At 66.1% G+C, this 57671-nt stretch carries 47 protein-coding genes (1 of these 47 running past the window's edge); 32 read left to right on the forward strand and 15 right to left on the reverse strand.

All coding sequences use genetic code 11. The features are described 5' to 3' along the window. From dnaA to ACSYHF_RS00075, 15 genes are all read left to right on the forward strand, one after another. Positions 1–1332: a chromosomal replication initiator protein DnaA gene (gene dnaA, locus ACSYHF_RS00005; RefSeq protein ID WP_049417185.1), complete on the forward strand. Its 1332-nt coding sequence runs from the start codon at positions 1–3 to the stop codon at positions 1330–1332. A gap of 275 nt (positions 1333–1607) precedes the next feature. Beyond that, the gene (gene dnaN / locus ACSYHF_RS00010) at positions 1608–2708 is read left to right on the forward strand and encodes a DNA polymerase III subunit beta (protein WP_005411731.1); all 1101 of its coding nucleotides are present in this window, start codon (positions 1608–1610) and stop codon (positions 2706–2708) included. A 990-nt stretch (positions 2709–3698) separates the two neighbouring features. Next, positions 3699–4793 carry a DNA replication/repair protein RecF gene (gene recF, locus ACSYHF_RS00015; protein ID WP_005421208.1) on the forward strand — a complete coding sequence of 365 codons (1095 nt, stop codon included), beginning with the start codon at positions 3699–3701 and terminating at the stop codon, positions 4791–4793. A gap of 112 nt (positions 4794–4905) precedes the next feature. Next, positions 4906–7365 carry a DNA topoisomerase (ATP-hydrolyzing) subunit B gene (gene gyrB, locus ACSYHF_RS00020; protein ID WP_005421206.1) on the forward strand — a complete coding sequence of 820 codons (2460 nt, stop codon included), beginning with the start codon at positions 4906–4908 and terminating at the stop codon, positions 7363–7365. Between the two features lie 67 nt (positions 7366–7432). Continuing rightward, the gene (locus tag ACSYHF_RS00025) at positions 7433–8278 is read left to right on the forward strand and encodes a CPBP family intramembrane glutamic endopeptidase (protein ID WP_032954741.1); all 846 of its coding nucleotides are present in this window, start codon (positions 7433–7435) and stop codon (positions 8276–8278) included. A 71-nt stretch (positions 8279–8349) separates the two neighbouring features. Beyond that, entirely contained in the window at positions 8350–9156 is an 807-nt protein-coding gene (locus ACSYHF_RS00030) for a M48 family metallopeptidase (protein ID WP_005421202.1), read from the forward strand. Positions 9157–9288: 132 nt separating this feature from the next. After that, positions 9289–10482, forward strand: a complete 1194-nt coding sequence (locus tag ACSYHF_RS00035; protein ID WP_005421200.1) for a tetratricopeptide repeat protein — start codon at positions 9289–9291, stop codon at positions 10480–10482. 143 nt (positions 10483–10625) lie between these two features. After that, entirely contained in the window at positions 10626–11294 is a 669-nt protein-coding gene (locus tag ACSYHF_RS00040; protein WP_005421199.1) for an energy transducer TonB, read from the forward strand. Between the two features lie 94 nt (positions 11295–11388). Further along, on the forward strand, positions 11389–12150 hold the full coding sequence (gene exbB / locus ACSYHF_RS00045; RefSeq protein ID WP_005411738.1) for a TonB-system energizer ExbB: 762 nt from the start codon (positions 11389–11391) through the stop codon (positions 12148–12150). A gap of 61 nt (positions 12151–12211) precedes the next feature. Continuing rightward, complete coding sequence (locus ACSYHF_RS00050) at positions 12212–12637, forward strand: ExbD/TolR family protein (protein WP_005421196.1); 426 nt, start codon at positions 12212–12214, stop codon at positions 12635–12637. A gap of 3 nt (positions 12638–12640) precedes the next feature. Next, on the forward strand, positions 12641–13054 hold the full coding sequence (locus ACSYHF_RS00055) for an ExbD/TolR family protein (protein ID WP_005411740.1): 414 nt from the start codon (positions 12641–12643) through the stop codon (positions 13052–13054). Between the two features lie 183 nt (positions 13055–13237). Next, positions 13238–14698, forward strand: coding sequence for a cardiolipin synthase (gene cls / locus ACSYHF_RS00060; protein ID WP_447575977.1), 1461 nt, complete (start codon positions 13238–13240; stop codon positions 14696–14698). A gap of 40 nt (positions 14699–14738) precedes the next feature. Next, positions 14739–15008: a hypothetical protein gene (locus ACSYHF_RS00065; protein ID WP_005421192.1), complete on the forward strand. Its 270-nt coding sequence runs from the start codon at positions 14739–14741 to the stop codon at positions 15006–15008. A 9-nt stretch (positions 15009–15017) separates the two neighbouring features. Beyond that, positions 15018–15761: a pyridoxine 5'-phosphate synthase gene (locus ACSYHF_RS00070; protein WP_005421190.1), complete on the forward strand. Its 744-nt coding sequence runs from the start codon at positions 15018–15020 to the stop codon at positions 15759–15761. A 142-nt stretch (positions 15762–15903) separates the two neighbouring features. Continuing rightward, on the forward strand, positions 15904–16995 hold the full coding sequence (locus ACSYHF_RS00075; protein WP_005421187.1) for a PA0069 family radical SAM protein: 1092 nt from the start codon (positions 15904–15906) through the stop codon (positions 16993–16995). A 55-nt stretch (positions 16996–17050) separates the two neighbouring features. On the opposite strand, the gene ACSYHF_RS00080 is transcribed toward ACSYHF_RS00075, so the two are convergent. The 3 genes from ACSYHF_RS00080 to ACSYHF_RS00090 form a co-directional block, all read right to left on the reverse strand. Next, positions 17051–17758: a 2OG-Fe(II) oxygenase gene (locus tag ACSYHF_RS00080; RefSeq protein ID WP_447575978.1), complete on the reverse strand. Its 708-nt coding sequence runs from the start codon at positions 17756–17758 to the stop codon at positions 17051–17053. Positions 17759–17866: 108 nt separating this feature from the next. Beyond that, entirely contained in the window at positions 17867–18883 is a 1017-nt protein-coding gene (locus ACSYHF_RS00085; protein ID WP_005421178.1) for a class 1 fructose-bisphosphatase, read from the reverse strand. A gap of 345 nt (positions 18884–19228) precedes the next feature. Next, entirely contained in the window at positions 19229–20431 is a 1203-nt protein-coding gene (locus tag ACSYHF_RS00090) for an amino acid aminotransferase (RefSeq protein ID WP_061480467.1), read from the reverse strand. A 171-nt stretch (positions 20432–20602) separates the two neighbouring features. Between ACSYHF_RS00090 and ACSYHF_RS00095 the strand changes: the two genes are divergently transcribed. Next, a complete protein-coding gene (locus tag ACSYHF_RS00095) occupies positions 20603–22696 on the forward strand; it encodes a TonB-dependent receptor family protein (protein ID WP_338167648.1) in 2094 nt (697 codons plus the stop codon). Positions 22697–22776: 80 nt separating this feature from the next. Here the strand turns inward: ACSYHF_RS00095 and ACSYHF_RS00100 are convergent, their stop codons facing one another. Continuing rightward, the gene (locus ACSYHF_RS00100) at positions 22777–23121 is read right to left on the reverse strand and encodes a hypothetical protein (RefSeq protein ID WP_053496719.1); all 345 of its coding nucleotides are present in this window, start codon (positions 23119–23121) and stop codon (positions 22777–22779) included. A 146-nt stretch (positions 23122–23267) separates the two neighbouring features. Between ACSYHF_RS00100 and ACSYHF_RS00105 the strand changes: the two genes are divergently transcribed. The 3 genes from ACSYHF_RS00105 (at position 23268) to ligD (ending at position 27240) form a co-directional block, all read left to right on the forward strand. Beyond that, positions 23268–23666: a hypothetical protein gene (locus ACSYHF_RS00105; RefSeq protein ID WP_032954739.1), complete on the forward strand. Its 399-nt coding sequence runs from the start codon at positions 23268–23270 to the stop codon at positions 23664–23666. Positions 23667–23829: 163 nt separating this feature from the next. Further along, positions 23830–24750, forward strand: coding sequence for a non-homologous end joining protein Ku (gene ku / locus ACSYHF_RS00110; protein ID WP_069138180.1), 921 nt, complete (start codon positions 23830–23832; stop codon positions 24748–24750). Between the two features lie 3 nt (positions 24751–24753). Then, positions 24754–27240, forward strand: coding sequence for a DNA ligase D (gene ligD, locus ACSYHF_RS00115; protein ID WP_262221922.1), 2487 nt, complete (start codon positions 24754–24756; stop codon positions 27238–27240). Positions 27241–27311: 71 nt separating this feature from the next. Here the strand turns inward: ligD and ACSYHF_RS00120 are convergent, their stop codons facing one another. The 3 genes from ACSYHF_RS00120 to adh all read right to left on the reverse strand — a co-directional run bounded on the left by ACSYHF_RS00120 (position 27312) and on the right by adh (position 30499). Further along, the gene (locus tag ACSYHF_RS00120) at positions 27312–27704 is read right to left on the reverse strand and encodes a hypothetical protein (RefSeq protein ID WP_188239568.1); all 393 of its coding nucleotides are present in this window, start codon (positions 27702–27704) and stop codon (positions 27312–27314) included. Between the two features lie 149 nt (positions 27705–27853). Next, positions 27854–28882 (reverse strand): alcohol dehydrogenase AdhP, encoded by a 1029-nt coding sequence (gene adhP / locus ACSYHF_RS00125; protein ID WP_262221923.1) that lies wholly within the window; start codon positions 28880–28882, stop codon positions 27854–27856. A 75-nt stretch (positions 28883–28957) separates the two neighbouring features. Continuing rightward, positions 28958–30499 (reverse strand): aldehyde dehydrogenase, encoded by a 1542-nt coding sequence (gene adh, locus ACSYHF_RS00130; RefSeq protein ID WP_005421161.1) that lies wholly within the window; start codon positions 30497–30499, stop codon positions 28958–28960. Between the two features lie 236 nt (positions 30500–30735). On the opposite strand from adh, the gene ACSYHF_RS00135 reads away from it, so the two are divergent. Further along, complete coding sequence (locus ACSYHF_RS00135; RefSeq protein WP_049413388.1) at positions 30736–32625, forward strand: sigma-54-dependent Fis family transcriptional regulator; 1890 nt, start codon at positions 30736–30738, stop codon at positions 32623–32625. A gap of 38 nt (positions 32626–32663) precedes the next feature. Here ACSYHF_RS00135 and eda read toward each other — a convergent pair whose 3' ends face one another. Continuing rightward, positions 32664–33302 carry a bifunctional 4-hydroxy-2-oxoglutarate aldolase/2-dehydro-3-deoxy-phosphogluconate aldolase gene (gene eda, locus ACSYHF_RS00140; RefSeq protein WP_049438647.1) on the reverse strand — a complete coding sequence of 213 codons (639 nt, stop codon included), beginning with the start codon at positions 33300–33302 and terminating at the stop codon, positions 32664–32666. Then, the gene (locus ACSYHF_RS00145; RefSeq protein WP_005421153.1) at positions 33289–34308 is read right to left on the reverse strand and encodes a sugar kinase; all 1020 of its coding nucleotides are present in this window, start codon (positions 34306–34308) and stop codon (positions 33289–33291) included. Before ACSYHF_RS00145 ends, eda begins: the two co-directional genes overlap by 14 nt. Before the next feature lie 283 nt (positions 34309–34591). Between ACSYHF_RS00145 and ACSYHF_RS00150 the strand changes: the two genes are divergently transcribed. Continuing rightward, on the forward strand, positions 34592–37342 hold the full coding sequence (locus ACSYHF_RS00150; protein ID WP_005421151.1) for a TonB-dependent receptor: 2751 nt from the start codon (positions 34592–34594) through the stop codon (positions 37340–37342). A gap of 138 nt (positions 37343–37480) precedes the next feature. Beyond that, complete coding sequence (locus tag ACSYHF_RS00155) at positions 37481–41284, forward strand: LamG-like jellyroll fold domain-containing protein (protein ID WP_447575979.1); 3804 nt, start codon at positions 37481–37483, stop codon at positions 41282–41284. A gap of 34 nt (positions 41285–41318) precedes the next feature. On the opposite strand, the gene ACSYHF_RS00160 is transcribed toward ACSYHF_RS00155, so the two are convergent. The 3 genes from ACSYHF_RS00160 to ACSYHF_RS00170 are packed head-to-tail and all read right to left on the reverse strand — an operon-like array spanning position 41319 to position 44551. Beyond that, positions 41319–41906, reverse strand: coding sequence for a cysteine dioxygenase family protein (locus tag ACSYHF_RS00160; protein WP_005421147.1), 588 nt, complete (start codon positions 41904–41906; stop codon positions 41319–41321). A 51-nt stretch (positions 41907–41957) separates the two neighbouring features. Beyond that, positions 41958–43580 (reverse strand): carboxylesterase/lipase family protein, encoded by a 1623-nt coding sequence (locus ACSYHF_RS00165; RefSeq protein ID WP_005421145.1) that lies wholly within the window; start codon positions 43578–43580, stop codon positions 41958–41960. Continuing rightward, a complete protein-coding gene (locus ACSYHF_RS00170; RefSeq protein ID WP_095379115.1) occupies positions 43577–44551 on the reverse strand; it encodes an alpha/beta hydrolase in 975 nt (324 codons plus the stop codon). The genes ACSYHF_RS00165 and ACSYHF_RS00170 overlap by 4 nt, the downstream gene beginning before the upstream one ends. Positions 44552–44725: 174 nt before the next feature. Between ACSYHF_RS00170 and ACSYHF_RS00175 the strand changes: the two genes are divergently transcribed. From ACSYHF_RS00175 to ACSYHF_RS00220, 10 genes are all read left to right on the forward strand, one after another. Beyond that, the gene (locus ACSYHF_RS00175; RefSeq protein ID WP_005421139.1) at positions 44726–45553 is read left to right on the forward strand and encodes a 2-keto-4-pentenoate hydratase; all 828 of its coding nucleotides are present in this window, start codon (positions 44726–44728) and stop codon (positions 45551–45553) included. A 40-nt stretch (positions 45554–45593) separates the two neighbouring features. After that, positions 45594–46595: a TRAP transporter substrate-binding protein gene (locus tag ACSYHF_RS00180; RefSeq protein WP_005421137.1), complete on the forward strand. Its 1002-nt coding sequence runs from the start codon at positions 45594–45596 to the stop codon at positions 46593–46595. Positions 46596–46605: 10 nt separating this feature from the next. Continuing rightward, a complete protein-coding gene (locus tag ACSYHF_RS00185) occupies positions 46606–47136 on the forward strand; it encodes a TRAP transporter small permease (protein WP_005421135.1) in 531 nt (176 codons plus the stop codon). A 3-nt stretch (positions 47137–47139) separates the two neighbouring features. Further along, positions 47140–48423, forward strand: a complete 1284-nt coding sequence (locus ACSYHF_RS00190; protein WP_262221924.1) for a TRAP transporter large permease — start codon at positions 47140–47142, stop codon at positions 48421–48423. Positions 48424–48440: 17 nt separating this feature from the next. Beyond that, a complete protein-coding gene (locus tag ACSYHF_RS00195; RefSeq protein ID WP_447575980.1) occupies positions 48441–50030 on the forward strand; it encodes a family 43 glycosylhydrolase in 1590 nt (529 codons plus the stop codon). A gap of 39 nt (positions 50031–50069) precedes the next feature. Further along, positions 50070–51128, forward strand: a complete 1059-nt coding sequence (locus ACSYHF_RS00200) for a LacI family DNA-binding transcriptional regulator (protein WP_005421130.1) — start codon at positions 50070–50072, stop codon at positions 51126–51128. A 195-nt stretch (positions 51129–51323) separates the two neighbouring features. Continuing rightward, positions 51324–52172 (forward strand): 5-dehydro-4-deoxy-D-glucuronate isomerase, encoded by an 849-nt coding sequence (gene kduI / locus ACSYHF_RS00205; RefSeq protein WP_049416190.1) that lies wholly within the window; start codon positions 51324–51326, stop codon positions 52170–52172. 79 nt (positions 52173–52251) lie between these two features. Beyond that, positions 52252–53007 carry a 2-dehydro-3-deoxy-D-gluconate 5-dehydrogenase KduD gene (gene kduD, locus ACSYHF_RS00210; RefSeq protein ID WP_005421125.1) on the forward strand — a complete coding sequence of 252 codons (756 nt, stop codon included), beginning with the start codon at positions 52252–52254 and terminating at the stop codon, positions 53005–53007. 314 nt (positions 53008–53321) lie between these two features. Next, complete coding sequence (locus ACSYHF_RS00215; RefSeq protein ID WP_253137552.1) at positions 53322–54287, forward strand: IS110 family transposase; 966 nt, start codon at positions 53322–53324, stop codon at positions 54285–54287. 34 nt (positions 54288–54321) lie between these two features. Continuing rightward, entirely contained in the window at positions 54322–55419 is a 1098-nt protein-coding gene (locus tag ACSYHF_RS00220; RefSeq protein ID WP_005421124.1) for a GDSL-type esterase/lipase family protein, read from the forward strand. A gap of 26 nt (positions 55420–55445) precedes the next feature. On the opposite strand, the gene ACSYHF_RS00225 is transcribed toward ACSYHF_RS00220, so the two are convergent. From ACSYHF_RS00225 to phhA, 3 genes are all read right to left on the reverse strand, one after another. Next, complete coding sequence (locus ACSYHF_RS00225; protein WP_253137552.1) at positions 55446–56411, reverse strand: IS110 family transposase; 966 nt, start codon at positions 56409–56411, stop codon at positions 55446–55448. Between the two features lie 311 nt (positions 56412–56722). Then, positions 56723–57373, reverse strand: a complete 651-nt coding sequence (locus ACSYHF_RS00230; protein WP_005421122.1) for a DMP19 family protein — start codon at positions 57371–57373, stop codon at positions 56723–56725. A gap of 31 nt (positions 57374–57404) precedes the next feature. Next, positions 57405–57671, reverse strand: the end of a protein-coding gene (gene phhA / locus ACSYHF_RS00235) for a phenylalanine 4-monooxygenase (RefSeq protein WP_262221926.1). Its footprint extends 627 nt past the window's final position; the window shows 267 of its 894 coding nt (coding positions 628–894); its start codon lies beyond the right edge, outside the window — the gene reads right to left on this strand; the stop codon is at positions 57405–57407.

Consider the following 57671-nt stretch of genomic DNA (forward strand, 5'->3'; position numbering starts at 1 on the left):
ATGGATGCCTGGTCCCGTAGTCTCGAGCGCCTCGAAGCGGAGTTCCCGCCGGAAGACGTTCATACCTGGTTGAAGCCGCTGCAGGCCGATCTGCGCGTGGACAGCCTGGTGCTGTATGCACCGAATGCCTTCATCGTCGACCAGGTCCGCGAGCTGTACCTGGCCCGGATCCGTGAACTGCTGGCTCACTTCGCCGGTTTCAGCGACGTTTTTCTTGAAATCGGCTCGCGCCCGCGCCCCGTGGAGGCGCAGAACGCGCCGGTTTCCACGTCGTCGGCGCCTGTGTCCAGCGAACCGCAGGTGCCGTTCGCCGGCAACCTGGACAATCACTACACCTTCGCCAACTTCGTCGAAGGCCGCAGCAACCAGCTGGGCCTGGCCGCTGCCTTCCAGGCAGCGCAGAAGCCGGGCGACCGCGCCCACAACCCGCTGCTGCTGTACGGAGGCACCGGCCTGGGCAAGACCCACCTGATGTTCGCCGCCGGCAACGCGATGCGCCAGGCCAATCCAGGCGCGAAGGTGCTGTACCTGCGTTCGGAACAGTTCTTCAGCGCCATGATCCGGGCCCTGCAGGAAAAGACCATGGATCAGTTCAAGCGCCAGTTCCAGCAGGTGGACGCGCTGTTGATCGATGACATCCAGTTCTTCGCCGGCAAGGACCGCACGCAGGAAGAGTTCTTCCACACCTTCAACGCGTTGTTCGATGGCAAGCAGCAGATCATCCTGACCTGCGACCGCTATCCTCGCGAGGTCGAAGGCCTGGAAGCGCGCCTGAAGTCGCGGCTTGCCTGGGGCCTGTCGGTCGCGATCGAACCGCCGGACTTCGAGACCCGCGCCGCGATCGTGCTGGCCAAGGCGCGCGAACGCGGTGCCGAGATTCCCGATGATGTTGCGTTCCTGATCGCCAAGAAGATGCGCTCCAACGTGCGCGACCTCGAGGGCGCGCTCAATACCCTGACCGCCCGCGCCAACTTCACCGGCCGCGCGATCACCACCGAATTCGCCCAGGAAACCCTGCGCGACCTGCTGCGCGCCCAGCAGCAGGCGATCAGCATTCCCAACATCCAGAAAACCGTTGCCGACTACTACGGCCTGCAGATCAAGGATCTGCTGTCGAAGCGTCGGACCCGCTCGCTCGCTCGCCCCCGCCAGGTCGCCATGGCCCTGACCAAGGAACTGACCGAGCACAGCCTGCCCGAGATCGGCGACGCCTTTGCCGGTCGCGATCACACCACGGTGCTGCATGCCTGCCGCCAGATCCGGACCCTGATGGAAACCGACGGCAAGCTCCGCGAAGACTGGGACAAGCTGATCCGGAAGCTGAGCGAATGATGCACGGATGCCGATGAGGCGTCATCGCACAAAACGGTGCAGAATCCGGTAGCAAGCGCGGGACACGTTGTGGATAAAAATGGCGTCTGAAATCCCGTCGAATTTATCCACAGCTTTCCCCACCCCTTGGGGGTCGGTAATACAGAGGGTTTCGATGCCTGAAACTCCTTTATTTACAAAGACTTAGCATTGTTTTCCAGCGATTCTGTCTCTACCAGCACCACCAAGCTTTTGATTTATTCCACATTTTTTAAAGCATAGGGGCACGGAACCACATGCGTTTCACACTGCAGCGCGAAGCCTTTCTCAAGCCGTTGGCACAGGTCGTCAACGTGGTCGAACGCCGCCAGACCCTTCCGGTTCTGGCCAATTTCCTGGTCCAGGTGCAGAACGGCCAGCTGTCGCTGACCGGTACCGACCTGGAAGTGGAGATGGTGTCGCGGATCGCGGTTGAAGACGCCCAGGACGGCGAAACCACCATTCCCGCCCGCAAGCTGTTCGAGATCATCCGCGCCCTGCCCGATGGCAGCCGGATCACCGTCTCGCAGACCGGAGACAAGATCACCGTGCAGGCCGGTCGTAGCCGCTTCACCCTGGCAACCCTGCCCTCCAATGACTTCCCGTCGGTTGACGAAGTGGAAGCCACTGAGCGCGTGGCCATCGGCGAAGCGACCCTGAAGGAGCTCATCGAGCGCACCGCGTTCGCGATGGCGCAGCAGGACGTGCGCTATTACCTCAATGGCCTGCTGTTCGATCTGCGCGGTGACGCCCTGCGTACCGTTGCCACCGACGGCCACCGTCTGGCGCTGTGTGAAACCGACCTGGCCAAGCCGAGCGGTTCCAAGCGCCAGATCATCGTGCCGCGCAAGGGCGTGACCGAGCTGCAGCGCCTGCTGGAAAGTGGTGATCGCGAGATCGAGCTGGAAGTCGGCCGCAGCCACGTTCGCGTCAAGCGCGACGATGTCACCTTCACCTCCAAGCTGATCGACGGCCGCTTCCCGGATTACGAAGCGGTGATTCCGATCGGTGCCGACCGTGAAGTGAAGGTTGATCGTGAAGCGCTGCGCGCCTCGCTGCAGCGCGCTGCGATCCTGTCCAACGAGAAGTACCGCGGCATCCGCGTGGAAGTGTCGCCGGGCAACCTGAAGATCAGCGCGCACAACCCGGAGCAGGAGGAAGCCCAGGAAGAGATCGAAGCCGATACCACGGTCAGCGATCTGGCCATCGGCTTCAACGTGAACTACCTGCTGGATGCCCTCTCCGCCCTGCGCGATGAGGAAGTCATCATCCAGCTGCGCGACTCCAACTCCTCGGCGCTGGTGCGTGAGTCCAGCAGCGAGAAGTCGCGTCACGTGGTGATGCCGCTGCGTCTCTGACATCAGCCCGGTTCCACGTGGAACATAACGACGCCCGGGAAGCTCCCGGGCGTTTTTTTTTTTACGTTCCACGTGGATCATCGGGCTGAACCCTTTCCAGCACGGATTTCGAACGGACAGCATCTTCCTTGATGGATCCGGTTGCGTGCGCTTTGCTTCCCAGGCCGAACTGGCGACGGGACTTTGAGTCGGTGCCAGGGACTGCCTCCGAATCATGTTTGATCGGGGCCGGTACCTGGGGTCTCAACGCAGTTGCTATGGACCTGTCTGGTCGGATGCCGAAGCGCATCCACGCTGCGGCGACCGTGCTCGCTGTTCCTGAAATCCTCTCTGTCCACAGGACCCATTCGGGATAGATCGGGCCAAGCCTAGCTTCTAAATCTGGGTATAAATCTAAAGCATGGTGGTGATGGTAGAGCCAGATTTCGTGGAAAAATGTGTTATCTGCATGATTTAAAAGGAATTTATGCGGGTGAAACCCCCTGTATAGAGGCGCCTCAGGCTGGGGGGGAACCTGTGGATAGTTTCCAGACCCAGGCAAAAGGGCTTTTTTATCCACAAATTGCCCATACCTTGTGTATAAGTCATACAGTCCCGCTGTGGACAGCGTGAAACGAATGGTCCGGATTCTTTGAAATCTGTGGAACCTCCCAGGGCATCGGATCTCAGATTTGGAGGAATCCGGGCGCCCGCCCGCTCACCCGGCCGGGCAAGCGCTCATCAAACACCTGCGGCAGTGGTCCTGAAATCGTTGAAATCTGGCGGGCCACGCCCCGCAACCCTGTGCAGAATTGAAGGAATTTCAGCTGCGTCCGGAGCTGGAAACGGGCATGCCGGTGAACCGGTGCCACGTGGAACCCGCGATCAGTTGGTGCGCGGGAGCTTCTGCTCCGCATCGATGCGGGTGCAGCGCGTCCGGCTTGACCGATGCAGTAAGCTGATGGATTCCCTTCCCCTCTACCGCCTCGAGCGGATGGTCGTTCGCGCCCCATGCTTATCCGCCGCCTCGCCTTGCACCAACTGCGTCGCTTCAGTGCGGTGGATCTCTTGCCCCAGCCGGGGCTGAACCTGCTCACTGGCGACAACGGTGCCGGCAAGACCAGCGTGCTGGAGGCCCTGCATCTGATGGCCTATGGTCGGAGCTTCCGCGGCAGGGTTCGCGATGGACTGGTGCGCCAGGGCCAGGAGGCGCTGGAGATCTTCGTGGAATGGGACGAACAGCGTGCCGACCACGCGCCGCATCGCCGAAAGGCCGGCCTGCGCCACAGTGGGCAGGACTGGAAGGGACGATTGGACGGTGAAGATGTGGCTCAGCTCGGCAACCTCTGCGCAGCGCTGGCGGTAGTGACGTTTGAGCCCGGCAGCCATGCGCTGGTCAGCGGCGGTGGCGAGCCCCGCCGTCGCTTTCTGGATTGGGGTTTGTTCCACGTGGAACCTGATTTCCTGTCCTTGTGGCGCCGCTATTCAAGGGCGCTGAAGCAGCGCAATGCCCTGCTCAAGCAGGGCGGCCCGTCGCGGATGCTGGACACTTGGGATCACGAGTTGGCTGAGGCCGGAGAGCCCCTTACCAGCCGGCGTCAGCACTACCTCGAGCGGCTGCAGCAGCGTGCCGTGGCGCTGGCTGCCAGTTTGGCGCCGCAACTCGGCATCCAGGCCCTGGAACTCAGTCCGGGCTGGCGTCGGCATGAGCTTCCCCTGGCAGATGCTCTGCTTCTGGCCCGGGATCGTGACCGCCAGGCCGGGTACACCTCGGTTGGGCCGCACCGGGCGGACTGGAGCGTGGATTTCCACAGCATTCCTGGTCGCGATGCATTGTCACGCGGTCAGGCCAAGCTGACCGCATTGGCGTGCCTGCTGGCGCAGGCCGAGGACTATGCAGAACAGCGCGGCGAATGGCCGGTGATCGCACTGGACGATCTGGCCTCCGAACTGGATCGGACCCACCAGGCGCGGGTATTGGAGCGCCTGCTCACCGGCCCGGCGCAGATCTTCGTCACCGCTACTGAGCCTCCGGCGGCCCTGCAGGAATTGACCCAGATCGCCCGGTTCCACGTGGAACATGCACAGATCGTGGCTGTGCCATAGTGGGCACATCAGGGCCACTCGACCCCGGCTGGTATAATTCGGGTTGGAATCCTTTCATTCTCGGCACATCGCCCCAAGCGGTGCCCGACCTGCGGAGCCTACGGCAAGCGCAATGAGCGACGAACAGAACACCCCGGCAAACAACGGCAATTACGACGCCAACAGCATTACCGCCCTGGAAGGCCTGGAGGCTGTCCGCAAGCGACCCGGCATGTACATCGGTGACGTGCATGACGGCACCGGTCTGCACCACATGGTGTTCGAGGTTGTCGACAACTCGATTGACGAAGCGCTGGCCGGCCACGCCGACCATGTCGCGGTGACGATCCACGCTGACGGCTCGGTCTCGGTGTCCGACAACGGCCGCGGCATTCCGACCGGCAAGCACGAGCAGATGAGCGCCAAGCTCGGTCGCGAGGTCTCCGCCGCCGAGGTGGTGATGACCGTCCTGCACGCAGGCGGCAAGTTCGACGACAACAGCTACAAGGTTTCCGGCGGCCTGCACGGCGTCGGCGTCAGCGTGGTCAACGCGCTGTCGCAGAAGCTGCTGGTGGACGTGTTCCAGAACGGCTCCCACTACCAGCAGGAATTCAGCAACGGCGCAGCCGTGACCCCGCTCGCCAAGCTGGAAGCCACCACCAAGCGTGGCACCACCGTGCGCTTCTGGCCGTCCACCGTCGCCTTCCACGACAACGTGGAATTCCACTACGACATCCTGGCCCGCCGTCTGCGCGAGTTGTCGTTCCTGAACTCCGGCGTCAAGATCGTCCTTGCCGACGAGCGTGGCGACGGCCGTCGCGATGACTTCCACTACGAAGGCGGCATCCGCAGCTTCGTGGAGCATCTGGCCCAGCTGAAGACCCCGCTGCACCCGAATGTCATCTCCGTCACCGGCGAGCACAACGGCATCGTCGTGGAGGTGGCGCTGCAGTGGACCGACTCCTACCAGGAGACGATGTACTGCTTCACCAACAACATCCCGCAGAAGGACGGCGGTACCCACCTCGCCGGTTTCCGCGGTGCGCTGACCCGCGTGCTCAACAACTACATCGAGCAGAACGGCATCGCCAAGCAGGCCAAGATCAACCTGACCGGCGACGACATGCGCGAAGGCATGATCGCGGTGCTGTCGGTGAAGGTGCCGGATCCCAGCTTCTCCAGCCAGACCAAGGAGAAGCTGGTCAGCTCCGACGTGCGTCCGGCGGTGGAAAACGCCTTCGGTGCGCGCCTGGAAGAGTTCCTGCAGGAAAACCCGAACGAAGCCAAGGCGATTGCCGGCAAGATCGTCGACGCCGCGCGTGCACGTGAAGCCGCCCGCAAGGCCCGCGACCTGACCCGCCGCAAGGGCGCGCTGGACATCGCCGGCCTGCCGGGCAAGCTGGCCGACTGCCAGGAAAAGGATCCGGCGCTGTCCGAACTGTTCATCGTCGAGGGTGACTCGGCAGGTGGCTCGGCCAAGCAGGGCCGCAACCGAAAGAACCAGGCGGTGCTGCCGCTGCGCGGCAAGATCCTCAACGTGGAACGCGCGCGCTTCGACCGCATGCTGTCCTCCGACCAGGTCGGTACGCTGATCACCGCGCTGGGCACCGGCATTGGCCGTGACGAGTACAACCCGGACAAGCTGCGTTACCACAAGATCATCATCATGACCGACGCCGACGTCGACGGCGCCCACATCCGCACCCTGCTGCTGACGTTCTTCTACCGTCAGATGCCGGAGCTGATCGAGCGCGGTTACGTCTACATCGGCTTGCCGCCGCTGTACAAGATCAAGCAGGGCAAGCAGGAGCTGTACCTGAAGGATGATCCGGCGCTGGACAGCTACCTGGCCAGCAGTGCGGTGGAAAACGCCGCGCTGGTGCCGGCCACCGGCGAACCGGGCATCGAAGGCCTGGCACTGGAGAAGCTGCTGCTGGCGTACGCCGCCGCGCTCGATTCCATCGAACGCAACGCGCACCGCTATGACCGCAACCTGCTCGAAGCGCTGGTCGATTTCGTGCCGATGGACATGGACAGCCTGCGCAATGCGGGCGAAGGCGAAGGCCTGGATGCGCTGGCCAAGCGCCTCAACCAGGGCAGCCTGGGCAGCCCGCGTTTCAGCCTGGAACTGCAGGACGCCAACGAGGAACGCCCCGCCGCTGTGCTGGTGACCCGTCGCCACATGGGCGAGGAGCACATCCAGGTGCTGCCGATGTCGGCGTTCGAGAGTGGCGAACTGCGTGCGATCCACCAGGCCTCCAAGCTGCTGCACGGCCTGGTGCGCGAAGGTGCAACGATTTCCCGCGGCGCCAAGTCGATCGAAGTCGACAGCTTCGCGAAGGCGCAGAACTGGCTGCTCGAGGAGGCCAAGCGCGGCCGCCAGATCCAGCGATTCAAGGGTCTGGGTGAAATGAATCCGGAGCAGTTGTGGGATACCACAGTGAACCCGGAGACCCGTCGCCTGCTGCAGGTGCGCATCGAGGATGCGGTCGCTGCCGACCAGATCTTCAGCACCCTGATGGGCGATGTCGTCGAGCCGCGTCGCGACTTCATCGAAGACAATGCGCTGAAAGTCGCCAACCTGGATATCTGACACAATCGGGACCTGGCCGGTGCGCGGGGAGCTGCACCGGCCTTCGTCCCTTGAACACAGGTACCTGATGTCCGCATCCACCCCGGTCTCCGCCGCCCCGCCCCCGGTTCCGCCGGTGTCTACCCCACCGCGCGCCGTGGCACCGTTGGCAGGCTTCTTCATCGACCTGGGCATCGCCGCCGTTACCCTGGTCGGCCTGAGCATGGTCTCCGGCCTGTTCTGGGGCTTCTACCGTGCAATCGTGGTCAGCCGCGCCAACGCCGAGGCCAATGGCGGACTGACACCTGACGCTGTCGGCGCGGCAGTGGGCCAGCCCGGTGCCCTGGCGCAGATCCTGATGGCCCTGATCGCCACCGGTGGCGCCGCGCTGCTGCTGTACTTCTGGCGACGCCCGGCAAGCGCCGGCGAACGCATGGCGTCGCGACAGGCGTTGCTGCGGCCGTCCACCTGGGGCTGGACCCTGCTGGTGGCCACGCTGATCGTGCTCGGCAGCAACGGCATCGCCTTCCTTTCCAAGCAGTTCGGCATCGAGCCGGTGCCCACCAACGTGGAACTGATGCAGAGCGCGATCGCTCGCTTCCCGCTGTTCCTGGTGCTGTTTGCGGTCGTCCTCGCCCCCGCCTACGAAGAGCTGCTGTTCCGCCGCGTCCTGTTCGGGCGCCTGTGGCAAGCCGGCCGCCCCTGGTTGGGCCTGATCCTCAGCAGCCTGGCGTTCGCCCTGGTCCATGAAGTGCCCGGTGTCAGCAAGAACTCGCTGCTGGGCATGGCGCAGCTGTGGCTGGTGTACGGTGGCATGGGCGCCGCCTTCTGCTGGCTGTACCGCCGCACCGGCACCCTGTGGGCGGCAATTGCCGCGCATGCGCTGAACAACGCGGTTGCGCTCGCCGCGATGGTGTTCCTGGGGTCAACGTAACGCCGTGCCCGCTTGACGAAAGATTAAGCAGGTACGCTACACACTGCGCACATGAACACGGGGGCGGACCCATGAAACAACTGCTGCTGGCTCTAGTCATCACCACCTTGGTCAGTGCCTGTGCAACCACCACCTCGCCAACCGGACGACGGCAGATGGTGGGCGGTGTGTCGCAGGCACAGCTTGACCAGCTCGGTGCGCAGGCGTTTGCCGAGACCAAGCAGAAAGAGAAGATCAGCACCGATGGCCGCCAGAACGGCTACGTGCAGTGCGTGGTCAATGCGCTGGTCGCACAGCTGCCGCCTCAGTACCGTGGGGTACGGTGGGAGACTGCCGTATTCGTCGACAAGGAACCCAACGCCTTTGCCCTGCCCGGCGGCAAAGTGGGCGTGAACACCGGCATCTTCACCGTCGCCAGGAACCAGGACCAGTTGGCTGCCGTGATCGGTCATGAGATCGGCCACGTGATCGCGCGTCACCACGAGGAACGCATCACCCGGCAGATGGGCGCGCAGACCGGCCTGGCCGTGCTGGGCGCGCTGGCCGGTGCCGCCTATGGCGATGGTGCCGCCAATACGGTCAATCAGCTGGGCGGCATGGGCGCGCAGGCGGCCTTCCTGTTGCCCGGCTCGCGGACCCAGGAAAGCGAGGCGGACGTGATCGGCCAGCGGCTGATGGCGCAGGCCGGATTCAACCCGGCCCAGGCCGTGGATCTGTGGCAGAACATGATGGCCGCCAGCGGCGGTCGAAGCCCGCAATGGCTGTCCACGCACCCGGATCCGGCCAACCGGATCCAGGAGCTGCGACGCGATGCGCCGGGCCTGGCGCCGGTCTATCAGCAGGCCCAGGCGGCCGGGCTGCGGCCAAAGTGCGGATGAGTGCGCAGTTCTATGCTGTATTGCAGCACATAAAACGATTTCTCACGCCATCTGTTTCTGATACGTTTGGCGGCTCAGATTTTTCTGACAGTCCGACTTTGCCGCTATCCGGCGGTTCGATCGAGGTGAACGATGATTTTCCGTAACCACAAAGCTGTGCTTTCCGTCCTCGTCGCGACCGCCCTGACCGGCGCCGTGGTCACCGATGCCTTCGCGCAGTCCTCGCGTTCCTCCGACCGTGGCAGCCGCGGCGGCAGCAGCAAGCAGGCCAAGGCCGAACCGCTGTACCCGAATGCGACCCGCCAGGAGCCGACCGCCAAGGCCTCGGCCAAGATGGGCAGCAAGCTGCAGAAAATGATCGACAGCTACAACAAGGAAAAGTTCCCGGAGACGCGCACGCAGGCTGACGCGATCCTGGCTGACAGCGCCTCCAACGAGTACGACAAGTCGCTGGCCGCGCAGCTGGCCTCGCAGGCCGCCTACCAGACCGACGACACCCCGGCCGCCATCGCCTACCTGAAGCAGGTCATCCAGTTCAACGGCCTGGACAACAACGGCCACTTCCAGTCGATGCTGATGCTGGGCCAGCTGCAGCTGCAGGAAGACCAGACTGCCGAAGGCCTGGCCACCCTGGACAAGTACTTCGCCGAGAGCAAGTCGACCAAGCCGGAAGAGCTGATTGCCAAGGGCCAGGCGCTGTACCAGCTGGAGCGCTACCAGGAAGCGATCCCGGTGCTGAAGCAGGCCATCGCGGGCGCTGCCGAGCCGAAGGACAACTGGAACCAGCTGCTGATGGCGGCCCTTTCCGAAGCCGGCCAGACCGGTGAGGCCGTGCAGGCCGCAGAAGCGCTGGCGGCCAAGAACCCGTCGGACAAGAAGGCCCAGCTGAATCTGGCCAACATGTACATGCAGGCTGACCAGATGCCGAAGGCCGCCGCGGTGATGGACAAGCTGCGCAGCAGCGGCCAGCTCACCGAAGAGCGCGAGTACAAGCAGCTGTACTCGATCTATGCCAACACCGAGAACAAGGAAAAGGACGTCATCGCGGTCATCAACGAAGGGTTGCAGAAGGGCATCCTGAAGCCGGATTACCAGGTCTACCTGGCGCTGGCCCAGTCCTACTACTACTCCGACCAGGTGCCGCAGGCGATCGATGCGTGGCAGAAGGCCGCCCCGCTCTCCAAGGACGGTGAGACCTACCTGAACCTGGCACGCGTCCTGCATGCCGAAGGTCGCGTCCCCGAGGCCAAGCAGGCCGCCCAGCAGGCGCTGGCGAAGGGCGTGAAGAACCAGGCGGATGCCAAAAAAATCATCAACCTGAAGTAAGTAGGAATAACGCCTGAATGCCTGCTCAGTTGATGCGCAGGCGCTCAGGATTGGTATAAGCTTGGAGGTTCCTGCGGTGTCATGCACCGCTGATCAGGGATCCCGCCCCCGGGATTCCGGCCCCACTATTGAGCTCTTGGCGCATGACGGAACAACTAGTCGTTCACCGGTACGAACAACCCGATGACAAGGGGCTGAGCTGGCCTCGCATCGTCGGCATCGCGTTTGTAATTGCCCTGCATCTGGCCGCCTTCATGATGCTCCTGATTCCCGCCGTGGCTCCCAAGGCCGTCGCGGAGAAGGAGCGCAACGTCATGGTGACCATCGTCGACGCGCCGCCGCCGCCCCCACCGCCGCCGCCGCCGCCGCCGCCGCAGGATACTCCGCCACCGCCGGTGAAGAATCTGTCGCCGCCGAAGCCGTCGCCCGTACCGCCGCCGCCGCAGGCGCCGGTTGTCGACGTGCCGGAGCCGCGCCCGAACGATATCGTCACCCCGCCGTCGCCTCCGGCGCCGCCGGCACCGCCGACCTCGATCGAGGCCAGCGTGGACATCTCGTCGAAGGCCATGAATCCGCCGCGCTACCCGCCGGCAGCCTTCCGCGCAGGTATCCAGGGCGAAGTGATCCTGATCATTGATGTCGATGCCAGCGGCAACGTCACCAATGTCACGGTGGAAAAGTCCAGCCGTAACCGCGACCTGGACCGTGCTGCGATGGAAGCGGCTCGCAAGTGGCGCTTCAACGCCGCTGAAGCAGGCGGTAAGAAGACGGCAGGTCGCGTTCGCGTCCCGGTCAACTTTGCGCTGAACTGATGCGCCCGGGTGGCCGCCTGGCCACCCCCGCTCCCGGTTCGATTGTTTAGCTTAGCTACACCCTTTATCACCACACACAACAAAGGTAAGCGTCATGCTGCAGGAAATTTTCATCGCCGCTGCTGCCGGGGGCAATCCGTCCAACGCCCTGTCGCAGATGGGCTTCGAGCACCTGATCCACGAAATGACCACCAAGCCGGGTGATTTCGCGGTTTCCTGGGTCGTGCTGCTGACCCTGATCGCCATGTCGGCCATGTCCTGGTACTGGACCGTCATCAACATCTTCCGTGCCACCCGCCTGAAGAGCGCCGCTGATCGCGTCGTCAGCCTGTTCTGGGACACCCCGAACGCGCAGGACGCCATCCGTGCGATGGAAGAGCAGCCGGCTTCGGAGCCGTTCTCGAAGATCGCCCTGGACGCTGCCCAGGCAGCCGCCCACCACCAGCGCGCTGAAGGCGGTGCTACCGGCGGCGTCGGTGAGAACCTGAGCCGTTCGGAGTTCGTCGACCGCGCTCTGCGTCAGGCCGTCACCCGCGAAAGCAACAAGCTGCAGTCGGGCATGACCCTGCTGGCCACCGTCGGCGCGACCGCTCCGTTCGTCGGTCTGCTGGGTACCGTGTGGGGCATCTACGGCGCGCTGATCAAGATCGGTGCCACCGGCTCCGCTTCGATCGACGCCGTTGCCGGCCCGGTGGGTGAAGCGCTGATCATGACCGCGATCGGTCTGTTCGTCGCAATCCCGGCCGTGTTCGCCTTCAACTTCTTCAGCAAGATCAACAGCGCGACCATCAGCAAGTTCGATACCTTCGCGCACGACCTGCACGACTTCTTCGCCACCGGTTCGCGCGTCCGCTGATTGCGGCGCGCGTCACCCAGCGACGAAGTAAGTAGTCACCAAGATCTAGACGGAGCCCGTTATGGCTTTCAGTAGTGGTAACAGCGGCGGCCCCATGGCCGACATCAACGTTACGCCCCTCGTGGACGTGATGCTGGTGCTGCTGATCATCTTCATCATCACGGCGCCCCTGATGTCCCACAAGGTCAAGGTGGATCTGCCGGAAGCCAACCTGATCCAGAAGCCGGAAGATGCTGAAAAGCGTCCGAACCCGATCACGCTGGCAGTCAAGGAAGACGGCTCGATCTACTGGAACGACGAAGAAATCAACAAGCAGACTCTCGAGTCCCGCTTGGCGACCGCCGCACAGCAGACCCCGCAGCCGCCGCTGAACCTGCGTGGTGACCGCACCACCAAGATGCGCGTCATCAACGACCTGACCAAGGTCGCGCAGGAACAGGGCATGCTGGACGTCGGCTTCGTTGCGACCAAAGAAAAGGGGCAATAAGCCATGGCATTCAGTAGTGGTGGTGGCAAGGGCCCCATGGCAGACATCAACGTCACGCCCCTCGTGGACGTGATGCTGGTTCTGCTGATCATCTTCATCGTGACCGCGCCGATCATGACGTACCCGATCGCCGTGGACCTGCCGCAGCGTGTGCTCAACCCACCGCCGCAGCTGGTCGAACCGCCGCCGCCGATCGAACTGAAGATCGACGCCAGCAACCAGGTCTCGTGGAACAACAGCCCGATCAATACCAGCGAGCTGCAGCAGCGGATGGAGCAGGAGGTCCAGCGTGACCCGACCAACCAGCCGGAACTGCGCATCGACGCCAGCCCGGATTCCGAGTACGACGTGATGGCCAAGGTTCTGGCCGCCGCGAAGAATGCTCAGATGAAGAAGATCGGTTTTGTGCAGCAGTAAACGCGACACCGCAACACAACAGTCATGACGCGACTGCAGACGCCCCTGGAGACAGGGGCGTTTTTTTTGTCCTCGTCCTGGCACATGGGATCTCGTCCTGGCACATGGGATGGGGTCAGAACGCCTTTCCTTCGGAAAAGGGATCTGACCCCATCCGGCAGCATGCGCCGCTATGATCGGCGCATGCTTGCCCTCTTCGATTCCCTGCGCCATTGGCTCGACGGTATCGCCCACCTCGGCACGATCCTGGCGGTGGCTTACCTGCTGTACCTGTTCGCGCTGGCGGGCTGGATCATGCTGCAGAAGCGCGAGCCGGTGGCCACGCTGAGCTGGATCCTTTCGTTGGCACTGCTCCCCTATCTCGGGCTCTTCATCTACTACCTGCTGGGCCCGCAGAAGGTGAAGCGGCAACGGCTGCGTCGTGGCCGTGCACGCTCGGGCATGGAGCACTACAGCGATGTCTGCCCGCCCGATTCGGACTGCACCGAACTGGCCAAGGTTGCCCAGGCAACGACCGGACTGGCCCCAAGCAGTGCCACCGAAGTGACCTGGCTGGTGGACGGTGCGGCGACCTACGCGGCCTTGCTGGAAGCCGTTGCACAGGCGCACGATCACATCCATCTGGAGTACTACATCTTCAATCCGGATCACGCAGGCACCGCCCTGCGCGATGCCCTGGTCGAGCGCGCACGTGCCGGTGTGCAGGTGCGCCTGCTGCTGGATGCGGTGGGCTCATCCGCCCTGCCCCGCCGTTTCCTGCAGCCCCTGCTCGACGCCGGCGGTGAAACGATCTGGTTCCACCCACGGCAGCTGCTGAAACCGTTCAAGCGCCCGTGGCTGAACCTGCGCACGCACCGCAAGCTGGTGATTGTCGATGGCCGCCTGGCCTTCACTGGCGGCATCAACATCACCGACGAGGAAGACGAAAGCCGCAGGCCCGACGCTTATCGCGACCTGCACATGCGCATCCGCGGTCATGTGGTGCGCAGTCTGCAGCTGGTGTTCGCCGAGGACTGGCTCTACGCCAGTGGCCAGGAACCCTCGCGGATGGATATCGCCCGCCTGTGGCCGGCCGATATGCCGCTGCGCGGGGATGGCGCGATCAACGCGCAGGTATTGGTGTCCGGCCCGGATTCGGGCTGGGAGACGATCCACCGGCTGCACGTCGCCGCCATCCAGGAAGCGCACGAGCGGGTGTGGCTGGTGACGCCCTATTTCGTGCCGGGTGAAGCGGCGCGGATGGCGCTGACTTCGGCCGCGCTGGGCGGCCTGGACGTGCGCCTGCTGGTACCGAAAATGAGCGATTCCTGGTTCGTCACCCAGGCCGCGCGCTCGTACTTCGACGAACTGTTGCATGCCGGCGTGAAGATCTACGAGTACGGCCCGCGCATGCTGCACACCAAGGCGTTCATCGCCGACGACGACGTCTGCATTGTCGGCAGTGCCAACTTCGACCACCGCAGCTTCCGCCTGAACTTCGAGCTGTCGATGATGATCAGCGACCGGGACCGCGTGGCGGCCCTGGCCGAGCTGCTGCAGGGTGAATTCGATCGCGCCACCCGGGTGCATGACCAGGCCGGGCGCTCGCTGTGGCTGCACCGCCTGCCCGAGGCCTTCGCCCGGCTGGCCTCGCCGCTGCTGTGATGCAGCGCTACACTGCGGCGATCATCCGGGGAGCCCGACTATGTACTGGTTGTACCTGCTGCTGGCGCTGGGCTGCTTTGCCTTCGCGCTGAAGACCCCAAGCGCGGGGTTGATGACCCTGTGCCTGCTGGCTGCGCTCGGCTTCCTGCTGGCCTGGGTACGCGGTCGTTACGTGGCCCGTTTCGGCGACCTGCAGCGCGACCCGGCCACCCTGATCGATGCCGAGGAACTGCGCCGCCTGCGCGAGCAGGCCCAGGCGCGCCGCAACGATGACGCCAACGACAACGATCCGTCCCCTCTTTCCAAGTAGTTCCGTTCCATGACCCAGCTCAGCGTCAACGTCAACAAGATCGCCGTCCTGCGCAATTCGCGCGGCGGTGCCGAACCGGACGTGGTGCGCGCCGCCCAGGCCTGCCTGGATGCCGGCGCGCATGGCATCACCGTGCATCCGCGGCCGGACCGCCGCCACATCACCGCCGAGGACGTGCTGGCCCTGTCCACGTTGACCCGCGCCCGTGGCGTTGAATTCAACATCGAGGGTAATCCATTTGCGCCGCCGCGCGAGGGGTACCCGGGGCTGCTGCCGCTGTGCGAACAGACCCGTCCGGCGCAGGCCACCCTGGTGCCCGACGGCGATGGCCAGATCACCTCCGACCACGGTTTCGACTTCGAACGCGACGCCGAGCGCTTGCGCCCGTTGATTGCCCAACTGAAGGCGATGGGCTGCCGGGTCAGCCTGTTCGTGGATGCGGGCAACCCGTCGCTGGAGCAGGCCGCCGAGGTCGGTGCCGACCGCATCGAGTTGTACACCGGCCCCTACGCAGAGGCGCATGCAGCGGGCGACGCTGCGGCAATGCTCGAACTGTTCGCCACTGCGGCGCGGCGGGCGCAGGCGGTGGGCCTGGGCGTCAACGCCGGCCATGACCTGTCGCAGGACAACCTGCGCGATTTCCTGGGCCACGTGCCGGACGTGCTGGAGGTGTCGATTGGCCACGCGCTGATCGGCGAGGCACTGTATGACGGGCTGGATGCTACGGTGCGCGGCTACCTGGCGCTGCTCTGATGCATTGCAGCCGAGCGTAGGCTCGGCTCTACAAGGTCTCTGCACCAACTGTAGAGCCGAGCCCATGCTCGGCTCAGCACCGCCCTGAACCCTTCAGGCGGCCGTCGCAGCCATTGAGACAGCCCCGGCGTACGCTGCCGCAATGGGTATTGCGATCAAGGGCCGAGGTTCCACGTCCCACCTCGCCGGACGCTTCGAAAGCACCGTCAGCGAGGCGGTGGACGACGGCTGGGCGGTCGATGAGAGCGAGGAGTTCCTCGCGCCGCGACTGCGCACCGAGGTGCGCGCCGAGACCGCGCGCAGCATCATCACCCGCAACACTTCGCCAGACGTCGGCTTCAGCCAGTCGGTGAATCCGTATCGCGGCTGTGAGCATGGGTGTTCCTACTGCTTCGCGCGCCCTTCCCATGCCTATCTGAACCTGTCACCTGGCCTGGACTTCGAGACCAAGCTGTTCGCCAAGACCAATGCGCCTCAGCTGCTGCGCAAGGAACTGTCGAAACCCGGTTACGTGCCGCAGCCGATCGCGCTGGGCATCAACACCGATGCGTATCAGCCGATCGAGCGCAAGTTCAAGCTGACCCGCCAGCTGATCGAAGTGATGCTGGAAACCAGGCATCCGTTCTCGCTGATCACCAAGAACGCACTGGTCGAGCGCGACATTGATCTGCTCGCGCCGCTGGCGGCGGAGAACCTGGTCAGTGTGCATTTCTCGGTGACCTCGCTGGACCCGCATCTCTCCGCGAAGCTGGAACCGCGCGCATCAGCACCCCATGCACGATTGCGCGCGATGAAGCGCCTGCATGACGCGGGTATCCCGGTGGGCGTGATGGTGGCACCGGTGATTCCGTGGATCAACGACAGCGAACTTGAAGCGGTGCTGGAGGCTGCGCACGATGCCGGCGCCAGTACTGCAGGCTACGTGCTGCTGCGCCTGCCGCTGGAAGTGGCGCCACTGTTCCGCGACTGGCTCGATACCCATCATCCCGATCGCGCCGCGCACGTGATGAGTACCATCCAGCAGCTGCGTGGTGGCAAGGACTACGACAGCCAGTTCGGCACCCGCATGCGCGGCCAGGGCGTGTATGCCGATCTGTTGAACAACCGCTTCAAGCTGGCGCGCAAGCGGTTGGGATTCAATGCGCAGAACAGCCATTGGCCGAAGCTGGATTGCAGCCGGTTCCAGAAGCCGTTGCCGCCGAAGAAGGATTCGCCGCAAGGGTCGTTGTTCTGAGGCCATCAGTCGAGCATGGCTCGACTGTACATCAAGGCCGACGAGCAGTTCGGCGTCACCCCCCAAACAACTTCTGCGCACTCTGGAACAGGATCCAGCTGGTGGCGATGAACTTGTCGCCACCCTGTGGCCGATTGCCGCGATGGGTGTGGGTGAACGCCGTCGGCGCAATCAGCAAACTGCCGGTGCGCGGCGCGATCTTCCGCCCCTGGAACAGGAACTCGGTTTCGCCCTCGTCGAAGTCGTCATTGAGGTACAGCGTCCACAGTACATGCCGGTGCAGGGTCTCGGCCTGCGCATCCTTCGGGTACAGCTCGCAGTGCCAGTACGGGTAGCCACCCTCGCCCGCGGCGTACCACTGCAGGTTGATCGCACCCGGACGAAGGCAGGTGCGGGCCAGGTCGGCCAGCTGCTGTTGCGGCATGTCGGGGAAGTCCTCGGCAGACAGGCGTCGCGGTTGGCCATTGCTGTCCTGGATCTGCAACATCAGCGGGGCAATCAACGCCTGTGGATAACGGCGTAGATAAGTCAGCAGGCCGTTGAACACCGCAATCTGCAGCTGCTGATCAACATCCTGCCAGCCGTCCATGCCACTGATGCGCAGATCCTTGCTGTGCTTGAGTTCGGGGAACACGCCACTGCCCACCGCACCGGGCAGCAGGCCACGCGTGGCACGCATGCGCTCGACGATGGCCGCGCAGACCTCACTGGGGACGGCGTTGTGGATGACTTCGATGAAATCGACCGGGCCCTGCTCGTGCATGCGTGCATTCCTTCGGCGGCAACGGCTTGATGGTGCCGTTTGCCGCCCGCGGTGTCACCCTGCGGTCATGTCATCGAACTGCCATGACCGCCGTCAGGCGTCGAGCCGTCAGCCCTGCGCTTCGTCGTGCGCGTGGTGGTAACGCACCGCTTCGGCCACTTCCTCGCGCGAACCCAGGAACACCGGCACGCGCTGGTGCAGCTGGTCGGGCTGGATGTCGAGGATGCGCTCGCGGCCGGTCCAGGCGGCGCCGCCGGCCTGTTCGACCAGCAGGCCCATCGGATTGGCTTCGTACATCAGGCGCAGCTTGCCGGCCTTGGACGGATCCTTCTTGTCCCACGGGTAGATGAAGATGCCGCCGCGGGTCAGGATGCGATGCACGTCGGCCACCATGCTGGCGATCCAGCGCATGTTGAAGTTCTTGCCGCGCGCGCCTTCCTTGCCTGCCAGCAGGTCGCTGACGTAGGCCTGCATCGGCGCTTCCCAGTGACGCTGGTTGGACATGTTGATGGCGAACTCCTGGGTGGCCGCCGGAATCTGCATGTTCTCGGTGGTCAGCACGAACTCGCCCTTCTCGCGGTCCAGAGTGAAGGCGTGGGTGCCGTGGCCGACGGTCAGCACCAGCTGGGTGCTGGGCCCGTAGATGCAGTAGCCAGCGGCGATCTGCTTGCTGCCCGGCTGCAGGAAGGCGTCATCGCCTGGCAGCTCGACGTTGGTCGGGCAGCGCAGCACCGAGAAGATGGTGCCGACGGAGACGTTGACGTCGATGTTGGAGCTGCCGTCGAGGGGATCGAACAGCAGCAGGAAATCACCGCGCGGGTAGATGTCCGGCACCGGCTGGCTGTGGTCCATTTCCTCCGAGGCGCAGGCGGCAAGGTGGCCACCCCAGGCATTGGCTTCGAGCAGGATCTCGTTGCTGATCACGTCCAGCTTCTTCTGTGCTTCACCCTGCACGTTGCCGGTACCGGCGTCGCCGAGCACGCCACCGAGGGCGCCCTTGCTGACGGCGATGGAAATGCTGGTGCAGGCGCGGGCGACCACGGCGATCAGCTGGCGCAGGTCGGCATTGATGCGGCCGGCGTGCTGTTCCTGGATCAGGAAGCGGGTCAACGAAGTACGGGACATGGTCGGGCAGGTCTCGGCAGCGGGAAAACGCCTATTGTCGCCCGTCTGGCGGGGGCGTGCGTGAGCGCGGGAAGGCGTAATCGTTTCCAGATGCGTTGCGCTCGTGGCGCCTTCCTTCATGGAGGCACAGGACGAGGTACACCGTGGCCAGGACACGCCGTAAACCCATCCATGGGGGCTCGGTCGGCGCATCCATGCGCCTCACGGTCCTGGCCACGGTGTACCTCGCCCTGCGCTTCAGGGTTCGCTGCGAGCGCGGAGGGTGTGGCAAAGGCAGAGGCAAAGCAGAAGCAAAAACAAAGGCGCCTTTCGGCGCCTTTGTTCTCAAACCCGTGCAGCCTTGCTTCAGCCCTTGGCGACGGTGGCCACGGCCTTGGCGACGTATTCCAGGTTGTTCTGGTTCAGCGCGGCCACGCAGATGCGGCCGGTGCCGACGGCGTAGATGCCGAACTCGTCGCGCAGGCGTTCGACCTGCTCACGGCTCAGGCCCGAGTAGGAGAACATGCCGGCCTGTTCGTTGATGAAGCCGAACTGCGGCGCACCGGCAGCGGCCAGCTTTTCGACCAGGCCCTGGCGCAGGGCGTGGATGCGCTCGCGCATCTCGGTCAGCTCCTGCTCCCACATCGCGCGCAGTTCCGGGTTGGTCAGCACGCCGGCCACCAGCGCGGCACCGTGGGTGGACGGACTGGAGTAGATGGTGCGGATCACACGCTTGACCTGCGACTGCACGGCCTTGGCGTCAGCAGCGGTCGGCGCCACCATCGACAGCGCACCCACGCGCTCGCCATACAGCGAGAACGACTTGGAGTACGAGTTGGCGACGATGAAGCTGTCGATGCCGGCTTCGGCGATGATGCGCACGGCGGCGCCATCCTGCTCGATGCCCTTGTCGAAGCCCTGGTAGGCCATGTCGATGAAGGGGAACAGCTGCTTGTCCTTCAGCAGTTGCGCGACCTGCTTCCACTGGGTGACCGTGAGGTCGGCACCGGTGGGGTTGTGGCAGCAGGCGTGCAGCAGCACTACGGTGCCGGCTTCCAGCTTGCCGAGGTCGGCCAGCATGCCGTTGAAGTCGACGCCATGGCTGGCCGGGTCGAAATAGGTGTAATCCAGCACCTCGAAACCGGCCGCGCTGAACACCGCACGGTGGTTCTCCCAGCTCGGGTTGCTCAGCGCCACGGTGGCGTGCGGCAGCAGCTTCTTCAGCACGTCGGCGCCGACGCGCAGCGCACCGCTGCCACCGACGGTCTGTGCGGTGGTGACGCGGCCGGCGGCCAGCAGCGGCGAGTCCTTGCCGAACACCAGCTCTCGCGTGGCCTGCGTGTATGCCGGCAGGCCATCGATCGGCAGGTAGCCGCGCGGTTTGGCGTCAGCGGCAAGCTGCTGCTCGATCTGCTTGACGGCGCGCAGCAGCGGGATGCGGCCGCTCTCGTCGTAGTAGATGCCCACACCCAGGTTGACCTTGGTCGGGCGGCTGTCGGCGTTGTACGCCTCGGTCAGGCCCAGGATCGGGTCGCCTGGGACCAGTTCCACGTTTGCAAAGAAGGACACGGCGGTACTCGTTCGGTAGACGGAAAGGGGGAGGAAGTGCGCTACGCGGTCTGCGGCCTTGCAGCCGGAAACAGCCCATCGTAACAAAGCCTGCCGGGGCTGGCCGCCGCCGTCGTCATCCGTGGCCCCGTACCATGGCGTGCGTTGCCGCCTGATCCATCAACCTGAATCATGAATCCCGCCGCACGTCGCCATTGCCTGCCGTTGTCCATCCTGCTGCTGTCGCCCTGGGCGGCCGTGGCCGGGCCCGCACCGACCGCCCTGCCCAGCGTGCAGGTGCAGGCAGCGCGGGTGCCGGGCATCGACCCGTTCGCGTTGCCGGCCAGCCTGGACACGGTCTGGATCGACGCCGGCCGCGCCGGCGCCGGCGCACAGCTGTCCGAGGCGCTGGCCGGGGTCCCGGGCCTGGTCGCCCGTGACCGCCAGAACTTCGCGCAGGACACCCAGCTGTCGATCCGTGGCTTTGGTGCGCGCTCGACCTTCGGTGTGCGTGGGGTGCGGGTGTTGATCGACGGGGTGCCGGCGACCATGCCCGACGGACAGGGCCAGCTGTCGCATGCCAGCCTGCTCGGTGCCGAACGGATCGACGTGCTGCGCGGACCGTTCTCGGCGCTGTACGGCAATTCCTCCGGCGGCGTGCTGCAGGTCTGGAGCGCACAGGGCCAGGCCGGCGACCCGTGGCGGCTGCGCGTCAACGCGGGTGCCGACAACACGCTCAGCGTCGGCGCGCAACTGAAGGGTGCCGGCCGTGTTCTGGATTACAACATCGCCGCCAATCACTTCCGCACCGATGGCTGGCGCGACCACAGCCGTGCCCGCCGCGAATCGCTCGCTGCGCGTATCGGTGGCGATCTCGGCGGGGGGCGGCTGGAGCTGCTGCTCAATGCCTTCGATGCCCCCGATGCGCAGGACCCGCTGGGCCTGAGCCGTACCCAGGTGGCGGCCGATCCGCGCCAGGCCACCGCCGTGGCGCACCAGTACAACACCCGTAAATCGGTGCGCCAGCAGCAGGCTGGCCTGCGCTGGACCCGTGAAACCAGGGCGCAGCGTTGGCAGCTGATGGGCTATGCCGGCCAGCGCGCGGTACGCCAGTACCTGCCGATCCCGCCGGCAGCTCAGACCAACAGCCCGTTGCATGCCGGCGGGGTGATCGACCTGGAGGGCGGCTATGGCGGGCTGGACGCGCGCTGGGGCTGGCGCGGCGACCTCGCCGGCCGACCGCTGGACCTGGTGGCCGGGCTCAGCGCCGACCGCCAGCGCCAGCATCGCACCGGCTACGAGAACTTCATCGGCAGCGCTTTCGGCGTGCGTGGGCGGCTGCGCAGAGACCAGATCGACACCGTGCAGAACGTCGATCAGTTCGCCCAGGCGTGGTGGCAGTGGAGTCCATGCTGGTCATTGCTGGCTGGCGTGCGTCACAGCGCCGTGCGCTTCGAATCCGACGATCGCTACATCACCGCCCGCAACCCGGACGACAGCGGCCACCGCCGCTACCAGGCCACCACGCCGGTGGTCGGAATCAGCTTCGAGGCCAGCCCGCAGTGGCGACTGCACGCGGCGGTGGGCCGTGGCTTCGAGACGCCCACCTTCAACGAGCTGGGGTATCGCGCCGACGGGCAGGCGGGACTGGCGCTGGATCTGGCGGCGGCGCGCAGCCGCAGCCTGGAGGTGGGCAGCAAATGGCATGCACAGGACGGAACCCAGCTCGATATCAGCCTGTTCCGCGCAGATACCGACGATGAGTTGGCAGTTGCCAGCAACATCGGCGGACGCAGCACCTATCGCAACATCGGCCGCACCCGCCGCCAGGGCGTGGAACTGCGCTACCGGCAGCCGTTGGCAGAACAGTTGGAACTGCAGGTGGCCTGGACCTGGCTGCAGGCGCAGGTGCGTGCGCCGTACCTGACCTCGAACACCTGGGTTTCCGCCGGCAGCCGCTTGCCCGGCGTACCGCGCCAGCAGGCGTTTGCCCGGCTGCAGTGGACCCCGGCCGACTGGCAGTGGGCGCTGGAGGCCGCCGCCAGCACCGATACCCTGGTCAACGACGTGGCCACGGAGCGGGCGCCGGGCTACGCGTTGCTGAACCTGGAGGCCGGTCGTTTCTGGACACTGCCAGGTGGCGAGCTGCGCGCCTTCGCCCGGCTGGAGAACGTGCTGGATCAGGCCTACATCGGCTCGGTGATCGTCAACGACGGCAACGGGCGCTTCTACGAACCGGGGCCCGGGCGCCGGGCCAGCGTGGGCCTGCAATGGTCCTGGCGTTGACTGGGTAGTGCCGGCCGCTGGCCGGCATCACTCTGTGTAGGGCAGCCCAGACCTTGCCGGCCAGGGGCCGGCACTACCCGTCAGTCGGGCGCCTTGGCCGGTACGAACGGCGAGGTCGGGTCGCTGGCCGGGAAGGTCTCCTCCAGCGCCTCGTCCTGGTTGTCGCTGGCGCGCTGCTTGCGTTCGCGACGCTTGAGCGGGCTTTCCTGGCCGCCGCGATGGCGGTCGCCGCCATCCTTGCGGTCCTGGGCGGCCTGTTCAGCCTCGTGCTTCACCGGCAGATGGTCGCCACCGTGCTCGGCGTCGTAGAAAGGTGCGCCGGTGCCGCGGTAGTCGGCATTGTCGGCATCGCGCTTGCCGCGCTGTTCACCGGGAATGGGCGGGTGGTTTTCCCGCAACGGGTCTCGGGAATTCTCTCGGCTCATGGTCTGACTACCTGCGCTCGGGGCTCCCACTACACCGCGCCACAGGTAAAGCCGCCGCGAACCCGGCGTCATGAACATCTCGCTCACCCCCCGGTAACGGCACCGCGCGTATTCCTGCCCACCCGCCCCCGCTGCAGGAGCCGGCCATGCCCCGTCTTGAACGACCCGCACCGTCCGTGTTCAACGCCCTGCTCGATCCGCTCGGCCAGCGCACCGCACAACGCCGCACGCGCCGCCATGAAGATCCGCAGGCGGTGGCGCAGGACTACCTGCAGTACATGCTCAGCGACTACGAAGAGCGTCGCGGGCAGAACCACCGCAACTGGCGCGATCTATGCCCGGTCTATGCCTTCGCATTGACCACCCACGCTGCGGACTGGCCGCGCGGTGACGCCGCGGATACCTGTGAGGAACTGGCCGAACACTGGGAACAGATGCGCGGGCAGTCGCGGTTGAGCTGGTCGCAGGCACGGCCGGTGGTGGAAGACGCCTGGCGCGCCCTGGATCATATTCCTGCGGCGGCGGTGAGGCCGCTGCTGCAGTAGTGCCGGCCGCTGGCCGGCAACCTCAGGAAACTTCAGGCCGCGAGCTCTGCCGGCCCGCAGCCGGCACTGCCGTTCTCCGTAGAACCCACGTGCACGGTATCGACACGGGTGGTTTACACCGCCCATCCGAAGCTGGATGCCCTGCCCCGCCAAAGGTACGCCCATGGCCCGCCCGATCTGGACCGGCACGCTGTCGTTTGGCCTGCTCAACGTGCCGGTGTCGCTGATGTCAGGCGAACGCAAGGTCGATCTGCAGTTCCGCATGCTCGACTCCCGCGACCGCAAGCCGATCCGCTTCGAGCGGGTCAACGCCGATACCGGCGAGGAAGTGCCATGGAAGGACATCGTCAAAGCCTATGAGTACGACAAGGGCAGCTATGTCGTGCTGGAGGAAGGCGATATCCGGTCTGCGGCACCGGAAAGCCACGAAGCGGTGGAGGTGGAATCGTTCGTGGATGCCGCGCAGATCGACCCGCGCTACTACGAGAAACCCTACCTGCTGGTGCCCGGCAAGAAGGCCGAAAAGGGCTACGTGCTGCTGCGTGAGACATTGCGCAGTACCGGCAAGGTGGGCATCGCCCGGGTGGTGGTGCGTACCCGCGAATACCTGTGCGCGGTGATGCCGCATGCGGACGCGCTGGTGCTGATGATCCTGCGCTATCCGCAGGAACTGGTGGATCCCGAAGATTACAAGCTGCCCACCGGAAAGCTCGCCGATTACCGCATCAGCAGCAAGGAAACGGCGATGGCCGAGCAGTTGATCGAGTCGATGTCCGGTGATTGGGATCCGTCGCAGTACCACGACGAATTCCGCGAGCGCCTGCAGCAGGTGCTGAACAAGCGCATCAAGTCCAAGGGCGGTACCACCCGGGTGGAGGATGAGCCTGTATCGCGCGAGGATTCCACCACCAACGTGGTCGATTTCATGGCGCTGCTGCAGAAGAGCCTGGACGCGAACAAGCGTACGCCGGCGAAGAAGATGGCAACGCGGAAAGCAGCCACCAAGCCGACGGTAAAGAAGGCCGCAAAGAAGGCAACGAAGAAGGCCGCAAAGAGAACCGCTGCACGGCGCAAGGCAGGTTGAGCCATGTCGTTGCACCAGTACCGGCGAAAGCGCCGGCTTGGCGGTGGCTTCGGGCAGACACCGGAACCTGACGACACGCCCGCACACGGCAACCCGAAGCGGCGGCCGATCTTTGTCATACAGCTGCACCATGCCACTTCGCGGCACTATGACTTCCGCCTTGAGATGGACGGTGTGCTGAAAAGCTGGGCGGTGCCGAAGGGTCCTTCGTTTCGCGTTGGTGACAAGCGGCTGGCCGTGGAAGTGGAAGACCATCCGCTGTCCTACGCCGGTTTCGAAGGAGATATTCCCGAAGGCCACTACGGCGCTGGCCACGTGGAGGTCTTCGATCACGGCACATGGGCCTGCGAAGGCGATCCACTGCAGGCACTGGCAGCGGGAAAGATCGACTTCGTGCTGCATGGGCAACGCCTGGCTGGCGGCTGGAAGCTGGTGCGTACAGCGATGAAGGGACGCCAGGTACAGTGGTTGTTGATCAAACGCGACGACGAGGAAGCGCGTGATGCCGAAGCAGATGATCTGCTCCAATCCCCCATGCCGAAACGCACATCCGCAGTGAGCAAGCGCACGGTGGGCAAGTCAACGCGCGCCGCACCGGCTGCACGATCGGCGACCCGCAAGGCCGATGCGCGTTGGCATGCGCGAGCGCTGAACCTGGATGGCGCGCGTGACACGCCCTACCCGCGTGCTTTCAAGCCACAGTTGACCGATCATCGCGACAGTGCACCGGACGGCGAGCGCTGGTTGCATGAGATCAAGTGGGATGGCTATCGCCTGCTGGCCGATCTGCACGAAGGCAAGGTGACGCTGCGCTCCCGCAACGGCCTGGATTGGACCGGTGATTTCCCCGAGGTGGTACAGGCCGTGCAGGCACTGCCGGTGCGGGATGCGCGCCTGGACGGTGAGCTGGTGGTGCTGGACCGGGATGGACGCAGCGACTTCGCCGCGCTGCAGCGCGTGATCGACGGGAGTTCGAAGCAACCGTTGCGCTACATCGTTTTCGATCTGCCGGGTGTGGCCGGCGTGGACATCAGTCGTTCACCGCTGCTGGAGCGCAAGGCGCTGCTGAAGGATCTCATCGGTCCCACGCCCGGAACCCTGGCCTTCAGCGAGCACGTGATCGACCATGGCCCGCAGGTATTCGATGCCAGCGGCAAGGCGGGATTCGAAGGCATCGTCAGCAAGCAGGTGGATGCGCCCTACGTGAACACCCGTGCACGCAGCTGGGTGAAGGTGAAGCACGAAGACACCGACGAGTTCGCGATTGTCGGCTACACGGCACCGAAGGGCTCCCGGGTGGGGTTCGGCTCGCTGCTGCTGGCGACGCCGGACAAGGGCGGCTTGCGCTATGTGGGCCGCGTTGGCACCGGCTTCGACGACGAAAGCCTGCGCGCGCTGCACAAGGCGCTGCAGCCGTTGGCGGTGAAGGCGCCTGTGCTGCAGCTGCCGGCGCACGTGCCGTTCCGCGCCGCCAGCGTGCGCTGGGTGAAGCCGGTGACGGTGGCGGAGGTGGCATTCCGTGGCTGGGGCAAGGAAGGCCTGCTGCGCCAGGCCAGTTTCAAGCGGCTGCGCAGCGACAAGCAGAAGGAGGACCTGGGAGTGGCCGTCTCGAGTGCTGAAGCCGGGGGCGAGGTCCAGATCACCCATCCAGAGCGGGTGGTGTTCCCAAGGCAGAAGCTCAGCAAGGGCGACGTGGCGGACTACTACCAGCGCGTGGCGCGCTGGATCCTGCCCGAAATTGTCGGGCGGCCCTTGTCACTGCTGCGCTGCCCGGATGGCGTGGGCAAGGCCTGCTTCTTCCAGAAGCACCATGGCCCCGGCCTGGGCGATGCCGTGCACGCGGTGCCCCTTCAGCAGAAGAGCGGCCGCGAGGACTACGTCTACATCGACGATGTGCGGGGCCTGCTGCAACTGGTGCAGATGAACACCCTGGAGCTGCATCCGTGGGGCGCGACCGTGGCCGATCCCGAGCACCCGGATCGCTTGGTGTTCGATCTCGATCCCGGTGAAGGGGTGGGTTGGGCAGAGGTGAAAGCTGCTGCGCGTGATGTCCGTGACCGCCTGCAGGAAGTCGGCCTGAAGAGTTTCGTGCGGCTGTCCGGTGGCAAGGGCGTGCACGTGGTGGTGCCGCTGCGGCCCAAGGCCGACTGGGAACAGGCCAAGGCGTTCTGTGAGGCGTTCGCCCGGGCGATGGCGGAGCGGGCGCCGGACCGCTACGTGGCAACAATGAGCAAGGCCAAGCGTGGTGGCGTCATTTTCATCGACTGGCTGCGCAATACGCGGGGTGCCACCAGTGTGTGCTCGTGGTCGTTGCGTGCGCGCGATTCCGCCGGCGTGGCAGTACCGCTGCGCTGGGATGAACTGGCTCGTATCAATGCCGCCGACGCATTTCCCATGGGCAAGGCGCTGGCGCGCGCGAAGCGGCTGAAGGCGGACCCTTGGCACGGCATCGCGCGGCTGAAGCAGACGCTGCCGTCGCTGAAGCGGTAGTGCCGGCCGCTGGCCGGCAACGGCAGGATGGCCGAGGTTGCCGGCCAGCGGCCGGCACTACCTGCATGCGCTCAGCGCGGATCGCGCGAGGCGCGACGGCCGAACCACCAGCCGGCTAGCAGTTGCAACGGCAGCGACGCCAGCAGTGAAATGACGAACCAGAACGGGAAATCCGCACCCGCCGTCCACATGGCGTAGCCACAGCCCAGCGCGACCAGCGACCAGATCGAGAAGCCGTGCGATCGCGGCCAGCAGGGCGCGTAATAGGTGGCAAAGGAAACCCCGGCGATGCCACCGAGCACGCTGAAGGTGAGATCCCAGCCCAGCTGCACGCTGTTGTTGTCCGGCGACAGGCCCAGCAACGGTGGCAGCCAGCTGGCGACGCTGCTGACCAGCCCAAGCGACAGCACACCGCCGATCAGGGCAACGAGGGACAGGAACAGGGTCTTGAGCACGCCAGGCATGCGCGCATTGTACGGCTGCGGCGGAGAACCCGGCATGCCGGCCAGCGACCGGCACTACCGAAATGTGGGGGGAACCGATCGGATGAATCGGCATGGCCGCCGCGTCCGTGGGAGAGGGGGACGGAGCGACGGCGGCCATGCACAGGCGATCAGGCGGCGAAGTCGAGCACCACGCGGCCTTCGATGGTGCCCGCATGCATGCGCGCGAACACGTCGTTGATGTTTTCCAGACGGTCGGTGCTGACCGTGGCCGCGACCTTGCCCTCGGCGGCGAACTGCAGCGATTCCTGCAGGTCCAGGCGGGTACCGACGATCGAGCCGCGCACGGTGATGCCGTTGAGCACCATGCCGAAGATGTCCAGCGGGAAGTTGCCGGGCGGCAGGCCATTGAGCGAGACAGTGCCGCCACGGCGCACCATGCCCAGTGCCTGCTCGAACGCCTTCGGCGATACCGCGGTGACCAGCGCACCGTGGGCGCCGCCGATTTCCTTCCTGAGGAACGCGGCCGGGTCGGTGGTGCGCGCGTTGACGGTGACCTGCGCGCCCAGCTGGCGGGCCAGTGCCAGCTTGGTGTCGTCCACGTCCACTGCGGCCACATTCAGGCCCATCGCGCGGGCGTACTGTACGGCCATGTGGCCCAGGCCACCGATGCCGGAAATCGCCACCCAGTCACCGGGCTTGGTGTCGGTGACCTTCAGGCCCTTGTAGACGGTCACGCCGGCGCACAGCACCGGCGCGATCTCGACGAAGCCCACCTCCTTCGGAAGCAGGCCGACATAGTTGGCATCGGCCAGTGCGTACTCGGCGAAGCCGCCGTTGACCGAGTAGCCGGTGTTGCGCTGCGTCTCGCACAGCGTTTCCCAGCCACCCAGGCAGTGTTCGCAATGACCACACGCCGAGTACAACCAGGGGATGCCGACCCTGTCGCCTTCCTTGACGTGCCCTACCCCGCCTCCCACGGCCACGACGTGCCCCACGCCCTCGTGGCCGGGGATGAACGGCGGGTTCGGTTTCACCGGCCAGTCGCCCTCGGCGGCGTGCAGGTCGGTATGGCAGACGCCACAAGCCTCGATCCTGACCAGCACCTCGCCCGCCCCCGGGCGCGGTACCACGACTTCCTCGATGACCAGTGGCTTGCCGAACTCACGGACGACGGCGGCCTTCATGGTTCTGTTCATGCATGCTTCTCCGTAGTGCGCTTGCAGACAGGATGGCGCCGGCCCCATGCCTGCGCCTTGATCCCGATCAATCCATCAGAAGAAGCCGAGCTTCTTCGGCGAATAGCTGACCAGCAGGTTCTTGGTCTGCTGGTAGTGGTCGAGCATCATCCGGTGGTTCTCGCGGCCGATGCCCGACTGCTTGTAGCCACCGAATGCGGCGTGCGCCGGGTAGGCGTGATAGCAGTTGGTCCACACGCGCCCGGCCTGGATGGCACGGCCCATGCGGTAGAGGCGCGCGGCGTCCCGGCTCCACACGCCGGCACCCAGGCCGTACAGCGTGTCGTTGGCGATCTGCAGAGCTTCTTCCTCGGTCTTGAAGGTGGTCACCGCTACCACCGGCCCGAAGATCTCCTCCTGGAAGATGCGCATGCGGTTGTGGCCCCTGAATACGGTGGGTTTCACGTAGTAACCACCGGCCAGGTCGCCACCCAGGGTGTTCTGCTCGCCACCGATCAGCACTTCGGCCCCTTCCTGCTTGCCGATGTCGATGTAGGAGAGGATCTTGTCCAGCTGTTCGGCGGAGGCCTGTGCGCCGATCATGGTGTCCGGGTCCAGCGGATCACCCTGCCTGATCGCGGCCACGCGCCTGAGCACCCGTTCCATGAAACGCTCGTAGATGGATTCCTGTACCAGCGCACGCGACGGGCAGGTGCACACTTCGCCCTGGTTCAGCGCGAACAGCACGAAGCCCTCCACGGCCTTGTCGAGGAAATCATCGTCCTCGGCCATCACGTCGGCGAAGAAGATGTTGGGCGACTTGCCGCCCAGTTCCAGCGTCACCGGAATCAGGTTCTGGCTGGCGTACTGCATGATCAGGCGGCCGGTGCTGGTCTCGCCGGTGAAGGCGATCTTGGCGATGCGTGGGCTGCTGGCCAGCGGCTTGCCTGCTTCCAGGCCAAAGCCGTTGACGATGTTGAGCACGCCCGGGGGCAGCAGGTCACCGATGATCTCCATCAGCACCAAGATCGAGGCCGGGGTCTGCTCGGCCGGCTTGAGCACCACGCAGTTGCCGGCGGCGAGCGCCGGGGCCAGCTTCCAGGCCGCCATCAGCAACGGGAAGTTCCACGGGATGATCTGGCCGACCACACCCAGCGGTTCGTGGAAATGATAGGCCACGGTGTCCTTGTCGATCTCCGACAGGCTGCCTTCCTGCGCGCGCACCACGCCTGCGAAATAGCGGAAGTGGTCGACCATCAGCGGGATGTCGGCGTTGAGGGTTTCGCGGATCGGCTTGCCGTTGTCCCAGGTCTCGGCGCGCGCGATCAGTTCCAGGTTCTGCTCGATGCGGTCAGCGATGCGGTTGAGGAGGTTGGCGCGCTCGGCGGTGGAGCGCCTGCCCCAGTCTTCCTTGGCGGCATGGGCCGCATCCAGCGCGGCCTCGATGTCGTCGGCGTTGGAGCGCGCCACCGAGGTGAGCACCCTGCCGGTGATCGGCGTGATGTTGTCGAAGTACTGGCCGCTGCGCGGTGCCACCCACTGGCCACCGATGTAGTTGTCGTAGCGGGGTTTGAACAGCGTGCCGGGACCGGCCGGGTCGGTTGAGGGCGAGGGCGGGATTGAAGCAACGGCATTCATCGGGGGCACTCCTTGGATGGCCCGGACAACCCGGGACCTGCCCGGCTACCGCAACGAGCGTGCCAATCCCGCTGGTGCTGCGGCGCATCACGCGGCGCGGCGGCATCAGTGTTGGCGGTCCCCTGGCGGAATGCCGCAGCGCACCAGTGGACGTCATGGCACTTGAAGGCGGGATGTGCTTTTAATCGAAACAGTGCCCGCAACAGCTGTCGCAGAATGCGACAAGGAGCGAGAGGGTGTCCCAGCCGATTCTTCCCGAGCGCGTCGGCGGCGCGCGCCGTGCCTTCTTCGAGCGCGGTGCAGTGCCGGCTGGCGTGGTACCCGACGCCATCCTGCAGTCGTGGCGGCGCTGCCAGCGCCAGGGCCTATCGGTGGATGCACGGCCCGACGTGGCGCCGGTGCCCGAACCCTCCCTGCGCGAACTGCGCCAGCGCCGCGAGCGCCTATGGCGGCTGGCCCGGCCCGAGCTGGAAGGCCTGGCCGGCTCGCTGGCCAGCAGTGATGGCATCGTGCTGCTCACCGATGAGGAAGGCTGGGTGCTGGATGCCGAGGGCAGCAACAGCTTCCTGGACCGTGCCGGCCAGGTCGCGCTGATGCCCGGCGTGCGCTGGGACGAAGGCACCGTCGGCACCAATGCCATCGGCACCGCCATCGTCGAAGGCCGCGCCCTGCAGGTACGCGGCGGCGAGCATTTCTTCGCCCCGCACGGCATCCTCACCTGCTCGGCCACACCGATCTTCGATCCCTTCGGCCAGCGCGTGGGCGTGCTCGACATTTCCGGTGACGCGCGCCACGCCCATCTGCATGCGCTGGCGCTGGGTCGCCAGGCCGTGGACCAGATCGAGCACCGTTACTTTGCCGACGGACTGGACGACTGCGAACTGCTGCACCTGCATGCCCAGCCGTTGCTGCTGGGCAGCCCGCGCGAAGCGCTGCTCGGCTTCCGCAACGGCCGCCTGGTGGCTGCCAACCGCGTTGGCCTGGGGCTGTTCGGGCTGGACCGGCACGACATCGGCCACGCCTCCTACGAGGCCCTGTTCGACCAGCCACTCGCGCGGCTGCACGACGACGGCATGCTGCTGGACCGGCAGGGACGCGCGCTGTACGGCCACAGTGAAAGCAAGCGCCGCGCACGCGCCGGCAGCGTCGTGCCCGCACGCGCTCCGCGCGTGGTCCCCGTGGCTCCCGTGCCGGCGGCGCCCGGCACGGTGCTGGCCACGCCGGTGCAGCAGCAGTTGCACCGGGCCGTGCGCGTGCTCGATGCCGGCCTGCCGGTGCTGGTGCAGGGGGAGACGGGCACCGGCAAGGAAGTATTCGCACGCGAGCTGCACCGCCGCAGTACGCGCGCCGGCCAGCCGCTGGTGGCGGTGAACTGCGCGGCCCTGCCAGAGGGGCTGATCGAAGCGGAGTTGTTCGGCTACGAGGAAGGGGCCTTCACCGGCGCGCGCCGGCAGGGCAGTACCGGCCTGCTGAGGCAGGCCCAGGGGGGTGTGCTGTTCCTCGATGAGATCGGCGACATGCCGTTGGCCCTGCAGCCGCGACTGCTGCGCGTACTGCAGGAACGCGAACTGTCACCGCTCGGCGGTGGCCGTCCGGTAAAGCTGGACTTCGCCCTCGTCTGCGCCAGCCACCGCGACCTGCAGCAGGCCGTGGCCGACGGACGCTTCCGCGCGGACCTGTACTACCGCATCGCCGATCATGTGGTGCACCTGCCCACCCTGCGCGAACTGGACGAGCGCGGCGCCCTGCTGCAGGCGCTGTGGGCACCGATGGCCCAAGGCCGCGTACTGCAGGCCGAGGTGCTGGAGCTGCTGCAACGGCAGCGCTGGCCGGGCAACCTGCGGCAGCTGCAGGCCTGCCTGCGCACCCTGGTGGCGTTGAGCGACCCCGGCGAGCCGATCACTGCAGCACACCTGCCGGCGGACCTGATGAGCACGCCGCTGTCGCCGCAGGTGACGGCCGCAGACAGCGCCTGCGCTGTCCGCGGTGGGCTGCGCGATATCGCCGAGGAGGTGATGCGTCAGGCCCTGCAGGCCGCCGACGGCAACATCTCCGCGGCGGCCAAGCAGCTGGGCATCAGCCGCAGCACGCTGTACCGGCGCCTGGGCCGGCCCGCCACGCGCTGAGCGCGCGCGACGGTGCCCGGTGCAATGCAGCAGCGGCCTCAGCCGGCCAGCACCGCGGCCTCGCGGGCCAGGCGTTCGATGGCATCCCAGTCGCGGGTCTGCAGCAGCGCCGGGGTGGTCAGCCACGAACCGCCCACGCACAGCACGTTGGGCAGGTGCAGGAACTGTGGTGCGGTCTGCACGCTGATCCCGCCCGTCGGGCAGAAGCGGACATCGGCGAACGGCCCGTGCCAGGCCGACAGCAGCGCGGCGCCGCCAGCCTGCACGGCAGGGAAGAATTTGAACGTATCCAGGCCGTGCTCCAGGCCCAGGATCAATTCCGACCCGGTGGCCACGCCCGGCAGGTAGGGCAGGTCGGCATCGCGGGCGGCTGCATACAGGGCCGGCGTAGCGCCGGGCGACACGGCGAAACGCGCGCCCGCCTCCCGGGCCGCCTGCATCTGCGCGGGCGTGAGGACGGTGCCGGCACCGACCACGGCATCGGGTACCGCCTCCCGCATCGCCCTGATGGCGTCCATCGCCTGCGGCGTGCGCAGCGTGACTTCGATTACCGGCAGGCCACCACGGAACAGCGCCTGTGCGACCTGCACGGCCTCCTCCACCGAGCCGGGGGTATACACCGGAATCACCGGTGCCAGTTTCAGCACCGCGCGCACGCGCGGATCAGCGGCGGACATCGAATCGCTCCTCGCCCATCAGGGCCAGCACGTCAGCTTCGCTGACAGGATTGAAATCACCGGGGATGGAATGCTTCAGGGCCCCGGCGGCCAGGCCGAAGCGCACAGTGGCGTCGGCATCAAGGCCGGACAGGATGCCATGCAGGATGCCGGCCGCGAAGGCATCGCCACCGCCGATGCGATCGACGATGCCCTGCAGCTGGCGCACGGGCGCCTGCGCGCGTGTTCCGTCGCGGCCCAGCAACAGTGCACCCATCGCATGGTGGTCGACGCTTATCACCTGCCGCTGCGTGCACGCCATCCACTGCAGCTGTGGAAACGCTGCGAACGCAGCGACGGCGGCGGCCTCGACGCGGGCGACCGGCTCCTGTTGCGTGAACGGCCGGTCCAGCACCACCTCCATGTCACGGTGGTCGGCGAAGACGATGTCGGCCTGGGCGAACAGCTCGTGCAGCACGGCCTGGGCGTCACCACCCCAGCGCTGCCAGAGCCTGGGGCGGAAGTTGCCGTCAAAGGAAACACGAACCCCGGCCTGCCGCGCCGCGCGTGCGGCATCCAGCGTCGCTGCGGCGACCTCCGGCCCCAGTGCCGGGCTGACCCCGGACAGGTGCAGCCAGTGCGCGCCCTGCAGCAACGCCGGCCAGTCATGGTCGCCCGCAGTGCTGCGCGCGAACGCCGAGTCCGCGCGGTCATAGACCACTTCGCTGGCACGCTGGACCGCCCCGGTGGTGAGGAAATACAGCCCCATCCGAGCGCCCGGCACCTCGTGAACGTGGCGGGTGTCCACGCCGTGCCGGCGCAGTTCTGCCAGCGCGTGGGCACCGAGCGGGTTGCCTGCGACCGCGCCGACCATCGAGACCTGGTGTCCCAGCCGGGACAGCGAGACACCCACGTTGGCTTCCGCTCCGCCCACGTGCACCTGCAACTGCGGAGACTGCAGCAGCAGCTCGCGGCCGGGCGCACCCAGGCGCAGCAGCAGCTCCCCGAAACACACGATACGACCCATCTCCGCTCCTTCGTGCTTGCCGCCAGCGTGGGACACTGCGCGGCATGGTTGTGGACCACGTGGGGGTGTGGCGTTGACTAGCGGTGTCATTCTAGACCGAAGTTGCGCTGCGGATGCTCGGTTCGTATGTCGAAACCATTGTCCTGCAAGCGTCTTGGAGACATTGCGGATCTGTTGCGCTGCAAGATGCCCGATTCGAGGCGTGCTGTTAACGTCGGCTTTGACCAGCGGTGTCATTCCGCTGCACAGCTGCGATACCAGACCTTTGGGAGAGGGGAAAGGCATGCAATCTCGGATCCACGGAAAAAAGACACCGGTTACCTTGCTGGCAATGGGCGTGGCGCTGGCCCTGTCCACCACGGCGGCTGCCCAGCAGCAGGCCGCCACCGATCTGGACACGGTTACCGTCACCGGCTACCGCGCCAGCGTTGAAAAGGCGCTGGACATCAAGCGCGGCGAAGCCGGCGTGGTCGACGCCATCGTTGCCGAGGACATCGGCAAGTTCCCCGACCTGAATCTGGCCGAATCACTGCAGCGCATCCCGGGCGTGGTCATCACCCGCGAGGCCGGCGAAGGCCGCAACATCTCCGTGCGCGGCCTGGGCCCGGATTTCACCCGCGTGCGCATCAACGGCATGGAGGCGCTGACCACCGTCGGCGCCGGTGACCAGAGCGGTGGCACCAACCGCGGCCGTGGCTTCGACTTCAATGTGTTCGCCTCGGACCTGTTCTCGCAGCTGCTGGTGCGCAAGACCGCCTCGGCCGACGTTGAAGAAGGCTCGCTGGGTGCCACGGTCGATCTGCGTACCGCGCGGCCGTTCGACTATGAGGGCTTCACCTTCGCCGCCAGTGGCCAGGCCAGCTACAACGCCATGGCCGAGAAGGCCGACCCGCGGGTCGCGGCGCTGGTATCCAATACCTTCGCCGATGGCACCTTCGGCGCCCTGCTTTCGGTGGCCTACTCCGAGCGCCAGGCGCTGGAGGAAGGCTCCAACACCGGGCGCTGGGCCAACGGCCCGAGCAACGGCAATTTCGCGGCCTCTTCGCCGTTCGCCGCAGCGCGTGGTGCCAACGTGTTCCATCCGCGTTTCCCGCGCTACGTGCAGATGGAGCATGAGCAGAAGCGCCTGGGCGTGACCGGCTCGCTGCAGTGGAAACCCGGCGATGCCACTGAAATCTCGCTCGACGCGCTGTACTCGAAGATCGATGCCACCCGCGATGAAAACTACATCGAGGCGATCTCCTTCAGCCGCGGCACCAGCAGCACGCCGCGCCTGGTCGGCAAGCCGGCCATGGTGGTCCGCAACGGCGTGATCGAGAACAACGCCCTGGTCCAGGGCGAGTTCGACAATGTCGACATCCGTTCCGAAAGCCGCCATGACGAATGGAGTACCGAGTTCAAGCAGATCGCACTGAACGGCCAGCATCGCTTCGGAGATGATTTCACCCTGTCCGGCAAGATCGGCATCTCGCGCTCCAGGCATGAGAACCCCGTGCAGACCACGGTGATCATGGACAAGTATGACGTCGATGGTTACAGCTACGACTATCGTGGCAACAACCGCGCGCCGGTCCTCAACTATGGCATCGACCCGACCAACCCCAACGGCTGGGAGCTGGCGGAAATCCGCCTGCGGCCGCAGTACGTGGACAATGACTTCGATACCGGCCAGATCGACTTCAACTGGAATCTCGGCCCGGGCTTCCGCCTGAAGGGCGGCGTGCTGGCCAAGGACTACACGTTCAGCACCACCGAGCTGCGCCGTGCCAGCGAGCTGGCCGTACCCGGCTTTGCCGATGGCACGAAGGTCGTGCCGGCGGGCATGACCACGCCCGCAGGGCTGAAGGGCATCAACGGCAGCCCCGCCAGCTGGGTCGTCCCCGACCTCGGGGCGATTGCCGAGCAGTTCGACATCTACAGCAACAGCGGCAGCTTCGCGGTGGCGCCGCGTGCCAACAATGTGCGCAGCGTGGAAGAAAAGGACCGCGGTGCCTACTTGATGGGCGAGTTCTCCACCGAACTGGGCGGCCTGCCCCTGTCGGGCAACGTGGGCGTGCGGTACGTGCGCACCAAGCAGTCCTCCACCGGCCTGTCCACGCTGGCCAACGGCACGGTGCAGACCACGGCCAACCGCACCTATGACGACACCCTGCCCTCGTTCAACCTGGTGGCGGAAGTCACGCCGGACTTCCTGATCCGGCTCGGCGCGGCCAAGGTGATGAGCCGGCCGGGACTGGGCAGCCTGACGCCCGGTGCGACCGTGGCTGTGGCCGGCGGCGCGCGCACCATCTCCAGCGGCAATCCTGACCTGGATCCGATCCGCGCGACCAATGTCGATCTCGGCTTCGAATGGTACTTCGCCGAGGGTGCGATGGCCGGCATCGGCCTGTTCTACAAGGACATCGAGAGCTTCATCCAGACCACCCGCGAAGTGCGTCCCTACAGCGACAGCGGCCTGCCCGCCTCGCTGCTGGAAGGCACCGGAGCCTCGGCCAGCGATGACTTCACCTACAGCAAGCCGGTCAACACGCCCGGTGGCGAACTGCACGGCGTGGAAGCCAACTACACGCAGCCTTTCACCTTCCTGCCCGGCAAGTGGGCCAACCTCGGCATACAGCTGAACTACACCTGGGTGGAATCGAAGATCCAGTACCTCAACTCGGCAGGCCAGCCGGTCATGAAGACCGATCTCACCGGCCTGTCGAAGTCATCGTGGAACGCGACGCTGTTCTACGAAGGGGAGCGGTTTGCCGGCCGCATCTCGGCGACCAACCGCGATGACTACCTGACCCAGGCCCCTGGCCAGGAGACCGGCTTCAATCTGGATGGCTACCACGGCATGACCGGCACCACGGTGTTCGATGCCTCCGTCCGCTACAAGATCAGCGACCAGCTGGAACTGAGCCTGGAAGGCATCAACCTGACCAACGAGGCGTCCGACGAGTGGGTCTACTCGCCGCTGACCGGCCGACTGCCGTTGCAGTACACCGAAACCGGCCGCCAGTTCCTGCTGGGCGTGCGCTACAAGTTCTGAGCAACGCCGGCGGCGCGTGCCGATACGCGCCGCGGTTCGCCATGACCGCTGCTGCGCCGCAAGGTGCCGCTGCGGCGTGGCCTTGCTACGGTCCGGCGGCCCGCCGCCGGCCGTCGCCCGTTGAAAGGAAATGTCTCCATGCCGCACCGCACGACCGTGTTCCGCTGCCTGCTGCTGGCAGTCGCCCTGGCCGCAGGCCCCGCGACGGCCGCCGCCGATGTCCCCACCCTGCTCTTCCATGTGGATGCCAATCACGGCCTGCAGGCCGTGACCGCTCACGGTGAGGCCGTAGCGAACTTTCGCGACAAGGTGGCGGTGGTCGACGACGGCAAGCATGGCAAGGCCATCCAATGGGAAGACGACGGCGTGCTTGCCTGGGATGCGCCGGGCAACATCCTGGCCCAGCGCGGCACGCTGGCCTTCGACTGGCGTTCACGCTACGCGGTGGGTGAAGCGCCGTTCGTGATCTTCCGCGTCGGCTACGCCGACCACAGCAGCTGGGACATGGCCTGGCTGCGCATCGACTGGAACGGGCACGGCTTCGATGCCTTCGTCACCGACGCCAACCTGGCACGCACCCGCGTGTCGTTCCGCATGGATGCACTGCCGCGTCCCGACCAGTGGTTGCACCTGGCCTTCGCCTGGGACGAGGACCAGGGCGTGCGCCTGTTCATCGATGGCCGCGAAGTCGCGCGCGCGCAGGCCACCGGCGATTACGATGCCGCGCTGGACCAGCTTGGCCTGGCCGGTCGGGTGATGGCGCCGTACCAGGTGCAGAGCCGCTACAACTTCCTGCGTGGCAGCGATTTCCAGCACATCCGGGTCTACGACCGCATGCTGGATGTGCCAGCGGTGGCAGCGCTGGCTCGCGGGCGCGAACCGGCCAGCGCCGTGGGGGTTGCCGATAGCACGCGCGCCTGGCGCCACCGCTTCGGCTGGGATGGGGCTGCACCCCCAGCGGTGGCGGCGGGCGGCGCCCGCATCCGCAAGATCGAATTTGCCGACACCCGTGACCTGAAGGCGTGGATGTGGAAGGCCACCGATGGCATCGCCGAAACCACCTGGCCGGGCGTCTACAACCGCTCGCGCCTGCCCGGCCGCAATGACTACTTCCAGCTTCCGGACTGGAACACCTATGTGGAAGGCGGCCAGCACCTGGACCTGACCCTGCCGGCCACCGAAACGGTGAATCGGGTGGAGATCCGTGGTGCGGCCTTCGGCACCCTCTCCCACGGGCCCGACGCCGAACATGCCACCGACGTGCTGGTCACGCGCGCGCGCGGCGTGGTGCGCAGCGTCGACAACATTGCCGCACAGCGCGGCGGCGTGCTGCGCTTCAGCAACGTCGAGCAGGAAACACCGATCCAGGAAATCTGGGCCTACCACGTGAGCGAGGGCGGCGAGCCGGAAGGCACGGTGAAGCAGACTTACATCATCGACAGCCACGCGCTGCCCGACTACACCAACCTGGACGCATTGCGCCGCTACATCGATGGACGTTTCCCGGCCGCCGAACGCAGCACGGTGATGGCGCTGCCGAAGGGCGCCGGTTCCCGCCGCCGGGATGCCGGCACCCTGCCTGCGCATCCGCGGCCCATCGTGCACGTGCTGATCCCTTCCGGGGTGGGCGATGCACCCGCCAACCAGCCGCTGATCCGCAGCTGGGCCTACAGCTGGGAGAACATGCACGACGGCCTGGACGGCGTGGCCATCGACCTTCCTGCGCTCAACCTGCCGCCCACCCACGATGGGCTGATCCCGCTGAACATCCGCATCAAGGATCCGATCTGGCCGGCGCGCGACATGATCGACGTATCGGTGTCGGTGCCACCAGGGCAGAAACGCACGCTGTGGCTGGACCTGCGCGATCGCATCCTCACCCCGGACAGCCTGTGGCTGAGCATCGCCTCGGCCGCACCGGGCTTCGATGCCGATGCCCTCGACGGTGCGCAGGTCCGGCTGGTGTTCAAGCCGCGTGCCGACGCGCTGAGGGAGCACGTGGCCGACCGCTTCAACCAGGTCCGCGACAACTGGGGTTTCCTGGTGGAGGAGCACACCACGTCCAAGCGCCAGCGACTGTACGCGCGCGTGTATGCGGACCTGAGCGACCTGCTGCGGGTGGACCCGGACCATGAACTCGGCCGCCTGTACTGGAACTACATCAGCTACAACAGCCAGGGCCGCCCGCCCTACACGGCGCCTGCCGTGCCCAGGGGCGTGCCGGCGTGGGCATTCAACCAGGTGCAGGACCTGGCGCAGGTGCGGCAGTTCGTCGACTGGTGGATCGATGAACGGCAGGTGGCCTACGGGGATTTCGGCGGTGGCATCTCCGACGATTCCGACCTGACCCAGCAGTGGCCGGGGCTGGCCCTGATGGGTGTGCAGCCGGACCGATTGAACGCCTCGCTGACCGCGCTGTCCGATGCGGTGTACCGCAACGGCATGTTCAGCAACGGCTTGAGCACCATCGAGACCGACGAGCTGCATTCCTATGAGGAAGGCATCAACACCAACAGCGCCATGCTCTACCTCAACTGGGGCGATCCGCTGACGCTGGAACGCCTGATGGAAACGGTGAAGGCCTTCGACGAGCGCATCATCCTGCGCAACCCGCAGGGCCACCTGCTGTTTTCCAGCAACTGGTTCGGTGGCAACAAGGTCTACCGCGAACCGAACTGGCAGTGGCAGAAGCCGTATTCTTTCCCGGTGCTGCACCCGGCGTTCCTGCTGGGCCAGTACAACGCCGATCCCACCGGCCGCGCGCTGGTGATCGGCCTGGCCGATGGCTATCTGGCCCACGCAGGCAAGGACGACAAGGGACGCTTCACCCTGCCCAACGAGATCAACTGGGCCAGCGGTGCCACCCGCGGCGGCGAGTTGAACAACGGCTCCGGCAGCGGTGACACGATGCACACCTTCTGGGCGGCGTGGCGCTGGAGCGGCGATGCGAAGTACCTGCAGGCACTGGACTACCGCGTGGCCCGTGGCGGCCCGGGCGCACTGGCCAACCTGGGCGAGAACGTCGTGGACGTACTGGGCCGGCAACAGGACTGGTACCCGCTGCTGCGCGCCGAGGCCGACGCGGGAAAAACCGGTTTCGCCAGCCTGATGGCGTGGCAGGCCAGCGGCGACAGGTCATACATCGCCGCCCTGCATGCCGACGGCCTGCAGGCGAAAGTGCAGCGCGCATACATGAACACCGAGGGCCACTGGTGGTCCGACCGCGTGGAAGCGCCCAGTGAATTCCTGCAGCGCGCACGCCTGGGTGGCATTGCGCTGAAGCGCAACCAGAGTTGGCCCGGCCATACCGTCAGCTGGCGCTTCGACCGCGAGGGAGCGGCCGAACAGGTCGCCCTGCTGGTGCATGCGCCGTCGCGTGAACGTTTCACCGTTACCAGCTACAACCTGGGCACGCGCACCATCGGCGCCGACATGACCGGCTGGAACGTGGCCAGCGGGACCTGGCGGATACGCAGCGGCGTGGATGCCGATGGCGATGGCCACATCGACGGCACGCCCGCCGAACGCCGCGTGCAGCTGGAAACCAGCGCTTCGGTAGCGCTGCAGTTCCGTCCCGGGCGTACCGAGGTGTTCGAGTTCGAACGCGTGTCCGAGGGAACACCGGTGGAAACACGGCCGGACCTGGGCGTGGGTCGCGGCGACGTACGCATCGACGGCAGCCAGCTGCAGGTGACCGTGCACAGCCTGGGGCATGTCGGCACCGGCGTGGGCGTAGCAATGCTGGAAGACGCGCGCGGTCGCGAGATCGCCCGCACGGACGTGCCGGCGCTGGGGGCACCCAGTGACCTGCAGCCGAAGACCGTGCAGGTCTGGTTGCCATTGCCGGCCGGCGACCGCAGCGGCCTGCGCGTGCGCGTGGCGTTGGCCGACGGTGGCGAGGAAGTGACCCGGCTCAACAACGTGGTCGGCGTGCCACGATGATGCCTGCATTACGCCCGGCTTGATCCGGCGCGGGTCAGGACGCCTCGGTCTCCAGCCGCTTCATCCGGCGCTGGTACCAGCCATCATCCAACGGCTCGAACACCGCGCTGCGTTCCATCACGCCCTCGTAGACGTGCAGCGACACGGCCACGTCTGCGTCGCTGGCGTTGCACAGCGTGTGGTACTCGTGCGGCGGAATCAGGCTGCCGGCGCTACCGCGGTGGCCGTACAGCGTGGGCTGGGCGGCAAAGCGATGACGTTCGCCATCCTGTTCAATCAGCGCATAGGGAGTGACGATCAGTTCGCCCTGCCAGACACCCTCCACGCACCACATGGCATCGTGGTCATGCAGGGGCGTGCCCTGGCCTGGGCCCCAGCACATGGCGATGACGCTGTAGCCCAGGGTCGGGCTGCGGTGCAGTTCACGGCGTGCGTAATGCCCTTCGACCGGGCGCCGCACGCAGGGGGGCAGCTGGATGGACGGATCGACGATGGCCTCGCGCAGCACCCGCTGCAGCGCACCGGTGATGGCCTCCGGCGTACCCAGCATCACCGCGGCATCGATCGCAGCGAACAGCCGCTCCCGGCCGGTGAATGACGGTGGCAAGGACATCGTTCCCATGTCCCGACTCTAGCCGAGAGGGGTTAACAGAATGTTTGCACCGCGGTGTCATCACTGCGTACCGCGCTGCACGAACGGTACTTTCGCGTACAGCGCACGTTCGCCGGCACGAGGATCGTCCACCACGCCGCTCTGGCGATCGAACAGCATGGTCTGCCGCCGGGGCAGCGCGTAGGGTGGCCATTGCGGCATTCCGCGATGATTGGGGTCGCCGTTGCGCGCGAAGGCGATCAGTGCGTCGCTCATTGCCGCCGCCAGCGTATGCGCATCCGCGCCGCCACCAGTGCGTGCGCCGGGCAGGCCGGCGTTGTCGAACACCAGTGGGATGTCCAGCGTGTGGAAGGCGCGCAGCCGGCCTTGCTCCACCGGTGAGCCCCAGTCCAGCTGGTAGGCCCAGGTGGGCGCGGCCCCACTGGGCTGGCGCGCACGCGCTTCCAGTTCCTCCACTGCGCCGCGCCAGGAACGGCCTGCGGTAGTGGCCGCGAAGAACACCTCCGAAGGCGTGTAATGCGGGTACAGGCGCCGGTACTCGGCGATCACCGTCTGCGGCAGCAGATCCACGAACTGCTGGCGTTGCAGCTGTGCCGGCAGCGTGTCCCAGGTCAAGGTGAAGTTGGCCGGATCGTTGCCGAGGAAGGCGCGGGTCTCGTCGCGCGTATTGCCGATCACCATCGGAATGCTGGCCGACTGCCGCGGTGCCTGCGGCCAGAACGGATGCACCGGAAGGGAGACTTCGTCCAGTACCGGCCCGAAGTACAGCGATGTGCTTTCCACCCGCGATGGATCGCGGGCACGGGTGGCTGCAAGCAGATCGGCGGCCGGGAGCCGCAGCAGGGCAGACAGGTCCTTTGCACCCACTGCCTCCATTGCAATGGCGGCGCGCTGTGCGGCGGCACGCGGGCCGGCCGCGGTGACCTGCTGCCCGCTCATCGTCCACGCGCGCTGGAACAGGCCGCGTGCCGCGGGCATCGCCATCAGCGTGGCGATCTTGGCGCCGCCCCCGGACTGGCCGAACACGGTGATGTTTCCAGCGTCACCGCCGAAGATCGCCGCGTGTTCGCGTACCCACTGCAGCGCCTGTACCAGGTCGAGCTGGCCGACATTCCCCGACGCGGCGTAGCGTGCGTCGCCAAGTGCGCCCAGGTACAGGTAACCGAAGGTGTTCAGCCGATGATTGAGGGTCACTACCACCACATCGCCGCGGCGGCACAGCGCACTGCCGTCGTACAGCGGATCGCTGCCGGAGCCGTTGTTGAACCCACCCCCGTGCATGTAGACCAGCACCGGGCGGCGGCCGCCATCCCCCAGTGCGGGGGTCCAGACGTTGAGGAACAGGCAGTCTTCGCTGCCGGGGCCTTCCGCGCCGCCCTGCGGTGCGGCCGCGCCATAGTCCAGTGCGTCGGCGATCCCGTTCCATGCCGCTTCCCGGCGTGGTGGCTGGAAGCGATGGGTGCCGGTATCGGCGCCGTAGCGCATGCCGCGGAATACCAGCACGCCTTGTTCATGCTGGCCGCGCACGCGCCCCCCGCGCACGCGGACGATCGGCAGGCGTTCGTCGCGTGCACCGGGCAACGCCGCTGCCGGCAGTGCCACCAGCGTGGCCGTGGCCAACGCCCAGCGCGCGCTGTCGCGCAGGAAACGGCGGCGCTGCAGATCGTCGGGTGCTCCCGTCATCGGCTGCCCTCCGCACCCTTTCCTGCTGTCAGCCATGCCTGTGCCAGCGCTGGCCACTGCGCCAGGGTGGAGCCGGGCTGCAGGCGCATGCCGAAGCCGTGGCCACCATGGGCGAACACATGCAGTTCGTGCTCGACACCTGCCCTGGCCAGCGCCTGCGCCATCACCTCGCTGTTGTGCACGCTGACCACGCGATCGTCGTTGGCATGGATCAGCATGGTCGGTGGCATGTCCGCGCGCACGTGCTCCTGCACCGAGTACTGGGCCGCCAATGCGGGGTCAGGGTGCTCGCCCAGCAATCGCCCGCGCGAACCGCTGTGCGCATGCGCGCCCATGTCGATGACCGGGTAGACCAGCACCGCCCGTGCCGGGCGCGCGCTCAGCTGATCGATCGCATCGCGTGCGGGATAGACCGGAGCATCGAAGCCGGTGGCCAGCCGCGCAGCCACGTGGCCGCCGGCGGAAAAGCCCATGACCGCCACATTGTCAGCCTCCAGGCCGCGGCGTGCGGCCTGGTCGCGCACGACCCGCAGCGCACGCTGGGCATCGGCCAGCGCCGCCTGGCGGTCCCTGCCCGGCTGCGGCAGGCGGTAGCGAAGCACGAACAGGGTGAAGCCTGCCCGCTGCGCCCAGTCCGGCACCAGCGCGCTGCCCTCCTTGTCGATTACCACCCGCTGGTAGCCGCCGCCCGGAATGACCAGCACCGCCTGCCCGTTCGGACGTGGCGGCGCGTGCACGATCATGTATGGCGCATCGATCCCGTCCACGAACCGGTCCGGATGGGCCGGATCGGGGCTGCGCTCAACCACCCGCGCCTTCCGTGCCGGAGCGCTCTGGCCCGGTACCTGGCCGTCCGGCCACAGCGGCAGGCGTTCGCCCGCCACCTCCCCGGCAAGCCGCTGGCCGTCGCGCAGCGGGACGTCGGCGGCACGTGCCGGGGCAAGCGTCAACAGAACGCACAGGAACAGCACAAGAGGGGGCAAACGCATGGCGGACCGGGCTCCAGCGAAGGGTGGGCAGCGTGCCGCAAGCGCCCCGGAAGCGGGTGTGATGCGCTGCGGCTTGCGCGATGACACCGGTTTACCATATACACCTCCTGCAGACGCTGTCGACGGGCAGTGCAACAACGCAGAGGGAGACCGTTCTTGAGCAACGAACACGGCACACAGGGGCAGAGGCCGGCGCCGGACGGTGCAGCCGCCATCGCCCGCGCCTTCACCGATGCACGCCGCGCAGGCAAGGCCCTGCCCGCGTTCCCCGGAGAGATCCCCGGCGATCTGGTGGCTGCCTACCACGTGCAGGACCAGGCCATCGGTCTGTGGAGCGATACGGTGGTCGGCTGGAAGGTGGGTTACATCGCTGCCGAGCGCCGCGACGGTTCCGGCGATGAGCGCCTGCTGGGGCCGATCTTCAAACGTCAGCTCTGGAATGATACCGGTGGAACAAGCGACATCCCGGTCTTCGTCGGGGGCTTCGGCGCAGTGGAAGCAGAGTACGTGCTGGAGCTGTTGGAGGACGCGCCGGCCGGACAGCTGCACTGGTCCCCGGAACAGGCCGAAGCGCTGCCTGCGCGCCTCTACATCGGCGTGGAAGTGGCCAGCAGTCCGCTCGCCACCATCAACGAACTCGGTCCGCGCGTGGTGGTGGCCGACTTTGGCAACAACAATGGCCTGGTGCTGGGCCCGGAGATCGTCGACTGGACCGCACGCGACGAAAACTCGCTGCGTGCCGAGACACTGATCGAAGGTGAGGTGGTCGGCACCGGTGGCGCCACCCGCCTGCCCGGTGGCCTGCGGGCGGCCTATGCCTTTGCGCTGTCCCGTTCGGCCCTGCGTGGCCGGCCGCTGCGCAAGGGCGACCTGATCGCCACCGGCAATGCCACCGGCATCCACGATATCGAGGCAGGACAAACGGCGCTGGTGCGCTTTGCCGGCTTCGGTGACATTGCCTGCCGGGCCGTGCCCGCGGGATGACCGCGGGGCTGCCCTGGTGAACACGCGCGGGAGGGCGCAGATGATCACACGACGTAACTTCCTGGCCGGTGGCGCTGCTGCCCTGGCCACCCCGATGCTCGCCGCCTGTGGCCGCGGGCCGGGCAGCGATATGGCCGGTGGCGCGCTGTTGACCGCCACCGACGTGCATGTGGCCGACTACCCTACCGTCAGCGCGGTGAAGTGGATCGGCGAAACGCTGCAGCGCGAAACCAACGGCCGCCTGCGCCTGCGCCAGTACCACTCCGGCCAGCTGGGCCGCGAATCCGAGGCGATCGACATGGCGCGCTTCGGTGCCATCGATATCACCCGCGTCTATGCCGGTGCGCTGAACAATGCCTTTCCGCTGACCCAGGCGCTGTGCCTGCCCTACGTGTTCACGTCGGTGGCGCACCAGCGTGCCGTGTTGGATGACGGCGTGGCCGAAGCCGTGCTGCGCGGCTTCCAGGGCCGCGGCCTGGTCGGCCTGGCGATCTACGATTCCGGTGCACGCTGCTTCTACAACACCAAGCACCCCATCGTTTCGCCCAAGGACCTGCACGGCCTGAAGCTGCGCGTCGCCTCATCGGACATCTTCATCCAGCTGATGCGCCTGCTCGGCGCCAACCCGACGCCGATGTCGCTGGGCGACACGTTCTCCGGCATGGAAACCCACATGATAGATGGCGCCGAGAACAACATGCGCAGCTTCCATTCCAGCCGCCATTTCGAAGCGGCGCACTACTGGTCGCAGAGCGACCATTCGTACGCGCCGGACGTGTTGCTGATGTCGCGTGCCAGCTTCGAACGCCTGTCGCCTGACGACCGCCAGCTGCTGCTGCAGACCGCGCGCGCATCGGTGAAGGTGATGCGCGAGCAGTGGGATGCGTCGGAGGACGCCGCACGCCGCGCCGTGCTGGCCTATGGGGTGAAAGCCAACGAGGTGGACATGCCCGCCTTCCGCACCGCCGCCCAGCCGCTGCTGCAGCAGTACCTGCAGCAGCCGGAGATCGCCGCGCTGGTCGACCGCATCCGCGCCGCCTGAGGACACTGCCATGACCGAGACGACGACGCCCGCCACCGGGCCTGGCCAGCGCCTGCTGGACCGCATCGCCGACATCGCCATCTACGGCGCCGTTGCTGCCCTGCTGGGGCTGGTGGTGGTGCAGGGCTGGCAGGTGTTCGCGCGCTACGTGATCAACGATTCGCCCAGCTGGACCGAGCCGGTCACGCTGCTGCTGCTGGCCACGGCGATGAGCCTGGGTGCCGCCTGCGGTGTGCACACCAACCGCCACTTCGGCTTCTTCCTGCTGCACGCCTGCATGGGCCCCGGCCTGCGCCGTGCGGTGGACGTGCTGGTGCAGCTGGTTGTGGCGGTGCTGGGAGGCTTCATCGCCTTCTGGTCGGGTGATCTGCTGCTCGACGGCCTGGACATCAAGACCGCCGGCGCCGATCTGCCGCAGAGCATCAACTACCTGCCACTGGCGGTGGGCGGCGGGCTGATGCTGCTGTTCGCGCTGAACCGTGCGTGGAACGCGCTGCAGGCCCGCGCCACCGGCGCCGAAGACGCTGAAGGAGATCGTTGATCCATGGGTATCACCATCCTGTTCTCCGTGTTTGCCGTGTTGCTGCTGCTCGGCGTGCCGGTGGCTTACGCGCTGGCCGCAGCCGCGCTGGCCACCCTGCTCTACCTGGATATTCCCAGCATCGTGCTGGTGCAGCAGATCTCGGCCGGTACCGGCTCGGCCTCGCTGATCGCCATTCCGTTGTTCATCTTCGCGGGCGAGATCATGATGCGCGGCGGCATCTCGGAGCGCCTGATCGCCCTGGCCTCGTCGCTGGTTGGCCGCTTGCGCGGTGGCCTCGGCCAGGTCTCGATCCTGTCCTCGCTGTTCTTCGGTGGCGTGTCCGGCTCGGCCATCGCCGATGTCTCGGCGGTGGGCGGCACGATGATCCCGCAGATGGTCAAGCGCGGCTATGACCGCGACTTCGCGGTGAACGTCAGCATCACCGCCGCGCTGGTGGCGCTGCTGGTGCCGCCGTCGCACAACCTGATCCTGTTCTCGGCCGCTGCTGGCGGGGGCCTGTCCATCGCCGACCTGTTCGCCGCCGGCATTGTCCCCGCGCTGCTGATGACGCTGGCGCTGATGGTCACCGGCTATGCGGTGGCGCGCCGCCGCGGCTATGGCGTGGAGGTCTTTCCCGGCTGGCACGCCGTGGCCCTGCGCATCGTCTCCGCCCTGCCCGGCCTGGGCTTGGTCGCGCTGATCTTCATCGGCATCCGTGCCGGCATCTTCACCGCGGTGGAAAGCGCAGCCATCGCCGTGGTTTACGCCTTGCTGGTGACCACCGTGCTGTACCGGCAACTGCGCTGGCGCGAGTTCTTCGACACCGTCATCCATGCCGCGCGCAGCACGGGCGTGATCCTGTTCGTGATTGCCACCGCCGCCGTGTTTGGCTGGCTGCTGGCCTACCTGCAGGTGCCCGCGGCCGCCGTCGAGTTCCTGCAGTCGTTCGCGCACAGCCAGTTCATGGTGCTGCTGATGATCGTGGTGATGCTGCTGCTGCTGGGCACCTTCATGGACCTGGCGCCGATGATCCTGATCTGCACGCCGATCTTCCTGCCGGTGGCCCGCGCCTACGGCATCGATCCGATCCACTTCGGCCTGGTGCTGGTGCTCACCGGTGGCCTGGGTCTGGTCACGCCCCCGGTAGGCTCGGTGCTGTTCATCGGCACGGCCATCGGCAAGATCAGCGTGGGCCAGAGCATGCGCACCATCTGGCCGTTCTGGTTCGCCGCGCTCGCCGTGCTGCTGGTCGTGGCCTTCTTCCCCTCACTGTCGCTGTGGCTGCCCGCCGCGCTGCGCGGCTGAGCCACAAGGAGACTGCCATGCGTGCACTGCGTATCGCCGCCACCGCCACTCTGCTCGTGCTGTTGCTGCCGGCACGGCCTGCACCCGCGGCGGAGGCCGCGCGCGCCCCGGCGCAGTGGGCGCGGGGGCTGGAACACCAGCGCCAGGCGGACCGTGGCGATGGCACGTTCCTCAATCCGGTGCTGGCCGGCGACCATCCGGATCCCTCGGTGCTCAAGGACGGAGACGATTACTACCTCACGCTGTCGTCGTTCGACGCCCATCCCGGCCTGCCGATCTGGCACTCGCGCGACCTGGTGAACTGGCAGCCGCTGGGCCATGCGATCACCCGCAACGTGGGGGCGATCTGGGCGCCGGACATCGTCAAGCACCGGGGGCGCTACTTCATCTACTTCCCGGCCCGCACCGGCGAGCGCCGCAGCAACTTCGTGGTCTGGGCCGATGACATCAAGGGCCCGTGGAGCGCGCCGATCGACATCGGCCTGGGCGGCTACATCGATCCCGGCCATGCAGTGGGTGAAGACGGCAAGCGCTACCTGTTCCTCAGTGGCGGTGATTACGTGCAGCTGGCCGACGACGGGTTGAGCGTGGTCGGTACGCCGAAACACGTCTATGACGGCTGGCGCTACCCGCAGGACTGGGACGTTGAGGCCTACGCGCAGGAAGGCCCGAAGATCCACGTCCGCGACGGCTGGTACTACATGACCACGGCAGTGGGTGGCACCGCCGGTCCGCCGACCGGGCACATGGTGATTACGGCGCGCTCGCGTTCGATCCACGGACCATGGCAGAACGCGCCCAACAACCCGATCACGCGCACGCAGTCGGCGGCCGAGCCCTGGTGGTCACGCGGCCACGCGACGGTGATCGAAGGGACCGATGGGCGCTGGTGGATGATGTACCACGGGTACGAGAACGGCTTCTGGACGCTGGGTCGGCAGGCCCTGCTCGAACCGATCGAATGGACCGCTGACGGCTGGTTCCGGGCCAACGGCGGCGACCTCGGCCAGCCACTGCGCAAGCCGGCAGGACAGGCGCTGTCGCCTCATGGCATGGCGCTGTCGGATGATTTCCGCGGCAGCACGCTTGGCCCACAGTGGGCGTTCTTCAACCCGGCGCAGGACGAGTACCGCCGGCTGGGTTTCAGTGGCAACGGCCTGGTCCTGCAGGGCAAGGGCAGCACGCCGCGCGATGCCTCGCCGCTGACCACCATCGCCGGCGACCGGGCCTACCAGTTCGAGGTGGAGATGGAGATCGCCCCCGGTGCCGTGGGTGGCGCGCTGCTGTTCTACAGCGACCGGCTGTACGTGGGCGTGGGCAGCAACGGCGAGTCGTTCATCATGCATCGCTACGGCGAGGAGCGCCCTGCCAGGCCGGCGCCGGGCCGCGGCGGCCGGCTGTGGTTGCGGGTGACCAACAACCGCCACATCGTCACCTTCCACTCCAGCACCGACGGGCACACTTGGCAGAAGTATCCGGTTCAGATGGAAGTGTCCGGATACCATCACAATGTCGCGGGCAGGTTCCTGGCGCTGAAGCCGGCGCTGTATGCGGCCGGCGACGGTGCGGTAACCTTCCGCAACTTCCGCTACCGCGCGCTGGACTGAGCGCGGAGCCGGAATCCCCAGACTTACCCGGTTCAAAACATGTCAGTGCGCAACAAGAACGATGCCGCTACGCCGGCATTGGCGAAGGGCAAGGTAGCCACCATCAACGACATCGCGCGACTGTCGGGTGTATCCAAGAAAACGGTTTCAAGAATCATCAACAACTCGCCACTGGTGCGCAAGGACACTCGCGACAAGGTGGAAGCGCTGATGCGTGAAGTGGGCTATACGCCCGATCCACTGGCCCGCGGGCTGGCGTTCCGCCGCTCCTTCCTGATCGGCATGGTCTACGACAACCCCACCGCGCAGTACATCGTGGACATGCAGTACGGCGCGCTGGATGCATTGCGTGGATCCAGCTTCGAGCTGGTGGTGCATCCCTGTGATAGCCGCAGCCCCGGCTACATCGAAGGCGTGCGTCGCTTCGTGCAGCAGCAGAAGCTGCACGGCGTGATCCTGGTGCCGCGTGCCTCGGAAGACCAGGCGCTGGCGGACATGCTGGATGAGATCGGCTGCCGGTTTACCCGCGTGGCAGCGCTGCCGCTGGACGAAAGCTCGCAGATGGTGGTCACCCATGACCGCGATGGTGCGGCCGAAGCCGCCGACTACCTGCTCTCGCTCGGCCACCGTGACATTGCCCTGGTGACCGGTCCCAGCGCCTACCGTTCGGCCCATGAACGTACCGCCGGCTTCATCGACGCACTGTTGCAACGCGGTATCGAGCTGCCGAAGGACCGCATCATCGAGGCCGGCTACACCTTCGAATCCGGTGTAGCCGCTGCCGAGAAACTGCTGCTGGGCAAGCGCCGCCCGACCGCCATCTTCACCGGCAACGATGAAATGGCTGCCGGTATCTACAAGGTGGCGCTGCGAGCGGGCATCAACATTCCGCGCCAGCTGTCCATCGTCGGCTATGACGACAGCCCGCTGGCCTCGCGCCTGTGGCCCTCGCTGACCTCGGTGCGCCGGCACACGCGCGATACCGGGCGCACCGCCGCGGCGATGCTGATCCAGCCCGAAGGCCAGGCCGCGCTGCCCATTGCCAGCGTGCGGCCGCACCTGATCGTCCGCGATTCCTGCCAGCCGCCGGAGGATTGATCCCCCAGGGATCAATCCTGCAGGTCATGACCTCTGGTCGTAACACGCCCCTGCCCCATCCACCCGATCCACCGCGCCTGCGGGCCATCCCGGCATCGTGCGACGCAAAATGACACCGGTTTCCTGTCTGGCTAGAATCGACCGTGAACCGCGCCGGGGCCGACCCGTCGGCCCGCCCCCCGCTCTGGAGACGCCATGTACAGCAAGACCCATTACGCCACCCATCCCGATGCCATCCACGGTGCCAGCAACGACCAGCTGCGTGACCTGTACCTGCTCGATGGCCTGTTCAACGCCGGTGCGGTGACCCTCAAGTACACCCACTACGAGCGCTTCGTGATTGGTGGCGCCGCCCCGGTGGACGCACCGCTTGCGCTGCCGACCCAGACCGAACCCGCTTCGGCCGCAGGCCACCCATTCCTGGAGCGCCGGGAACTGGGCGTGATCAACGTCGGCAGCGGCACCGGTACGGTCACCGTGGATGGCACCGTCTACACGCTGGGTCCGAAGGACGGTCTGTACGTGGCCATGGGCAGCAAGGAGGTCGTATTCGCCTCGCAGGACGCCGCCAACCCCGCCCAGTTCTATCTGGCCTCGACCCCGGCCCATGCCCGCTTCGAAACCAGGCAGCTGTCCATCAAGGACGCCGTTGCACTGGACCGCGGCGCGCTGGAAACCAGCAACGAGCGCACCATCTACCAGTACATCGTGCCAGCCACCTGCCAGTCCTCGCAGCTGCTGCTGGGCCTGACCGTGCTCAAGCCGGGCAGCGTGTGGAACACCATGCCGCCGCACCTGCACGACCGTCGCAGCGAGGTCTACTTCTACTTCGACCTGGGCGACAGCGACCGCGTCTACCACTTCATGGGCGAACCGGACGCGCAGCGCCACATCGTGATCCAGAACAACGAAGCGGTCGTGTCGCCGCCGTGGTCGATCCACATGGGTGCCGGTACCAGCAACTACGCCTTCATCTGGGCGATGGGTGGCGAGAACCTGGACTACACCGACATGCACGTGCTGGACATCTGCCAGCTCAAGTAAGCCCGCCTGGCCGCCGCGCACCGTGTGCCGGCGGCCGTAGCGCTGACCCCGCTCGCCCCAATCAAGGAACGCATACGCAATGGCTAATCCCTTCAGCCTGGAAGGCAAGGTCGCTCTGGTAACCGGTGGCAACACCGGTCTGGGCCAGGGCATCGCCGTGGCACTGGCCGCCGCTGGCGCCGACGTCGCCGTGGCCGGCATCGCCCCGCCCACCGACACCATCGAAAAGATCACCGCGCTGGGCCGCCGCTGCCTGGCCATCGAAGCCAACCTGATCAGCATCGAGCCGGTGGCGCGTGTGGTCCGCGAGACCATCGAAGGGCTGGGCGGGTTGGACATCCTGGTCAACAACGCCGGCCTGATCCGACGCGCCGATGCGGTGGACTTCAGCGAGCAGGACTGGGACGACGTGATGAACGTCAACCTCAAGTCCGCGTTCTTCATTTCGCAGGCCGCCGGCCGCCACTTCATCGAACAGGGCCACGGCAAGATCATCAACATCGCTTCGATGCTGTCCTTCCAGGGCGGTATCCGCGTGCCGTCGTACACCGCCAGCAAGAGCGGCATCGCCGGGATCACCCGGCTGCTGGCCAACGAGTGGGCGGGCAAGGGCATCAACATCAATGCCATCGCCCCGGGCTACATGGCTACCGACAATACCGCCCAGCTGCGCGCCGATGAAGCGCGCAACAAGGCGATCCTGGAGCGCATCCCGGCCGGCCGCTGGGGTACGCCGGATGACCTGGCCGGTGCGGCCGTGTTCCTGGCCTCGTCCGCGTCGGATTACATCAACGGTGCCGTGCTGCCGGTCGATGGTGGCTGGCTGGCGCGCTGACGGCAAGGCGACGAACGGTGGGTGCGGACCTTGGTCCGCACCGCTTTCCCAAAGCAGCCGAGCACGGCTCGGCTCTTGTGTCTCGGATGGTGCCCTGATCAGGCACAATTCCCCGGTGACCCGGGAGGCTCCGATGACGCTGCCTCGGCTCTTAAGCCTTTGAGCTTGCAAAGTAGATTCAGCGCGTCGGCGGCCTGACACCGCCTTGGAACTTGAACGGTATCTTAGGCCCACCCTTGGGTGAGAGCCTGTACTCACAAGGGCAAGTCTGGCGGCTTCCGATCACGATCGTAAGTTCAAGCTGGAGCGAAATCATGCAATTTATCGGCATCGACGCTGCCAAGGCGACCTTTGATATCGCCTTGCCGCTGCCTGATGGCAAATATCGAACCAAGGCCAAACTCCCCAATTCAGCCAAGGGCTTTAATGAGCTTCTTGCTTGGCGCGCCAAGCATGCGCCGAACGCGGCGGTAGGCATGGAGGCCACCGGTATCTACCACGAAGCTTTGGCGCGAACCTTGGTGGAAGCAGGGGTGGTGGTTCATGTGGCCAATCCCGCCCGGGTAAAGGCGTTTGGACAGGCGGAGGGCATCCGGACCAAGACGGACCGCAGCGATGCCAAGCTGATTGCCCGGTTCTTTGAGGCGCAGCGCTCGGAGAAGTTGCATCCCTACGTTCCGCCGACCCCCTCGGAGGTGAAACTGCGTGCCTTGGTACGGCGTCGAGATGACCTCCAGGAAATGCTGCAGATGGAGCGCAATCGCCTGGACGTTGCCGACATCTCGGTCCAGCAAGGGATCAAGGATGTGATCCAGACGCTGGAGGAGCAGATCAAGCAGGTCCAGAAGGCGATTGAGGACCATATCGATAACGATCCGGACCTGCGCCAGCGTCATCACCTGCTTACCAGCATTCCCGGTGTAGGCAACACCAGCAGTGCCCAGCTGCTGGCCATGCTGGGGGATCTAAGCAAATACAGCGACGTGCGCCAGGTGGTTGCCCACGCAGGCCTGAATCCGGCCCAGCGTCAATCAGGAAACTACGAAGGCAAATCCCACATATCACGCGTGGGCGACGCCAATTTCCGCAAAAAGCTGTACATGCCGGCGTTGACCGGGAAGACCTACAACCCCAGGCTGAAGTCCTTTGCAGACCGGCTCAGCGCGAAAGGGAAGCCCTTCAAGGTCGTCATGTGTGCGGTGATGCGCAAGCTCATCCATCTGGTTTGGGGCGTACTGAAAAGCGGCCGCCCATTTGAGCCTGACGGCGCCCTTGCCTAGGCAAGGGCAACACGGTATCTACAAGGGCCTGGTCATGCGCAAGCTGTTGCTGCTGTTGCTGCTGTCGTGCACCACCGCACAGGCGGCGCCCGTGCGGGTCTTCATTGCCGGCGACTCCACTGCGGCCGCATACGGCCCCGAGCGCGCGCCGCAGGCCGGCTGGGGCCAGGCGCTGCAGAGCTACCTGGACCCGGCGCGCTTGGAGGTGCACAACCACGCCAAGGGCGGGCGCAGCACGCGCAGTTTCATCGACGAAGGGCGCCTGGATGCCATCGCCGCCGAGCTGCGCCAAGGCGACGTGCTGCTGATCCAGTTCGGCCACAACGATGCGAAGTTCGAAGACCGCACGCGTTATACCGACCCGGACAGCGACTATCCGCGCCTGCTGATGCGCTACGTACAGGTCGCGCGCGGAAAGGGCGCCACGCCGGTGCTGGTCACGCCGGTGGCGCGGCTGCTGTACGACTTCGGTTCACTGCTGGACACGCATGGCCGCTACACACAGTCGATGAAGGCGCTGGCCGCGCGCGAGCAGATTGCGCTGATCGATCTGAATGATCGCAGCATGCGCTGGATCCGCGCGCTGGGTGAGGAGGGCGCGCGACCCTACTTCCTGTTCGTGCCCGAACAGAACAAGGCCGACGGCACCCATTTCAGCGTGGCCGGCGCCCATGCGGTGGCCTGCCTGGTATTGCGCGAGGCGGTGCCGCTGCTACCCGCGCTGCAGCCGGCGCTGGTGCGGGACATCGACTGCGACGTGATGGATGCAGGGCAGGGCGCCGGTGCGACGGGAGATTCGCAGGTCGTGCACGAAGGCACGATTGCGCGCATGCAGCCCGGCCCGCACGGCGGCGGCGGGCCCACCACCGCGTATCCGTTCTTTGCCGGCGCGGCGGACCTGCCCTTCGTGCTGCGCAAGCGCGTGCTGCACAAGGGCGCGGGTATCGGCCTGCATCCGCAGCACAAGGATGAGATCTACTACATCGTCAGTGGGCAGGGCAGCTACGTGCTGGACGGCAGGCAGTACGACGTGCACGCCGGGCACGCGCTGCTGACCCGCAAGGGCAGCCGCCATGCGCTGCAGCAGGTGGGTGACGAGGACCTGGTGCTGCTGCTGGCGTACCCGCGCTGATCCTGTAGATACCGTGTTGCCCTTGCCTAGGCAAGGGCGCCGTCAGGCTCAAATGGGCGGCCGCTTTTCAGTACGCCCCAAACCAGATGGATGAGCTTGCGCATCACCGCACACATGACGACCTTGAAGGGCTTCCCTTTCGCGCTGAGCCGGTCTGCAAAGGACTTCAGCCTGGGGTTGTAGGTCTTCCCGGTCAACGCCGGCATGTACAGCTTTTTGCGGAAATTGGCGTCGCCCACGCGTGATATGTGGGATTTGCCTTCGTAGTTTCCTGATTGACGCTGGGCCGGATTCAGGCCTGCGTGGGCAACCACCTGGCGCACGTCGCTGTATTTGCTTAGATCCCCCAGCATGGCCAGCAGCTGGGCACTGCTGGTGTTGCCTACACCGGGAATGCTGGTAAGCAGGTGATGACGCTGGCGCAGGTCCGGATCGTTATCGATATGGTCCTCAATCGCCTTCTGGACCTGCTTGATCTGCTCCTCCAGCGTCTGGATCACATCCTTGATCCCTTGCTGGACCGAGATGTCGGCAACGTCCAGGCGATTGCGCTCCATCTGCAGCATTTCCTGGAGGTCATCTCGACGCCGTACCAAGGCACGCAGTTTCACCTCCGAGGGGGTCGGCGGAACGTAGGGATGCAACTTCTCCGAGCGCTGCGCCTCAAAGAACCGGGCAATCAGCTTGGCATCGCTGCGGTCCGTCTTGGTCCGGATGCCCTCCGCCTGTCCAAACGCCTTTACCCGGGCGGGATTGGCCACATGAACCACCACCCCTGCTTCCACCAAGGTTCGCGCCAAAGCTTCGTGGTAGATACCGGTGGCCTCCATGCCTACCGCCGCGTTCGGCGCATGCTTGGCGCGCCAAGCAAGAAGCTCATTAAAGCCCTTGGCTGAATTGGGGAGTTTGGCCTTGGTTCGATATTTGCCATCAGGCAGCGGCAAGGCGATATCAAAGGTCGCCTTGGCAGCGTCGATGCCGATAAATTGCATGATTTCGCTCCAGCTTGAACTTACGATCGTGATCGGAAGCCGCCAGACTTGCCCTTGTGAGTACAGGCTCTCACCCAAGGGTGGGCCTAAGATACCGTTCAAGTTCCAAGGCGGTGTCAGGCCGCCGACGCGCTGAATCTACTTTGCAAGCTCAAAGGCTTAAGAGCCGAGGCAGCGTCATCGGAGCCTCCCGGGTCACCGGGGAATTGTGCCTGATCAGGGCACCATCCGAGACACAAGAGCCGAGCCTGCGCTCGGCTGTCTTGCATCCGGTTGATCGCAGCCGAGCATGGGCTCGGCTCTACGGGCTGCTACAGCCGCTCTGCACCGAAGTGCAGCAGGCCCAGCCGGGCAAGGTCTTCCGGGCGTTCGAAATAGGCTTCCTCGAACGCCTCCAGCGCTTGCTGTTCGTCTTCGCTCAGCGCGTCGTACAGGTCAGCCAGTTCTTCGATCGCCGGGTCGTCCTCCAGCCGATCCAGCAGCCCGCGCATGCCGGCCAGGATCGCGTGCGTCTGCACTGCGCCCATCGCCTGCAGCGCGCGCAGCGCCAGCTGGCAGGTCGGGTCGCCCCAGTTGCACAGGAACTGCATGAAGCCGCCGTTGTTGATGTCCGCTTCCATGCGCCACAGCGCTACCAGCTGCTGGTCCTCATCGGACAGCGCATCCAGCGTCCATCCGGCGTCCTTCAGCCGCGCCATCGCCGCGTCGTAGCGGTCTTCCCAGACCTGGTTGGGGATATCGACCACGCCCGCCTCGCGTGCCGGCAGCAGTGCCGGCCAGTTCACGCCCAGGCCATCGGCGGTGGCGACCCACTGCGCGCGTTGCCCGGCATCGGCTTCGAACAGCGCGGGTGCCCAGCGCAGCGGCTGTCGGGTGCGCCGGCCATCGGCCAGGGCCAGCAGGATGAAGTCGTCGTCGAAAGCGACGTCGGTCACGCGCAGGGCGGCAAACACATCGGTCATGCCGTGCAGGATACCCGCAGGCCAGCGCGTCTCACACGTCGCCGCCGTCGGCCCAGCCTTCGCCGTTGCCCTTCTGGAACACGCGGTCGTCGCCCTGCACGTCACCGGCCGGCAGATGCGCCTGGTTGGCCAGTGCCGCGTAGATCGGGGTGAAGTCCGGCGACGTCGCCTGCATCAGCTGTTCGAAGCTGTCGATGACGAAGTAGGTCTTCTGGAAGGTGTCGATGCGGTACTTCGTGCGCATGATGCGCTGCAGGTCGAAGCCGATGCGGTTGGGCGCGGCCGATTCCAGCGAGTA

This window comes from Stenotrophomonas maltophilia group sp. P373 (assembly GCF_053295075.1).

Coding starts and splice junctions, on each gene's coding strand:
- recF (WP_005421208.1), top strand. CDS start 3,699: ATGCTTATCCGCCGCCTCGCCTTGCACCAACTGCGTCGCTTCAGTGCG.
- ACSYHF_RS00085 (WP_005421178.1), bottom strand. CDS start 18,883: ATGTCCCGTACTTCGTTGACCCGCTTCCTGATCCAGGAACAGCACGCC.
- ACSYHF_RS00190 (WP_262221924.1), top strand. CDS start 47,140: ATGGGTATCACCATCCTGTTCTCCGTGTTTGCCGTGTTGCTGCTGCTC.
- ACSYHF_RS00185 (WP_005421135.1), top strand. CDS start 46,606: ATGACCGAGACGACGACGCCCGCCACCGGGCCTGGCCAGCGCCTGCTG.
- ACSYHF_RS00180 (WP_005421137.1), top strand. CDS start 45,594: ATGATCACACGACGTAACTTCCTGGCCGGTGGCGCTGCTGCCCTGGCC.
- ACSYHF_RS00155 (WP_447575979.1), top strand. CDS start 37,481: ATGCCGCACCGCACGACCGTGTTCCGCTGCCTGCTGCTGGCAGTCGCC.
- dnaA (WP_049417185.1), top strand. CDS start 1: ATGGATGCCTGGTCCCGTAGTCTCGAGCGCCTCGAAGCGGAGTTCCCG.
- ACSYHF_RS00050 (WP_005421196.1), top strand. CDS start 12,212: ATGGCTTTCAGTAGTGGTAACAGCGGCGGCCCCATGGCCGACATCAAC.
- kduD (WP_005421125.1), top strand. CDS start 52,252: ATGGCTAATCCCTTCAGCCTGGAAGGCAAGGTCGCTCTGGTAACCGGT.
- ACSYHF_RS00055 (WP_005411740.1), top strand. CDS start 12,641: ATGGCATTCAGTAGTGGTGGTGGCAAGGGCCCCATGGCAGACATCAAC.
- ACSYHF_RS00065 (WP_005421192.1), top strand. CDS start 14,739: ATGTACTGGTTGTACCTGCTGCTGGCGCTGGGCTGCTTTGCCTTCGCG.
- ku (WP_069138180.1), top strand. CDS start 23,830: ATGGCCCGCCCGATCTGGACCGGCACGCTGTCGTTTGGCCTGCTCAAC.
- ACSYHF_RS00035 (WP_005421200.1), top strand. CDS start 9,289: ATGATTTTCCGTAACCACAAAGCTGTGCTTTCCGTCCTCGTCGCGACC.
- ACSYHF_RS00105 (WP_032954739.1), top strand. CDS start 23,268: ATGCCCCGTCTTGAACGACCCGCACCGTCCGTGTTCAACGCCCTGCTC.
- ligD (WP_262221922.1), top strand. CDS start 24,754: ATGTCGTTGCACCAGTACCGGCGAAAGCGCCGGCTTGGCGGTGGCTTC.
- ACSYHF_RS00225 (WP_253137552.1), bottom strand. CDS start 56,411: ATGCAATTTATCGGCATCGACGCTGCCAAGGCGACCTTTGATATCGCC.
- ACSYHF_RS00215 (WP_253137552.1), top strand. CDS start 53,322: ATGCAATTTATCGGCATCGACGCTGCCAAGGCGACCTTTGATATCGCC.
- ACSYHF_RS00160 (WP_005421147.1), bottom strand. CDS start 41,906: ATGGGAACGATGTCCTTGCCACCGTCATTCACCGGCCGGGAGCGGCTG.
- adh (WP_005421161.1), bottom strand. CDS start 30,499: ATGAATGCCGTTGCTTCAATCCCGCCCTCGCCCTCAACCGACCCGGCC.
- ACSYHF_RS00145 (WP_005421153.1), bottom strand. CDS start 34,308: ATGGGTCGTATCGTGTGTTTCGGGGAGCTGCTGCTGCGCCTGGGTGCG.
- ACSYHF_RS00040 (WP_005421199.1), top strand. CDS start 10,626: ATGACGGAACAACTAGTCGTTCACCGGTACGAACAACCCGATGACAAG.
- exbB (WP_005411738.1), top strand. CDS start 11,389: ATGCTGCAGGAAATTTTCATCGCCGCTGCTGCCGGGGGCAATCCGTCC.
- adhP (WP_262221923.1), bottom strand. CDS start 28,882: ATGAACAGAACCATGAAGGCCGCCGTCGTCCGTGAGTTCGGCAAGCCA.
- kduI (WP_049416190.1), top strand. CDS start 51,324: ATGTACAGCAAGACCCATTACGCCACCCATCCCGATGCCATCCACGGT.
- ACSYHF_RS00220 (WP_005421124.1), top strand. CDS start 54,322: ATGCGCAAGCTGTTGCTGCTGTTGCTGCTGTCGTGCACCACCGCACAG.
- ACSYHF_RS00195 (WP_447575980.1), top strand. CDS start 48,441: ATGCGTGCACTGCGTATCGCCGCCACCGCCACTCTGCTCGTGCTGTTG.
- cls (WP_447575977.1), top strand. CDS start 13,238: ATGCTTGCCCTCTTCGATTCCCTGCGCCATTGGCTCGACGGTATCGCC.
- ACSYHF_RS00165 (WP_005421145.1), bottom strand. CDS start 43,580: ATGACGGGAGCACCCGACGATCTGCAGCGCCGCCGTTTCCTGCGCGAC.
- ACSYHF_RS00100 (WP_053496719.1), bottom strand. CDS start 23,121: ATGAGCCGAGAGAATTCCCGAGACCCGTTGCGGGAAAACCACCCGCCC.
- dnaN (WP_005411731.1), top strand. CDS start 1,608: ATGCGTTTCACACTGCAGCGCGAAGCCTTTCTCAAGCCGTTGGCACAG.
- ACSYHF_RS00025 (WP_032954741.1), top strand. CDS start 7,433: ATGTCCGCATCCACCCCGGTCTCCGCCGCCCCGCCCCCGGTTCCGCCG.
- ACSYHF_RS00230 (WP_005421122.1), bottom strand. CDS start 57,373: ATGACCGATGTGTTTGCCGCCCTGCGCGTGACCGACGTCGCTTTCGAC.
- ACSYHF_RS00095 (WP_338167648.1), top strand. CDS start 20,603: ATGAATCCCGCCGCACGTCGCCATTGCCTGCCGTTGTCCATCCTGCTG.
- ACSYHF_RS00150 (WP_005421151.1), top strand. CDS start 34,592: ATGCAATCTCGGATCCACGGAAAAAAGACACCGGTTACCTTGCTGGCA.
- ACSYHF_RS00200 (WP_005421130.1), top strand. CDS start 50,070: ATGTCAGTGCGCAACAAGAACGATGCCGCTACGCCGGCATTGGCGAAG.
- gyrB (WP_005421206.1), top strand. CDS start 4,906: ATGAGCGACGAACAGAACACCCCGGCAAACAACGGCAATTACGACGCC.
- ACSYHF_RS00120 (WP_188239568.1), bottom strand. CDS start 27,704: ATGCCTGGCGTGCTCAAGACCCTGTTCCTGTCCCTCGTTGCCCTGATC.
- ACSYHF_RS00080 (WP_447575978.1), bottom strand. CDS start 17,758: ATGCACGAGCAGGGCCCGGTCGATTTCATCGAAGTCATCCACAACGCC.
- ACSYHF_RS00030 (WP_005421202.1), top strand. CDS start 8,350: ATGAAACAACTGCTGCTGGCTCTAGTCATCACCACCTTGGTCAGTGCC.
- eda (WP_049438647.1), bottom strand. CDS start 33,302: ATGTCCGCCGCTGATCCGCGCGTGCGCGCGGTGCTGAAACTGGCACCG.
- ACSYHF_RS00075 (WP_005421187.1), top strand. CDS start 15,904: ATGGGTATTGCGATCAAGGGCCGAGGTTCCACGTCCCACCTCGCCGGA.
- ACSYHF_RS00070 (WP_005421190.1), top strand. CDS start 15,018: ATGACCCAGCTCAGCGTCAACGTCAACAAGATCGCCGTCCTGCGCAAT.